Consider the following 57,671-nt stretch of genomic DNA (forward strand, 5'->3'; position numbering starts at 1 on the left):
AGGGGTTCGAATCCCCTATGGGATACCACTTTCTTGAGTGGTTGACTGTAAAGTTAACGATTCGATAGCACCAATGTTTAGCCTACAGGCATTGATGAGTATTCACTCGATACAGAGTATAACGTATTAACTGTGTCCCATTCGTCTAGAGGCCTAGGACACCGCCCTTTCACGGCGGTAACAGGGGTTCGAATCCCCTATGGGATACCATATTATTCAAATTTTAGTTAAGTAATACTAGAATTTGGGGCTATAGCTCAGCTGGGAGAGCGCTTCGCTGGCAGTGAAGAGGTCCACGGTTCGATCCCGTGTAGCTCCACCAATTAATTGGTACCTAATGCATGTATATGCATAATAAACTAACCACCGAAAGGTGGTTTTTTTATACCCTCATTTTACATCTATAATTTATAGCTCATATCAATACATCACATTCAAATTAAATGTGTGACATTCCACCCATAAGAATGATTTTTTTGTGTGACAATCCACACAAAAAAAGGCATCTATAACTTCCTCTTTAAATTAAATCACTTAAATTCAGCAGGATACAAATAATTAACATTGTGGCCCACTGCTTGCTATGTTTTATACATCCTCATAACGCGTTTAGGATTCACTGGTTCTGGGAACAAGTGACCACCGTGAGGAATATATAACACTAAAAAAAGGAAGCTAAACATCATGAAAAAATCGACAAGTACCTTTACACGCCCACTAAAATCAATAGCAAAATTAGCGACTATCGCATCAATTCTCGCAGCGAGCTTTAACGTTTTTGCAGAACCTATAGAAATTAAATTTTCACATGTTGTGGCCGAAAATACACCTAAAGGACAAATGGCCCTCAAGTTTAAAGAATTAATTGAACAACGTTTACCTGGTGAATATGTGGTTAACGTATTCCCTAACTCACAGTTATTTGGTGACAATAATGAATTAGCCGCGTTGTTATTGAACGACGTACAATTTGTTGCCCCCTCACTATCTAAATTCGAACGCTATACCAAAAAATTACAAATTTTTGATTTACCATTCTTGTTTGAAGACATGGCTGCCGTTGACCGTTTTCAACAATCGGAGTCTGGCCAAAAGTTACTCAATTCAATGAACCGAAAAGGGGTTGTTGGCTTAGGTTATCTTCACAACGGTATGAAACAATTTTCAGCTAACGATCCTCTCACGGTACCAAAAGATGCCAATGGTAAAAAGTTCCGCATTATGGCATCTGATGTTATTGCCGCTCAGTTTGATGCTGTGGGTGCCATTCCAGTAAAAAAACCTTTCTCGGAAGTCTTTACCTTGCTACAAACTCGTGCAATTGATGGCCAAGAAAACACCTGGTCAAATACATATTCAATGAAGTTTTATGAAGTGCAAAGCCACATTACTGAAAGTAACCATGGCGTACTCGATTATATGGTCGTTTCGTCAAATACATTTTGGAAAGGCCTTCCTGCTGACAAACGTGCAGTATTTAAAACATCGCTTGATGAAGCCATTGCACTTGGTAATAAAATTGCTGCAGAAAAAGACAATGAAGACAGACAGGCAATCATTGACTCTAAGCGCTCTCAATTAGTGACGTTAACACAAGCAGATCGTCAGCAATGGGTTAATGCTATGAAACCAGTTTGGGCTAAATTTGAAGACCAAATCGGTAAAGATATGATTGATGCCGCACAAGCTGCAAGCACTAAATAGTCTTAATACTTAACGTGGTACTGAAACTCAATATGTTTCAGTACCATCTTGTTTTATTCGAGGAGTATAACCGTGATATCTAGACTATTTGGTTATTTTGAAGAAGGTTTTCTCAACCTTCTCATCACATTGATGACCTTACTTGTATTTGGCGAAGTCATAGCCCGCTTTTTCTTTAATACCGGTTTTTTATGGATCCAAGAACTGACGCTGACCTTATGTGGCTGGTTTGTTTTATTTGGTATGTCTTATGGCGTCAAAGTAGGCGCGCATATTGGGGTCGATGCGTTTGTTTCAAAGCTATCAGGTAAACCTCAAAAGATTGTCGCCATTTTTGCTTGCTTATGCTGTGTAGTGTATTGCGCAATGTTTTTAAAGGGGTCATGGGATTACTTAAGTCAAATGTATCAAATTGGTATCCCAATGGAAGATATCGACTTACCTGCATGGTTTATCCATCAATTAGATCCTGATTATGCATGGGAAACATTGCGTATCGATGTCGAAGATGGCGCAGTGCCTATCTGGTTATCTCAAAGTATTTTGTTAATTGGTTTCTCAATGTTGACTTGGCGTTTTGTTGAGTTATTTATTGCCATTTTGAAAAATCAGACAGTAGGGTTTCAACTTGCTGATGAAGCTAAAGATAGTATGCACCTCATTGACGAAGCAGCGCTTTGTGCATCATCAGAACAACAAGAAAAAAATGATAAGGACGCGAAATAATGACTATAGCAACATTATTTATCACCCTACTTATCTGCATGATGATCGGTATGCCTATTGCGATTGCATTAGGCTTCTCAAGCATGCTGACGATTTTATTATTCTCTAATGATTCACTCGCCTCTATCGTATTAAAGCTTTACGAATCAACATCAGAACATTACACCTTACTGGCAATTCCATTCTTTATCTTGTCATCAGCGTTTTTGTCAACAGGTGGTGTCGCAAGGCGGATCATCGACTTTGCGATGGACAGTGTTGGCCACATTCGTGGTGGTTTGGCAATGGCATCTGTAATGGCTTGTATGCTATTTGCGGCGGTGTCAGGCTCATCTCCTGCAACCGTAGCAGCTATCGGCTCTATTGTAATTGTTGGGATGGTACGAGCAGGTTATCCAGAAAAGTTTGCCGCTGGCGTTATTACGACATCTGGGACATTGGGTATCTTAATTCCCCCTTCTATTGTAATGCTCGTATACGCAGCAGCAACAGAGGTGTCAGCCGCCAGAATGTTTATGGCAGGGCTAATTCCAGGGTTAATGATGGGTTTCATTTTAATGATAGCTATCTACATTGTGGCCCGAATTAAAAAACTACCTTCTCGTCCTTTCCCAGGGGTTAAAGCTCTAGCGATATCGAGTGCTAAAGCAATGGGTGGATTAGCGCTCATTCTAATTGTGCTCGGTTCAATTTACGGTGGCGTTGCCAGCCCAACTGAAGCTGCTGCGGTGGCATGTGTATATGCATACTTTATCGCAGTATTTGGTTATCGTGATATTGGGCCACTAAAAGATGTCGCATGGCGTAATCAACGTGAATCAATCATTGGTGCTTCGGTTCGTAATATTGGTTATATGTTACTTGCGGTAATCAAAACGCCAATAGACAAAGAAATCCGTCATGTTGTGCGTGATGGCGCTAAAGTAAGCATTATGTTGTTGTTTATTATTGCCAACGCCATGCTGTTTGCCCATGTACTGACAACAGAACGTATTCCCCATATTATTGCTGAAGCCATTGTCGGCCTTGGTTTACCCGCATGGGGCTTCCTAATCATTGTAAACTTATTGCTGTTGGCTGCCGGTAACTTTATGGAACCATCAGCTATTTTGTTAATCATGGCGCCAATTCTGTTCCCTATTGCAACTCAGTTAGGCATTGATCCAATTCATTTAGGGATCATCATGGTCGTTAACATGGAGATAGGCATGCTGACACCACCTGTGGGGCTCAACCTGTTTGTGACGGCTGGAATAACAGGTAAAAGCATGGGATGGGTTATTCAGTCATGTTTACCATGGTTAGTTTTACTCTTAGGTTTCTTGATATTAATTACTTATATTCCACAAATATCACTATTTTTACCTGAATACATCGACAAATTAAACGGCTACTAGCTTGATAATTGACGTATCATAGACGAGCCTTAGGTAACTAAGGCTCGTTTTTATTTCACCCAACTTATAATAATCTGAATCGCCACATGGGAATTTGCATGTTTTCATTCTCGACTATCAAAAAACGTAACGTACTGATGAGCATATTATTGATCATTGGGTTATTACTGACCCTTAGAATCACTCATTGGTACTTGCTCGTTCAAGGTACAGAAAACATTGCACAACAGTCCGAAAAACAAATAAACGAATTAGTTATCTTTATTGACAATGCACTGGCACATTACGAGAATATTCCAGCTGTTTTAGCTAAGAACCCTATTTTAGAGCAAAGCCTTCTTGATCAACAAAACCCCAAGACTATAGACAAACTTAATGCCTACTTATCTGAGTTACAGTTAGTAACAGAGTCTTCTGACATTTATTTAACCGATGCATTAGGTGTTGCCATTGCGGCAAGTAATTGGGATAAACCAAACTCGTTTGTTAATCACGATTATTCTTTCAGACCTTATTTTATTGAAGCCATTTCAGGCAAGTCTGGGCGTTATTACGCTGTAGGAACATCATCGAACAAACGCGGTTTTTATTTTGCCAATCCGGTTTATCACAAAGGCGTCGTATTAGGCGTTATTGTGGTCAAAGTCGATATTAGTTTAGTTGAGCAACAAAGCAGCGGGATTGCCATTGCTAGCCAATACGAATTTATGATCAGCGATCCTGACAATATCGTGTTTTTATCTAGTGTCAGTAGTTGGCGCTTTAATTCTCTAACGCCATTATCACAAGCCAAACGTTTCGCATTAAACTCATCAAAACGTTATGCCAATCGCCCAATTGGTGAACTGAACTTTATGCCTAATTTTACCTCAGGTGATTCAAATACTACGCAGGTCTACCAAATATCATCATATGAAGGAAATGAAAAATACTTAGAACGCCATCAATTGATGCCAAACGCCAATTGGAATGTACACATATTAGCGCCAATGAAGCCACTATATGAATCGTTACCGCCTATTATGCTGCTTGGGGCTACGTTGTACTTACTGTTAGCCTTATTTGTTATATACAGTTTAGAGCGCAGAAAAAACCTTCTCAGAATGCGCCAAGCACAAAATCAACTCGAGCAACGTGTCAAAGAGCGCACGCTTGAATTAGAACAAGCCAATACTCAACTAAAAGACACTCAAGATGAACTAATACAAGCAGCAAAACTCACTGTAATTGGTAGCTTATCTGCAAGTATTAACCACGAGCTAAATCAACCTCTTGCAGCATTAAGAAGTTATGCACAAAATACCCAAACCTTTATTGGTCGCAATATGATTGACGATGCCAGCAGTAATATCAAAATAATGATAGAACTGACAGATAGATTAGCCGATATTATTGGTCAATTTAAAAGCTTTACTCGCAAGTCTCAAGGTAAAGATAATGCAACTGAGATCAGTCAATCGATTGAACAAGCTATTACTATTGTGCAACCAGAAATGGACAAACAAGGTATCAAGTTGGCATTAACACTGTTGAAAGGGAAATGCCAAATATGGGGCGACAGTGTCAGATTACAACAAGTATTAGTTAACTTAATAAGTAATGCCATTGTTGCCATGCAACAATCAAAAGATAAGCATTTACACATTGAGGTTTACTGCGACACCAAAGTCAACATTAGCATTCAAGACAGCGGTCCAGGGGTGAGAGAAAGCCAAATGAGTAAAATTTTTGAACCTTATTACACCACTAGTGAACGCCAAGGGCTTGGATTAGGCTTATCAATATCTCAGCGCATTATTGAATCAATGCAAGGGTCAATTACGGTCGAAAATGCACAACAAGGCGGTGCCATTTTTCATATTATTTTACCGCTTTATTTACGTGAGGAAGTGTAAACGTGACCCAAATACAAGACATTAACGACTACCAGATCATTATTGTTGATGATGAACCCCATATAGGTACCGTATTACAACAATTATTTAAGCTTGAAAATATCAGTGCACTTGCCATTACCGACCCACAAACGATTGCGCGCTACATTACGCCAAATTGGGCCGGCATTGTTATCTCAGACGTTAATATGCCACAACTCGATGGTCTAAGCCTGCTACAACAATTAAAACAACAAGATGATGACCTTCCAGTGGTATTGTTAACTGGCTTTGGTGATATTGCTATGGCGGTTGATGCATTAAAAAAAGGTGCATATGACTTTATTGAGAAACCCTTTAACAATGAACATATTCTTGATGTAACTAAGCGCGCTTTAGATAAGCGCTCGTTAACCTTAGAAAATCGTAAACTAAAACGAGAACTTGAATCACATATAGCACCAGGACCGCGCATCTTAGGCAGCAGTCCAGGTGTAATGAAAATGCGTCACCTCATCGACCAAGTGCTTGATACACCAGCTGACATTATGCTCGAGGGTGAAACCGGCGCAGGTAAAGAATTAGTTGCCCGTTACTTGCATGATCATAGCTACCGCAATAAAGCCAATTTTGTCGCCATTAATTGCGGTGCAATCCCAGAAAACCTAATAGAAAGTGAGTTATTTGGAGCCGAATCAGGAGCATTTACCGGCATCGATAAACGTCGCATTGGTAAATTTGAATATGCCAATGGCGGCACGTTATTTTTAGACGAAATTGAAAGTACACCGATGTCTTTACAGGTTAAATTGTTAAGGGTATTGGAAGACCGTAAAGTTGAACGCTTAGGCTCTAACACACCTATCAATTTAGATATTCGCGTCATTGCAGCCACCAAGTTAAACCTACAACAATTGTGTGAACAAGGACAATTTAGGCAAGATTTGCTTTATCGTCTTAACCTAGTCACTATTGTGATCCCGCCACTACGGGAACGTCTAGAAGACATTCCATTATTGTTTTTGCACTTTGCTCGTATCGCATCCGCTCGATACCACAAAGCATTAATTGCCTTAACCCCACAACAAACCATGGTGCTAAGCTCACATGACTGGCCGGGTAATGTTCGCGAACTGCGAAACTTAGCTGAACGCTATGTATTATTAGGCGCTGAGGCTGCATTTGCAGGCAATTTAGACAATCACACCACAATGCATACTAGTATGTCATTACAACAACGGGTTGAGTTTTTTGAGCGCCTCTTGATAGAAGAAGCCCTCAGCCACAATAAAGGCAGTATTAAATTAACTATGGAACAGCTCGAATTACCACGTAAAACTTTATATGACAAAATGCGTAAATTCGATCTAGACCGTAAACAATTTATTGAAAGTTAACCGATTAGCACTGAAGTTACATCAATCGTCACGGTTAAATACTTCGGTACTTTGCTGGTGTATTCCTAAGCGCCATATTGCCAGCAGCAATAATGCTAATAAGCTTATTGAGCCAACCACAACACCATTCCACTCAGCTTCATGCCAAAACATCATTAAATATGGTCCGCCAATAGAAGCGCCAAAGTAATAACAACACAAATACAGTGATGTTGCCTTTGCTCTATGGCTGACGGCTCGCATAGCAACAAAAGAGTTGCAGCAACTATGGGTTAAGAAAAAACCGCAAGCGGTAATCAAAAAACCGACAACAATAGCAATCAAAGTATCAACTAAGGTAAGCAATGTTCCGACAACCATTAACGCTAATGCAACTCTAAATAATGGCATTGAACCGTAGCGTAAAATCCATTTTGCAGACAAATAAGATGCAAAAGTACCGCTTGAGTAACACAAAAATATCAAGGTGGCATTGAAGCGACTTAAACCATAGGGTTCAGCCATGATATGCAGCTGAATAAAACTAAATTGATTCACCATCATCATAAAAGCTAAGCCACCGATAACGTAAGCTAAGCGCATCTGTTGATCAGATAGATGGAACATAAACCCATCAAAGTCCTGCTTTATTTTACGTAGTAGCGACACTTTCTCCTTTATAACCGCCGGTTTAATCTCTTTGCGCGGTAATAAGTATGTCACTAATGCAACGCCAATGAGTGTCACTAAAAACACTAAGCCCATAGACGATTGCCATGATAAATTCTGCGCCATTAGGCCACCGAAAATCCGCCCTACAATGCCGCCCATGCTATTAGCCATAATGTAAACAGCTGCCGCTTTTAGCATAAAGTTAGGGGCTAATTGTTCTTTAAAGTACGCCATCGAAATCGCAGGAACTGCGGCTAATAAAACACCTTGTAATAACCGCACCCACACCAATTCATCGAATGTTTCGGCAAAAATTAATAATATATTCGACGCAGCTAATAACCATAAGCTCACCACTATAGGCGCTAAGCGGCCTATACGATCAGACAAAACAGCATAAAATAATAGCGAAAAGGCGAGCGTAAAGCTGGTTACCGACAACACTAATGTTGCTTGAGCACCCGACACGTCGAAATGCTCAGCAATAGAGGGCAACATGCCTTGTACTGTATACAAATTAATGTAGATCACTACAGAAGCGATGCATAAAGCCCATATCAAACGAGTTTGAGCATGTGAACGATAAGTTGGAGCTAACTCTGTCATAAGCAACCTAAACAGCACATTAGGATAGAAAACAGATTATTACCCGCCACAGATATATATCAATGACGGGTAAGTGAGTTTGTGAAGTCGGTAATCGAATATGTTATTTAACGCGCTTCATCAACACTTCGGTTGTGTATTTATCGTTATTGATCACACGATACTTGTCATAAGTTTGAAAAATGGCTTTGCCATTGTAGGTAATCATCGCCACCACGCCATAATCAACTCCGCTACTGATGAGCTCAGCAGGCAAAATAAATTTAAACGGCACAGGTGCTCTGGCAACATCAAAATTTTTCTGAGAAATAATCACCCCTGGACGATTAAAATCAATTATCGCGATATTAATTTTACAACCTTGTGGTAAGACAATTTTTTCTAAATAACCAGCATAGCCATTCACTATCACAGGTTTAGGTGGTTCAACAGTCACACACGCACTCAGCATCACACTCAATAACGCAAAAACGCTCAACTTAAGCCATGGAAATAATTTCAACATAACAGTGTCCTTACTCGTCATTTTTATTTAATCGTCATTCTTAATAAGCCTTCTTGTGTGGCCGAAGCAACAAGGCGCCCTTGTCTATCAAAAAACTGACCAGTAACAAAGCCTCGTCCACCACCGGCATTAGGGCTTTCAATGCTATAGAGCAACCACTCGCCCATATTAAATGGTCGATGGAACCACATAGCATGATCGATTGTCGCTAAACGCATCCCCGGTGTTAAAACCGACACACTGTGAGGTTGAGCTGCGGTTACTAAAAAATTAAAGTCTGATGCATACGCTAACAGGTATTCTTGAATATTATGATTACTCGGCACTTGTCCGTTTGCCCGTAACCAAACATAACGTTTAGGTTCATTAGTGCCAGGTGCTAGCGGGTTAATCGGGTTAACTAGACGCATTTCTATTGGTGAGTCTGCCATAAATTTTTCTAACATTTTTTTAGGCACTTTATCGCGCATAGTCATGGCCAGCTCTTGCTGGTTCAACAAACCTTCAGGGCCAGGCACATCGGGCATTTGAGCTTGATGTTCAAAACCTTCTTCGTGCTTTTGAAACGAACACGTCATGTAAAATATTGGCCGACCTTTTTGGATTGCTTTAACCCGGCGAGCACTAAAACTGCCGCCATCACGCATATTCTCAACGTCATAAACAATAGGTTGCTTTTCATCACCCGCGCGCAAAAAGTAAGAATGTAAAGAATGTACATGTCGGTCTTCGCTAACAGTCTGTTTTGCAGCACTTAACGCTTGCCCCATCACCTGGCCACCAAAAACATGGCCAAACCCTAAGTCTTGGCTTTGACCTCGAAACAAACCATCTTCAAGTTTTTCTAGTGATAACAATGACAATAAATCGTTTAATACTTGACTCATAATACCTTCTATACAACAAAAATTAACACGTTAAGGTTACCTTAGTTAAGCTTACGTTTTCTAGCTTATTTGTTATTGGACAGTTGAATAAACATCATCTGAAGGCAATTGGTAAAATAGTGATACAACGCAAAGATTCATATCAACACCCTAATTGAATATTTGATATGATATTAGACAAGGCTAATCGACTCTGTGTATCACAACATTATGCAATCTAGTTCTATGCAATCATGGTTTATGGCTATTCGCCCACGCACATTACCCGCCGCTATTGGTCCATTACTCGTGGGGAATATGCTCGCTATCGGCTTGAGTCAATTTAGCTTACTTATCGCTTTTACTTCTATGCTATGCGCTGTTTTACTACAAATATCGGTTAATTTAGCCAACGATTACTTCGACTTTAAAAATGGCATTGATACCGACGAGCGTATTGGGCCTGTTCGTGTCACCCAAAGCGGCATGATAGCGCCACATCATGTCAGAAATGCCATGATAGGCTGCTTGTTAACGGCATTAATTGTCGGCTCACTATTAATTGTGCATGGGGGTTGGCCGATTGCAATCTTGGCTGCTGCCTCTATTTTGGGCGCACTTTGTTATAGTGGTGGTCCTTACCCACTAGCCTCCCACGGATTAGGTGAAATAGCTGCATTTGTCTTTTTTGGATTAGTCGCAGTCGTAGGAAGTTATTATTTGCAAGCTGGCACAACCACGATGACATCTTGGTTACTCGGCAGTGCTATCGGCTTTTTTAACGCGGCAATCATGTTGGTAAATAACACCCGCGACATTACAACCGACACAAAAGCGGGCAAAAACACCCTTGCGGTACGCATTGGTGAAGCTCAAGCAAAGGTCTTATATCAAAGCTTTGTATACTTACCATTTGGGATCATTATTGCAGGATTTTTATTGGGTTCACTTGATGGCTTACCCGTGTTACTTGCCGGAGTGTCATTAGTCATTGCCCGTAATTTAAGCCGAGAGTTTCATAACAACTCTGGTGAGGCGTTAAATCCAATCCTTGGACAAACTGCAAAGCTTTGTATGATTTTCAGCATCTTGTTTAGCGTCGGACTATTTATCACCCTAAGATAATACGACAACCTTGTAGGTGAGCGTTACTTACCTGCAAGGTTGTACCATAACGAGTTATTAATACCTTGCTCTAAAATGCACTTCGTGTGGTTCCATCTCATTTTTTACCGCAGCCTTAATCGAGTCATCAATATCAGTTGCACTTAAATCATATAAACCACAAAGGGCAAATGCTTTAGTGATATTAATTGATGCACCTAGATACTCATAAACCACTCGAGTACAAATTGGCATTCGCTCACCACTGCCACTTACTCCTATTTTCAAACCTTTGAGCTGAGTAATCCGATTCTTAAATGTTGGAAACAAAATAGTTTGTGAAATCTCATGCTTGGTTAATGACTCATAATCAACCATAAAAATACGGTCTACCAAAAAGTTCGCCATTCCCAGATAGACACCATGATAGGGCTTTCGATGAGACTGTTCGACTATTCGCTCCGTGCGTTGGTAATAAATTTTTTGATTTACCTTGGTAAAACAAACTAATGTTCGCAGTAATTTACCGGGGTGCGCCATCGACAAATAGTATTCGAAATAATAACCAAGATATTTGTCTAAATCATGAGTACTGCTGCGCGCTAATGTTTCAAAGTGGGTGGTTTCAGGTAAGCGCACATTCTCTGTAGTGTGTAATTGAGGCCTAACTTGAATTAATAACTTAAATTGGTTTTGAGGCATCATAATCTCGAACTCTTCAACCCCAAAGAACTCGCAAATTTTTAACATTGTATTGGCACTCGGTTTATGTGTGCCGTTTAAATACCGATTAAATTGAGCGCGGTTAAACCCCAATCTGCGACATACTTCAGCGATTGATTTGTAATAACTACAGAGTAATTGCAAGTTTTTAGAGAAATCGGACGACAAAGCCATTAAATACACCTTGGATTAAGAGCAAGCTAAAAAGCATCGAGGCATCATAAGTTTATTGCCCTTGATACACAACCACAGTCCATTCGCAAAAAGATGCTATAAAAGCATCAACTAGCACCATTTATAGTTAACTTGTCAAATCGCTTCTTAATCAAAATATTGGTTAAATATCGTTGAATTTAGCGTAACAGCTTGGCAAACCAATGCCACGAACAACCATTAATCTCAATCAATATAGGCCAGTATATGCTTGCTAGAACAGAACATGATCTTATCGGTGATATGGAACTACCAAATACGGTTTGGTACGGTATTCAGACTCAGCGAGCGCTTGATAACTTTTCAATTTCTGGTATTCCTATCGGGCATTTCCCAGAATTAATTACTAGCTTAGCAATGGTAAAACAAGCGGCTGCGTCAGCTAACCAACAGCTGGGGTTATTACCTCAACATAAAGCTGAAGCGATTATTGCTGCCTGCAAAGACATTCAGTCAGGGCAATATAATCAAGATTTTGTGGTTGATGCAATTCAAGGAGGAGCTGGTACCTCCACCAATATGAATGCAAACGAGGTTATCGCTAATATCGCGTTAACTAAAATGGGACGTATTAAAGGTGATTATCAATTTTTACATCCTAATGACGATGTAAATCGTTGCCAGTCGACGAACGACGTTTACCCAACAGCTGCCAGTCTAGCGATTCAATTTGCCGGTGACGCCTTAATTCTTGCAGTTGCTTCATTAACTCAATCTCTGGATAACAAAGCACAAGAATTCAATCATGTCATTAAAATGGGCCGAACTCAGTTACAAGATGCGGTGCCAATGAGTTTAGGCCAAGAGTTTAAAGCATTCGCCACTGTACTAGGAAAAGAGAGAGCGCGGCTCCAAGAAGCAGGTAAATTACTCTGTGAAATCAATCTTGGCGGCACGGCGATAGGAACGGGGCTCAACAGCCATAAAGATTACCCCAGTTTGGCCATTGCTCATTTGGTTGCCATTTCAAATAAACCGCTATTTCAAGCCAGCGATCTTATTGCGGCAACATCCGACATGGGCGCCTTTGTTTATTATTCAGGAATATTAAAACGTCTCGCAGTAAAACTAAGTAAAATAAGTAATGATTTAAGGTTGTTATCAAGCGGACCAAGGACCGGCTTAGCCGAAATATCATTACCGGCGGTACAGCCAGGTTCAAGTATTATGCCAGGGAAAGTCAACCCGGTAATTCCTGAAGCCGTCAACCAAACTGCTTATCAGGTTATTGCAAGCGATCTTGCGGTCACTCTTGCTGCTGAAGCTGGGCAGTTGCAACTCAATGCTATGGAGCCGCTAATCATCTACAACTTATTAAACTCAATCAAAATGCTAACCTCAGCTTGTAAAATGCTTGATGAGCGCTGCATAAGAGGAATACAAGCTAACGAACAGCGGTGTCGAGATAATGTAGACAACAGTATTGGTGTCGTGACAGCTTTGGTTCCGGTGCTCGGTTATAGCAATGCCAGTGCAGTAGCTAGACAAGCGCTAGCAGAAAACAAAACAATTAGTGAAGTGGTGTTAGCTCGAAATCTACTGAGTCAGCAGCAGCTTGATAACTTATTGAACCCCACCAGCATGATGGGTATTGCTTAATAACATTTATACTCATCCTTATTTATCCCAATAAAAAACGCTCTCATTTCAATGAGAGCGTTTTGGTGTTAACACCCCTTACAGCGGATTTATACTTTAGACAATGTGCGCTGTTTGGCGCTCCAATCTAAATGGTATTTCTCACCTGCTGGCTTGTCGGTGCGCTCAAACGTGTGCGAACCAAAAAAGTCACGTTGACCCTGTAACAAGTTTGCCGGTAACGTTTCGCAGCGGTAGCTGTCGTAATAAGCAATTGCAGAACTAATACACGGTGCTGGAATACCCTGCATAACCGATGCTGCAACGGTTTTACGCCAATTAAGGTGTTTTTGCGACAATGTTTGGCTAAAGGTATCAGCCATCAACAAGTTCGCAAGGTTTGCATCTTCTTGATAAGCCTGAGTGATTGACTGCAAGAAGGTTGCTCTAATAATACAACCCGCACGCCAAATCTTAGCAATCTCAGCAAAGTCTAACGCCCAGCTTTGCTCTTTTGCTGCCATCGCCATCAATTGAAAACCTTGGGCATAACAACAAACTTTAGCGCAATATAATGCATCTTCAAGATTAGCAATAAACTCTGCTTTTTCGGCATCATTAAATGCAACTTGCTCAGGGCCCGCTAACTTGGAACTTAACTGCATACGCAAAGTTTTCTGAGTGCTAACAGCACGCGCATAGACAGCTTCAGCGATTGTTGGCGCTGGGCAACCAATTTGCAAACTGCTCACGGCAGTCCATAAGCCGGTGCCTTTTTGGCCGGCTTTATCTAAAATCATTTCAACTAGCGGCTTACCCGTTAGCGGGTCGTCTTGTTGTAAAACTTCAGCACTAATCCCCATTAGGTAACTGTTAAGAATACCTTTATTCCAGGCATTAAACACATCACCAATCTCATGAGCTGACATGCCTAAGCCGTCACTGAGTAATTGATAAGCTTCACAAATCAGCTGCATATCCGCATATTCAATGCCGTTATGAACCATTTTCACGTAATGGCCAGAGCCTGCAGGGCCAATATATGTGGTGCAAGGTTCACCTTCAGTGACCGGATTACCAGGCTCAAAACGCTCAATAGGCAACCCTGTTTTAGAATCGACTTTAGCCGCGATAGCCTTCCAAATAGGCTCTACAAAGCGCCAAGCTTTTTCGTCGCCACTGGGCATTAATGAAGGACCAAATCGTGCTCCAACTTCACCACCAGAAACTGCAGAACTGAAAAAGGTAAACTGGCCTTTATACTGCGCTTCACGCGTAACAGTATCAGTCCATAAGCTATTACCTGTATCAATCACGATATCTTTAGCTTCAATACCTGCTTCAATTAATGATTTACAGACGCCCTCTACAGGTGCGCCAGCTGGGACCGATAACACAATAACGCGCGGTTCAACCAGCTTTTCGAGCATTTCTGAAAGATTATTACATGCCTGCATGCGTACAGCTACGCCAGCTTTTCGTTCACTTTCTTCTTGAGAAATTGCGGTGTTAACTTTTTGGGTATCTAAATCAAAAACAGCAACATGATAGCCGTTATCCGCGATGTTTAGTGCAAGGTTCTTGCCCATCACACCAAGGCCAATAACGCCGACGTGAGATTGTTGGGTGTGGTTATTCATAGTGTATGTTTCCACAGATCACAGAGATTAATCGCGTAACGCGAATACATTTGAGTGACAATTATAGCGATTCTTGTAACTAAATTACCAGTAACAAAACGCGGAAACGCTGTTTTTTACAAAGTAAGCCTAACCTAGACAATTGAAGGTAACATCTTGTCACAATTGAAAAAACCATAAAAAACACTAGGCTTTTATGGTTTTGTTTCAGCATAAATAACTGCTCTTTTGTGTTACAAAATGATTTATAGCTTGGTTAACTCCGACGTTAACGCATTGGCATAGCCCATTTTAGTCAACGCATTGCGAACAATATCCAAGGTATGCGGATCTTCAATGGTCGCTGGCATAGTGTAATCTTGATTATCAGCAATTTTACGCATAGTCGCTCGTAGGATTTTACCCGAACGAGTTTTAGGTAATTTTTGTACGGCACTCACTAATCTAAACGACGCTACCGGACCGATTTCATGGCGTACTAATGCAAGAAGCTCTTTATAAAGCATATCATCCGACAAAGTCACGCCATTTTTGAGCACAACTAAACCAAGAGGCACTTGACCTTTAAGCTTATCCTGTACTCCTATCACAGCCGCCTCAGCAACGGCTGGATGTTGACACAATACTTCTTCAAAACGACCTGTCGATAAGCGATGACCGGCAACATTAATGATGTCGTCAATCCGACTCATAATATACAAATAACCGTCTTCATCGATGTAACCTGCATCTCCAGTTAAGTAATAACCTGGGTACATAGACAAGTAACTGTCGATATAACGTTTATCATTTTGCCAAAGTGTAGTTAACGTACCGGGCGGCAAAGGTTGTTTAATCACGACGTTACCGCTTTCATTAGTGGCCACTTGCTCTCCCATAGCATCAAGGATTTCTACCTGATAACCGGGAACGGCTCTAGCGGGCGAACCCGCTTTAATCTCGATGGGATCTGTGCCCATTAAATTAGCTGCAACCGGCCAACCTGTTTCTGTTTGCCACCAATGGTCCACCACAGGTTTACCCAAATGTTGCTGACTCCAATTTAATGTTTCAGGGTCGCAACGCTCGCCAGCTAAATACATTTGTTTAAGGCAAGATAAGTCAAATTGCTTAATAAATTCGCCGTTAGGATCTTCTCGTTTAATCGCTCGAATAGCCGTAGGGGCCGTAAAAAAGCTTCGCACTTGCTTTTGTTCGATGATACGCCAAAAAGCGCCTGCATCTGGAGTTCCTATCGGTTTACCCTCATACATAATCGTGGTTGCGCCCACCAGCAGAGGACCATAAACAATATAAGAGTGTCCCACTACCCAACCCACATCAGATGCAGCCCAAAACACATCACCTACACCAACGTCATAGATGTGTTTCATTGACCATGATAAAGCAACAGCATGACCACCATTATCTCGAACAACGCCTTTAGGCTGCCCTGTTGTTCCCGAGGTATACAGCACGTATAGAGGATCTGTTGCATCAAGGGCAACAAAATCTGCGTCAGGCGCATCTCTTAATGCTTCATACCAATCGACATCACGTGATGTGTGCAACTCAGCCTGATATTCAGTACGATTTAAAATAATACAATGTTCTACTTTATGTTGCGCTTGAGATAACGCATCGTCTAATAACGGTTTATACGGCACCACACCTGAGGGTTCAATACCACAAGATGCAGATAAGATTAACTTGGGTTTAGCGTCATTAATACGGGTCGATAATTCGTTGGCAGCAAAGCCACCAAATACGACAGAGTGAATAGCACCAATTCGCGCACACGCTAACATGGCATAAGCCGTTTCTGGCACCATGGGCATATAAATGACAACACGGTCTCCCTTAGTCACGCCTAATGACGTCATCAAGCCAGCCAAACGCTTAACTTGAGCTAATACAGATTGGTAGCTAATAGAATATTCGTTGTGGGTGACAGGACTAATATAATGAATAGCGACTTGATCACCTCGGCCCGCAAGCACATGACGGTCGACCGCGTTAAAACAGGTGTTCATTTTACCGTCGGCAAACCAGCGATAAAATGGCTTGTTACTGTCGTCTAACACCGTCTTCGGTGCAATGTCCCAACTGATGGCCTCTGCAGCTTGCTGCCAAAACACTTCGGGCTCGGCTATCGATTGTGCGTGCATTGATAGTCCTAAATCAGCCATATTGCTCTCCATTAATCCACTTGTATTTAATGATTATGAGCAGAATTCATTAAATAGCCCTATTAGACAAAGGGATAATAACCCTAAAAGTCCTCTAAAAAACCTTTAATTTCAATCAGGTGTTTAACTTAAAACGGTAACGTCATAAATAAGACAAAAAATACAATATAACAATTAGTTAATGTATAATGTCCACTCTAGTGGCAAGCAAATTTAACACATATCCACTCGATAAACATTCAAAACCCACCACTCAAACTTTACCTTTACGTAAACTTCATATATCTTGCATCAAAAGAAACACTTTTGGTGACATGATGAGCACAATCCATAGCCCGCAATCCACATATTCGATCAGTGACTTATCAAAAGAATTTGATATCACCACCCGTAGCATTCGTTTTTACGAAGACCAAGGTTTAATCAAACCTAAGCGTCGCGGACAAACTCGCATATACAGCTTAAAAGACCGCGTTCGATTAAAGCTCATTCTTCGTGGTAAGCGCCTTGGTTTTTCGTTAGCCGAAACGCGTCGATTATTTGAACTTTATGATGCAGATAAAAGCAGCTCGACTCAGCTCAACACCATGCTAGATTTGGTTAACGAGAAGAAATCTGCACTTCAACAGCAAATGGACGACATTAAAGTAGTGTTAATGGAGCTCAATTCAGCTGAACAGCAATGCAAAGCTGCACTAGAAGATAATTCAACTAAGAAAAACAAATAATTAAATAATAACAAATGGCTGACTCAATTCGGCCAACGTTTAACTCCACTGCCAAAAACGCATCCATAACGCGTTGGCAGCAATATTTTGCATACAATAATAAAATTCAACAGGACACAAGCAAATGAGCGACTTATATACCAGCTTAAACTTCGGTTTAGGTGAAGATGTAGATATGTTACGTGATGCCGTGCGCGGTTTTGCGGCCAACGAAATTGCGCCTATGGCCGCCCAAGTCGATATCGACAATGAGTTCCCTAATCAATTATGGCCAGTACTTGGCGATATGGGTTTATTAGGTGTCACTGTTGATGAACAATATGGTGGAGCCAACATGGGCTACCTTGCGCACGTTGTCGCAATGGAAGAAATCTCCCGCGCATCTGCTTCTATCGGTTTAAGTTATGGTGCTCATTCAAATTTGTGTGTAAACCAAATTAACCGTAATGGTAATGACGCTCAAAAAGCAAAATATTTACCTAAGCTAGTCAGTGGTGAGCACATTGGTGCACTTGCGATGAGCGAACCTAATGCCGGTTCTGATGTGGTGTCAATGAAGCTACATGCACGCAAACAAGGCGACCATTACATTCTTAATGGCAATAAAATGTGGATCACTAACGGCCCTGATGCTCACACCTATGTGATTTATGCCAAAACCGACATAGAAAAAGGCGCACATGGTATTACCGCGTTTATCGTTGAGCGTGGCTACAAAGGATTTACTCAGGCACAAAAACTCGACAAGCTTGGTATGCGTGGTTCTAACACTTGCGAACTGGTATTTGAAGACTGTGAAGTACCAGAAGAAAACATCTTAGGCGGCCTCAATAATGGCGTAAAAGTGTTGATGAGTGGGTTAGATTATGAACGTGTAGTGTTGTCTGGTGGCCCATTAGGCATTATGTCTGCTTGTATGGACATCGTGGTTCCTTACATTCATGAACGCGAACAGTTTGGACAATCCATTGGCCAATTCCAATTAGTACAAGGCAAACTGGCAGATATGTACACAGGTATGAACGCTGCTCGATCATATGTTTACAGCGTAGCTAAATCTTGTGACCGCGGTGAAACTACTCGTAAAGACGCCGCTGGTGCGATTTTATACAGCGCTGAGCTTGCCACTAAAATGGCCTTAGATGCGATTCAATTACTCGGCGGCAATGGCTATGTCAACGAATACGCCACCGGCCGTTTATTGCGTGATGCTAAGCTTTACGAAATTGGTGCAGGCACCTCTGAAATTCGCCGCATGTTAATTGGTCGCGAATTGTTTAACGAGTCAAAGTAACTAGCATTCCAGTACGAAGACGGCATATCAAGCGTGTCATGTCGTCTTAATCAAGCCCCCTATTTTTTGCTTCATTAAGGATATAGAAATGACGCAACTTAGCAGCCGTATCAATCCTCGCAGTGACGAATTTAAAGCCAAGTCAGACAGCATGGCGTTATTGGTCGATGATCTTCAACAAAAACTAAATAAAATCGAACAAGGTGGCGGCCCTGTCGCATTAGAACGCCATTTATCTCGTGGTAAATTATTGCCACGCCAGCGCGTTGAAAAGCTGCTCGACCCAGGTTCACCCTTTTTAGAAATATCGCAATTTGCCGCTTACGAAGTTTATGACGAAGAAGTCCCTGCTGCTGGCGTCATTGCTGGTATTGGTAGAGTCAGTGGTGTTGAGTGCATGATTATTGCCAACGACGCCACAGTAAAAGGTGGCACCTACTACCCTATTACTGTTAAAAAGCATTTACGTGCGCAAGACATTGCCAGCCGTTGCCACTTACCGTGTATCTACTTAGTCGATTCTGGTGGCGCGAATTTACCTCGCCAAGATGAAGTATTTCCAGACCGCGATCATTTCGGCAGAATTTTCTATAACCAAGCGCAAATGTCAGCCAAAGGTATTCCACAAATTGCCGTCGTCATGGGCTTGTGTACCGCAGGGGGTGCTTATGTACCTGCCATGGCCGATGAGTCAATTATTGTCAAAGAACAAGGCACCATCTTTTTAGCCGGACCTCCATTAGTGAAAGCAGCGACGGGCGAAGAAGTCAGTGCAGAAGAGCTTGGCGGTGCAGAAGTTCACACTAAAATATCCGGTGTTGCCGATCATTTAGCGCAAAATGACGACCACGCACTTGAGCTTGCTCGCCGTGCAATACTGCGTCTTAATCATCAAAAAGAAATCAAAAGCCTATTAAGCCCAGTCAAACCACCTAAGTTCGATATCCATGAATTGTACGGCATTGTCGGTACCGATCTTAAAAAGCCGTTTGATGTAAAAGAAGTCATTGCCCGTGTGGTTGATGACTCTGACTTTGACGAATTTAAAGCCAACTACGGTGCAACCTTAGTGTGTGGTTTTGCGCGTATACATGGTTATCCTGTTGGTATTGTGGCTAATAACGGTATTTTATTTTCTGAGTCGGCGCAAAAAGGCGCTCACTTCATTGAACTGTGTTGCCAACGTAAAATTCCGCTGTTATTCCTGCAAAATATTACCGGCTTTATGGTGGGTAAAAAGTACGAACACGAAGGCATTGCTAAACATGGTGCCAAAATGGTAACCGCAGTATCTTGTGCCAATGTGCCTAAATTTACCGTCATTATCGGTGGTAGTTACGGTGCGGGTAACTACGGCATGTGTGGGCGCGCATTCGAACCTACCATGATGTGGATGTGGCCTAACGCCCGTATTTCGGTAATGGGCGGAGAACAAGCTGCTGGCGTATTAGCCACAGTGCGCCGCGATGGTTTAGCCCGTAAAGGCGTTGAATGGTCTGCAGAAGATGAGCAAGCCTTCCGTAAGCCGATTGTTGAACAATACGAAAAAGAGGGACATCCGTATCATGCCAGTGCCCGTCTTTGGGATGATGGCATTATTGATCCGGCACAAACACGCGACGTGGTCGGTTTAGCCTTATCGGCAGCATTAAATGCTCCCATTGAAGACACCCGCTTTGGGGTGTTCCGCATGTAATTCATGTGGTTAATTCAGCGAATAAGGAGTAAAAAATAATGTTATCAAACCAATATAAGTTCATTGAATGCCGCCTAGAACAAGGAGTAGCAGAGCTCATTTTAAACCGAGTTGAAGTGCATAATGCCTTTGATGAAGTGATGATCAGCGAGATGATCCAGGCTATCGACAGCTTTGCCAGTAACAATCAATGTAATGTGTTGATTTTACGTGCTAATGGTAAAAACTTCAGTGCTGGCGCCGACCTCAATTGGATGCGCAAACAAGCAAAAATGGACTTTGAACAAAATCTGACTGATGCCTATGAGCTTGCCAAGTTGATGCACGTGTTAGACAAGTTTCCAAAACCCACTATTGCCTTAGTACAAGGCGCAGCCTTTGGTGGTGCATTAGGCTTGATTTGCTGCTGCGATATTGCCATTGCTAACACTCGCGCCAGTTTTTGTTTAAGCGAAGTGAAATTAGGGCTTATCCCTGCGGTGATAAGTCCGTATGTGATTCGTGCCATGGGTAATCGCCAATCACGTCGCTTTATGCTGACAGCTGAACGCTTTAGTGCTGATGTAGCTTTAACTCATCAAGTCATTCATGAAGTTAACGACGACTTAGATGCTGCTGCGGCCCCTTTTATCTCAGCATTTAATGCCAACAGTCCTCAGGGCATGGCATGGGCAAAAAATCTTGTATCACATTTAGAAAACGGCGTGATAGACGACGCTACGCTCGATTTTACTAGCGAGCAAATTGCTCGTATTCGAGTATCAGAAGAAGGTCAAGAAGGCCTTAATGCTTTCTTTGAAAAACGTACGCCTACATGGAAAACCGCTAAATCTGATCCACAAGGAGCCCAATAATGTTTACCAAATTACTGATTGCTAACCGTGGTGAAATTGCCTGCCGCATTATCAAAACAGCGCAAACCATGGGTGTTCGCACCATCGCCCTTTATTCCGATGCCGACAAAGATGCCCGCCATGTGGCCATGGCAGATGAATCGTTTTACCTAGGTGGCAGCGCCCCAGCGGACTCATATCTAAAAGCCGATTTAATTATCGATATCGCCAAAAGATCGGGTGCGGAAGCCGTTCACCCAGGTTACGGTTTTTTATCTGAAAATGCCGAGTTTGCCCGTAAATGTGAGCAAAATGGTATCGCCTTTGTCGGCCCTGGTAGCGATGCGATTGATGCCATGGGCAGCAAAAGTGCCGCCAAAGACATTATGTCAAAAGCCAATGTCCCCCTCGTGCCGGGTTATCATGGCGACGATCAAACGGATGCCACGTTAATAGCAGAAGCCAATGCTGTTGGTTTCCCGTTATTAATTAAAGCAGCCTACGGTGGTGGTGGTAAAGGAATGCGCATCGTTGAAAACGACGGTGAAATTCTTGAAGCTATTAAATCCGCACGCCGTGAAGCCAGCTCGTCATTTGGCAATGACAAATTGTTAATGGAACGTTACCTACGTCAACCACGTCATGTTGAAGTGCAAGTGTTTGCCGACACTCAAGGCAACGCTATTTACTTATCTGATCGTGACTGCTCTATTCAACGTCGCCATCAAAAAGTAGTTGAAGAAGCGCCAGCCCCCGGTTTGTCTGACGAACTACGAGCACAAATGGGTAACGCCGCCGTTGCAGCTGCTAAAGCCATTGATTATGTCGGTGCGGGAACGGTTGAGTTTCTGCTCGACACAGACAACAGCTTCTACTTCATGGAAATGAACACCCGCTTGCAAGTAGAGCATCCAGTAACCGAAATGGTGACAGGTCAAGACTTAGTAAAATGGCAATTAATTGTCGCCAGTGGGGGGGAGTTACCGCTGCGCCAGGATGAGGTGCGTATTCATGGCCACTCATTTGAAGTGCGAATTTACGCTGAAGATCCGCAAAACGAATTTTTACCTGCCAGCGGTAAGCTCAATTTTTTACGTGAACCAGAACAAAATCGTCACGTGCGCATAGATTCAGGCATTCGTGAAAACGATGTCATCAGTAACTTTTATGACCCAATGATCGCCAAGCTGATTGTATGGGATGAGTCGCGCCCTCGCGCACTACAACGTTTAGTACACGCACTTGAGTCATACCAAATCAGTGGCCTTAAACATAACATCGAGTTTTTAGCCAACATTGCTGAACACCCAGCCTTTGCTGCGGCAGACTTCTGTACCGACTTTATTGAACGCTATGGCGATACCTTAATTGGTGACGCAGCTATTGAAGCAAATACTGCGTTAGCATTAGCAGGACTTTTTCAAGTGCTGTCACGTAAACAAGCGGCAAAAGCACTGGCCATAAACAGCGCCGACCCATATTCACCTTGGGGCCTCGTGAGCGGCTTTAGACTCAATAGTTCAAGCGTGCATCGTGTGTCGTTATTAACTGACGCATCCGCCGAAGTACAACAACATGACTTGCTACTGACAGCCGTTGGCGAACAATATCAATTGTGTTTACATGACCAAGTGTTGACGTTAGCGGGTGAATTGAAAGCCGATTTACTTTTAGCTGAGATTAATGGTCATAAGAGCAAAATTCCTGTTAGCCATCAAGGCGACGACTTTACGCTATTTTTACCTTCTGGCAGTTATCACTTTAAAGCCATATTGGCTCAAGTGATTGAAGAAGTGATTAACCATGCAGATAAGCTTAAAGCACCAATGAATGGCACTGTTGTGACTCATTTAGTGGAAGTGGGCGAACAAGTTAAGGCGGGCCAAGGTTTATTAGTGATGGAAGCCATGAAAATGGAATACACCATCGAAGCGCCGTTTGATGGCGTGGTGAGCGAGTTTTACTTCCAAAGCGGTGAGCTTGTCAGTGACGGTGCACAACTATTAAACGTTGAACCATTAGCCTCTGAAGCTAACGTCGAGGAAGCGTAAATGTTACCGACTAAAGTGAGCATTTTTGAAGTCGGTGCGCGTGACGGTTTACAAAACGAAGTGCCGGTGACCACTGCTGACAAACTCACGCTAATCAAACAACTTGGTGATGCAGGTGTTAAGCGTATTGAAGCAGGCAGCTTTGTGTCACCCAAGTGGGTGCCACAAATGGCCGATTCCGATGCCGTATTGCAGCAGCTCAAACGACAAGCTGGTGTGGTTTACAGTGCATTAACCCCTAACCTAAAAGGGTTTGAACTAGCCCTTGCTGCAGGTGCGGATGAAGTGGCTATTTTTGGCGCAGCATCAGAAAGTTTTAGTCAAAAAAACATTAATTGCTCTATTGATGAGTCAATCGAGCGCTTTATTCCGTTGATGGAAGCCGCCAAAAAACACAATATCCCAGTGCGAGGCTACGTGTCTTGTGTGCTGGGTTGTCCATACGAAGGCGATATTGCAGTGAGTGAAGTCGCGAGAGTATCTGAGATCCTTTATAAAATGGGTTGTTACGAAATCTCATTAGGCGACACCATCGGTGTTGGCACTCCCAATAAAGCGCGGCAGATGGTTGAGGCTGTCGCTAAAGTGGTTCCTGTTGATAAGTTAGCTTTGCATTTTCACGACACATACGGCCAAGCGTTAGCCAACATACTTGCCTGCCTTGAAACCGGTGTCAGCGTGTTTGATGTTTCAGTTGCTGGTCTTGGTGGTTGTCCGTATGCAAAAGGTGCGTCGGGCAATCTCGCCACAGAAGATTTGGTGTATATGCTTCATGGCATGGGGATTGATACCGGTATTGACCTCGCTAAGCTTGCACTGGCGGGCGATAACATTAGCCGCGTGTTGGGGCGCGCTAATGGGTCTAAAGTGGCAAATGCAATCAGAACATAATCACATATACTCACTGGGGTGAGGCAAAACACTCACCGTTGTGAACATAACAATAAGGACAACAAGATGGCAGGATTCAATAAAGTCGTCCACAGCTATGACGAAGCACTAGCAGGACTGAGTGACGACATGACCATTATGGTCGGCGGATTTGGTTTATGTGGTATTCCTGAAGGTTTAATTAACCACATGGTTAAATTGGGTGTAAAAGGCTTAACCGCTATTTCAAACAACGCTGGTGTTGATGATTTTGGTTTAGGTTTGTTACTTAAACAACATCAAATTTCGACCATGATAGCCTCTTATGTTGGCGAAAATGCCACCTTTGAACAACAAATGTTGTCTGGTGAGCTTAATGTCATTCTCACGCCACAAGGCACATTGGCTGAAAAAATTCGTGCTGGCGGCGCTGGCATTCCGGCATTTTTCACCGCGACAGGTTACGGAACGCCGATTGCTGACGGAAAAGAAACCCGTGAAATTAAAGGTCGGCATTACGTATTAGAAGAATCATTAACGGCAGATTTTGCCTTAATTCGAGCCTGGAAAGCCGACACTATGGGCAATTTGGTGTTTCGAAAAACCGCCGCTAACTTCAATCCAATGATGGCCACCGCAGGTAAAATCACCGTGGTTGAGGCTGAAGAAATTGTTGAACCAGGTGAGTTAGATCCAGACCACATCCATACACCCGGTATTTATGTTGATCGCGTTATCAAAGCCAGCTTTGAAAAGCGTATAGAACAACGTACCGTCAAAGCTGCGAAATAAGGGAGACAACACCATGGCACTGACCAGAGAACAACTCGCCCAGCGCGTAGCAAAAGAATTACAAGACGGTTTTTACGTTAATTTAGGTATTGGTATTCCAACACTTGTGGCTAACTATATTCCGCAAGGCATGCAAGTGATGCTGCAATCTGAAAACGGTTTACTCGGCATGGGCGAGTTTCCAACAGAAGAAAACATTGATGCCGACCTTATCAACGCCGGCAAACAAACGGTTACCGCAGTTGCTGGCGCGTCATTCTTTTCATCAGCAGAAAGCTTTGCGATGATCCGTGGCGGCCACGTAGACTTAACCGTATTAGGCGCATTTGAAGTCGATGTTAACGGCTCTATCGCCTCATGGATGATCCCAGGAAAACTGATTAAGGGCATGGGCGGCGCAATGGATTTAGTCGCTGGCGCTGACAATATTATTGTCACCATGATGCACGCAGACAAACATGGTAATTCAAAATTATTACCCAAATGTGAATTGCCATTAACCGGTTATGGCTGCATTAAACGAGTCATGACCGATTTAGCCTTTATGGAAATTAAAGACGGTGCATTTCATTTACTTGAACGTGCGCCTGGTGTGACTGTGGAAGAAATAGTCACAAAAACTGCAGGTAAATTAGTGGTGCCAGAACACGTACCCGAAATGACGTTTTAAGATTAAATAGTTATGCTCAATAAGCCCGGTTTTACCGGGCTTTGTTACCGGCTTTGTGAGTATTATTCCTCTGTAGGGATAACTAACACATTACTGCGCATCCGACTTAGAATCTCTTCTGCAGTATTACCAATAATTCGCCCTAATAACCCTTGGCGCTGCCTTGCACCTAACACAAAGTATTGGCTTTTTAAGCGGCAAGCTAATTCAAATAAACATAATTCAGGCTCACCAGTAATGATGTGCATGCAATCTGCATCAACACCTATCTCGGTAATTTTTTGTTTATGCTCCGCATACGCCTTTTTCACCAAGGCATTGAGATCAAGTAAATCCATATCGCGCACAATTTGCGGAATTCTGAGTACGTAAGCCACATGTAATGTTGTCCCAGTCGCTTTAGCAAATTGTTTCCCATGCGCGATAACCGCATCATTAAGGCGTTGTTTCGCAGGGTTACTGGTACCTAAATCAATTGAGATTAAGGTAGTTTGTCCATTATTGAGCGGATTGTTTGTGAGTAATAATAACGGTATTTTAGTATGACGAATAAGTTGCCAGTCGGTAGGTAAATAATGGTCTGCGTGATGTACTGCTTTAACCATTAAATCAAAGCCATGACGATGGGCATGACTGCAAGCATGCTCGAAAAGGTATTTACTCCAAATAACATGTAGCGGCACATTGTCAGCATCGAGCGTATCTAAATGGGTTTGTAATTGTTTTTCTCGTTGAGTCATCAAGGCTTTTTGAGCAACTCCAGCGACCTTTGGGTTATCTCGTTCGGCACCGCTTAAATAAGCATAAGTATAAGCAAACACTTCGGCTTGTTTATTTAATTGCTTCGCTAAGGTTAACCCATGAGCGATAGCATCAGTGTGGGCTCTTTCCAGTTGAGCAATAACAAATATTTTGTTCATTAAAACCTCCTTCATGAGACGTACTAATTATTCATTTGTACCCAAAACACATTGGTAAATACTTATATCATTACGATGTCATCTAACTAAAAATCAAATAGTAATCGACTCTAAACAGACCTGTCCAACAGCTCTATTTCTGAATCAAAAACAAAATAAAAACAGCTGTTACATCCACAAATTTTCTCAATGAAACGTGAGCTAGTAACTATCTTTAGCTTAGCTAATAGCGTAAGTTTGTGCATAAGTATCGGTATAAAAATTGATCAGCATCAACTTTGTTAGATCAAAATAATCAAATACATATTGCCCAATTTAAGGAAAATGAGATGGCAATAGACAGCTTTGTAATGGCATTTTTCATCATTTTGGTTGGCGGTCGTTTATTCGGTGAATTGAGTGCGCGATTAGGGTTTCCTAGCGTGGTGGGAGAAGTCACCGCAGGGATCATTATTGGCCCATCACTGCTCAATTGGGTTACCCCACACAGCACTTTAGCCATCATTGCTGAATTAGGTGTGATATTACTGTTATTTGATATCGGCTGCGAAACTTCAATCAAACGTCTGGCTCATTCTGGCCACAAAGCAATGCGTGTCGCCTTACTAGGCATAGGGATCCCATTAGTGGCTTGTGGTATTGCCAGCATGTATTGGCTTGCTATTCCTCCTTTTACTGCATTATTTTTTGGTTGCGCCCTCACAGCCACCAGCATTGGTATTTCAATGCGGGTATTAAGCTTAAATAATCAAACCCAAAGTGTTGCGGGACATATCATACTTGGCGCTGCCGTTATCGACGATATCGTTGGGGTGATATTACTAAGCGTATTGTTTAACTTTGCCTCATCAGGCGAGTTTGCTATTGGCTCAACCCTGATGTTATTTACCATGATTGCAGCGTTTATTATCTTTAGCCCACCGTTAGTGAGAACCATCATTTATTTAACCCGTTGGTTGCATCTTAAAGCCAGTATTCCTGGCTATGAGGTCATGGTCGTAATGGCATTAGTTTGTCTGTTTGCTTGGTTAGCACACTGGTTTGGCACCCCAGCCATTTTGGGCGGATTTGCTGTAGGCATGGGCTTATCAAGACAATTCACCTCCCCCTTTAATCGATATCTAAAAAACCCATTTGCGTTTACTCATAAACTCGAAGAGGCTGCCAAGCCCTTAGTTCAATTATTTAGTCCTATTTTTTTCGTGTATGTGGGGATTAGCCTTGATCTAAGTCAGTTAGATTTGAGCTTAATGGGGATCCTGCTGTTATTTGGATTAACCTTGATTGCAGTAGCCGCTAAGTTTATAGCAGGGCTGACTGCGAGTTCCGACTGGCAAGAAAGGTTTATTGTAGGATCGGCAATGGTACCACGGGGTGAGGTCGGGTTAGTGTTTGCAGAAATGGGCCGACAGCTAGGCGTTATTCACGCTAAAGAATTTGCCATTTTAGTGGTGGTGATTGCCTTAACAACGCTGATAGGGCCACTAATGTTAAAATTGACTTTACGCAGGCAATCTAAATAAACATCCACCATTATTCTAATAAATATTGCAGTGCTTTATCTAAATTCTCGTCGTTAGGATCTGCAGTATGACTAATCCATACGATATGACCGTTACGAGCAATAAATACGGTAGTCGGCGTGCCTTGTACTTCGTATAGCTTAGCCACTTTATCGCCCTTCACTAATGATTTCATCCCAACCCCACGGTCAAGCAAACTTTGTGTCGGGTTTGCATCATTATCTTCTTTAAAGCTAATGGCTAACATCTGTAAATCGGTATGCTGATATTTGTTCCTAAGCTTTTCTAAACCAGGCTGTAACTTTTTACAATAAGGACACCAGGTAGCCCAAAAATGCAGTACGACAGGCTTACCTGCATAATCACTCAAACTGATTTGCTCGCCACCGGCAGTCGATAACGTAAAGTTAGCTGCAAAAGACTCATTAACCTGGGTGGCTGCATGAGCAAAATTGAACGACATGATTAACAGTATTAGCATCCCCGATATTGACCCAAAGATTTTCATATCTCACCTTGTTTTACTCGTTAGTCTGAACGCTTGCTTTTGTCGCGTCCAACTTATTTATTGGTATTTCAATAGACCTGACAAAAGCCATTTTCTATTCACTGACAAATGATCTTTTACAGATGAATATGGGTATTAATATCCACAGTCAACAAATCGTGACGCTAATGAACAATAAATAAGTTTACGTTTACGTAAAAATAATACTGAGTTTTTACTCGAAATTGGGTATGTTATATACACAGACACAATCTCATTGGACCAGTAACAGTTAACAAGCTTGTTGCTGGCAAAAATTAAGCTAACCATAACCAAGGAATGATCTTATGCCTATTTACCAAGCTCCTTTGCGTGATTATCAATTCATATTGTCAGAATTGTTGAATATCTATCAACAAACTGATTTACGCGGTTTTGATGAAATAGATGCAGATCTCACAGATGCTATTTTGCAAGGTGTTGCAGACTTTACTACCGACATTATGTTGCCACTCAATGCCAGCGGTGACTTAGAAGGTTGTAAATTGGTTGACGGAAAAGTCATTACACCAAAAGGGTTTAAGCAAGCTTACAAACAATATGTAGAGGATGGTTGGGCTACATTAACCTGCGACCCGGAATTTGGCGGCCAAGGTTTACCAGAGGTTATCGGAACTTTTGCGACCGAAATGAAGACGGCAACGAATATGGCATTTGCTATGTACCCAGGATTAACTCATGGCGCTTATTCGGCGATTCATGTGCACGGTAGCGATGCGCTAAAACAAAAATACTTAGCTAAATTGGTCAGCGGTGAATGGACTGGCACCATGAACTTAACCGAGTCTCATGCCGGTACTGATTTAGCGTTATTACGCACTAAAGCTGTTCCTGCTGGTGACGAGGTATTTGCAATAAGCGGCGAAAAAATCTTTATCTCATCTGGTGATCATGATCTTGCAGATAATATTATTCATTTAGTATTAGCTCGCCTACCCGATGCGCCTGAAGGCGTTAAAGGCATTTCGTTATTTGCAGTGCCTAAATTTTTAGTCAATGCTGATGGCAGCCTAGGTGCAGCAAACACATTAAGTGCTACCGGCTTAGAACATAAGATGGGTATTCACGGTAACTCGACCTGTGTGATGCATTTTGACGGCGCAATCGGTGAACTCGTTGGCGCTCCACATCAAGGTCTAAAAGCCATGTTCACCATGATGAACCAAGCACGTTTAGGCGTGGGTATTCAAGGCTTAGGCGTGTCAGACATTGCTTACCAAAACGCATTAGTTTATGCCAAAGAGCGTATTCAGGGCCGCGCATTAAGTGGGGTAAAACAACCTGAGCAAGCCGCAGATTCATTACTCGTGCATGGTGATGTTCGCCGTATGCTACTATCGCAAAAGTCATTTAATGAAGGTACGCGTACATTAATGGGTCAGCAAGCGTTATGGCTTGATGAGGCAGAACGTCATACCGATCCAACTAAGGCGAAACAAGCTTCTGCACTTGCCGCACTCTTCACCCCAATTGTAAAAGGTTTTGTAACAGATCAGGGCTTTAAAGCTTGTGTGGATGCACAGCAGGTTTATGGCGGTCATGGTTATATTAACGAATGGGGTATGGAACAGTTTGTGCGTGATATTCGTATTGCGATGATTTACGAAGGCACTAACGGCGTACAAGCACTTGATTTAGTCGGTCGTAAATTATTGGCAGACAAAGGTGCGGCATTAACACTATGGTCTGGCATGGTCAAAGAGCTCGTGCAACAACATGCAACTAATGATGCGATGAAGCCTTACTTGGCTGGGTTAATGGACACAGCGGGCGATCTTGAAAAAGCAACCGGATTTATTGTTCAGTCGGCCAGTAAAAATCCTGATTTAATTGGTGCTGCATCAATGGCTTACATGCAGTTATTCGGCATTTGCGCTCTAGCATGGATGTGGACTCGTGTTGCTGCAACGTCATTAGCCGCATTAGAAGCGGGTACTGAAGAAACAAGTTTTTACCAAGCTAAACTTAAAACAGCACAATTTTTTATGAGCTATTGGGGCAGCCAAACCCGCAGCTTACGCAAACAGATTGAATCAAGCAGTGCTGATATTGTCGATTTCGCAGACGCCGATTTTTAATATTCGCCGGATCCGATTTTAATAAATAGTGACACAAAAAAAGCCGCATCAATTAAATTGAAGCGGCTTTTTTATTCAATCTGGCAAGGTTTGACTTAATCCCACAAAAATTCACGAAAATGCTTACGACAAACAGACTCATAGCTTTCGTTACCGCCAATGGCAACTTGCTCGCCTTCACGCATTGGTTTGCCGTCATGATCAAGTCGCACAACCATATTAGCTTTACGGCCACAATGACAAATCGTTTTAAGCTCAACTAATTTATCAGCCCAAGCTAATAAATATTGGCTGCCTGGGAAAAGTTCACCTTGGAAGTCATTACGAAGACCGTAGCACAATACAGGAATATCCATATTATCGACTACATGTGTAATCTGTCTCACCTGTTCTTTACTTAAAAACTGGCTTTCATCAATCAATACGCAATGAATTTTTTGTTCATTATGAGACGTCGAAATTAACTCTATTAAATTATCAGTACTGCCAAATACCTGCGCATCTGTTTCGATACCAATACGTGATGATACTTTGCCAACACCATAACGATTGTCTATCGATGCCGTCATCACTAAAGTATGCATCCCGCGCTCGCGGTAATTATAAGAAGACTGTAGTAATGAAGTTGATTTACCGGCATTCATTGCCGAATAATAAAAGTACAGTTGCGCCAAAATTATGCGTCCTAATAGTTGGTCTATTTATACTGCTTATAGTAACCGTTTTAACATGACAACGACAAACAAAAATGCCGTATTCGTTATGAGTACGGCATTTTTAACAACAGTAAGACTGGCTATATTTATCGCTTAGCGTTAACGCTAACGATTATTTTTTTGCCCAAAAGTGCAATATCACGATGCTAATAACAAACAACACACTACAACTTATCAAACCCGCCATTAATGAGCCTGTAAAGCCTAAAACGGTATAACCAACGATGCTGATAAACGCTGTAATGAGTGCATAAGGTAATTGAGTCACCACATGGTCAATATGGTGGCAACTGGCGCCTGTCGATGACAAGATAGTGGTATCTGATATCGGTGAGCAATGATCACCAAATACCGCACCAGACAACACAGCTGCTAACATCGGCAACATCATGGAACTGTCACTGCCCATTGCCATATCTGCTGCAATTGGCAACATGATGCCAAATGTGCCCCAGCTAGTACCCGTTGAAAATGCGGTTACCCCTGCCAATACAAATAATACCGCAGGCAATAAAGCAAAAGGAATATTATCGGTCGCTAAGCTTGCCATGTATTTACCTGTTTCTAGCTGGCCAATCACACTTGCAATTGTCCATGCAAACAGCAAAATATAAATAGCGGGTAACATTGATCGTGCCCCCACAACCATGCCTTTAACCAACATCGACCATTCAACTTTTTGCTGAATGGCAAGTCCCACGGTAGCAATAAAGCCAACAAGCGAGCCAAAGAAAAGCGATGAACTGACATCGGTATTTTCAAATGCGCCTAATACGCTAAATGGTAATTCACTTGCAGCGAGTGAGTCTGCGCCACTTGACACCATAAAATACACTGTAGCAAACACTAAGATCGCAATCGGTAAAAATAGGCCTATCACTTTTCCGGTATCAGCCTCAGGTAAATCCGTTGTTGCCCCTGGAGGTTGACCTTTAGTTTCGTCAAATAAGTTACCACGAAGCGCATTAAGCTCATGTTGACGCATAGGGCCAACATCTAAACTAAAGGCTGCAACGCATAGCAATAACAACAACGAAAACACCGCATAAAAATTCATTGGGATCATTTGCACAAAAACACTCAAATGACCCGCATCGGCAAAACCATGCGCCGTTAAAATACCGCCAATTAATGCAATAATGTATGCGCCCCAGCTTGAAACCGGAGAAATAACACAAACAGGCGCGGCTGTAGAATCGAGAATATACGCCAGTTTAGCGCGCGAAATATGGTATCGATCAGTAATCGGACGTGAAATAGAACCGACAACTAAGCTGTTAAAGTAATCGTCAATAAACACCACGCAACCCAAAAACATGGTCATTAACTTAGCGTCTCGTTTATTGCGAATGTGCAGTTTGGCCCAATCAGCAAATGCCCGTGCAGAACCACTTACAGTTATTAATGCAGTGATCATCCCAAGTACAATTAAGAAGCCAAGGATATACACATTCCAACTATTTAGTGCCGCGTCTTTCCACACTAATTGACTCACGGTATTGGCAAGATATTCACCACTGCCAATCATAGAAAAATCTGTGAGTAATAACGCGCCTAAGAGAATACCAACCCCTAATGACAGCAGTACTTTACGGGTAAAAATAGCCAAGGTAATTGCCAAAAGTGGTGGCAAAACTGACAGTGCCGAATCGGCATAACTTATCATCATAATTTAATTATTTCTTCGCTGAATACGAACAGGATAACTAGAAATAAAGTTAAGCTTACACAGAAAGTGTATGTGTTAACTTTACTAGTAGCACTCCACAGTCATACTCAATTAATATGAATATCATTTTTTATCATGTCGATAAAAACACTATGACAGTGCAGTCCCTTTCGAGAACTGCCCCAACAAATGAGAGTGATAAACTCATTTATTTCGGCATTGCATCCTTTTATGTTGAATTATTGGAATCACCCAATTCAACATGACTCTTATGCAATGCACCTCTACTTTCGCTTCTTGTAAACACACACATTACAAATAGCGGCCGACATACAACCATAAACGGCACATTGCACGCCAGCAATAAGCGCTAAATTGCAGAGTAAATAACAATAACGATAACTTACCCTACAATCTAACAGCATTAGTTTAACGTTTTTAAATCAAATAAACACTAGTACACCGAGCACACTGAGTACAAAAACAACAACTAAGCGATTTTAAGTATAATACGCCCAATAAAAAAGGTTTCTACTGATTAAGTAGAAACCTTTTTATTGTCTATAGCACCATCAAGAGATGAGTTACTTTAAAATGAGCTAACGGACCGGATTAAACTAATTTATTTAATGCAGGAACTGCCTCAAATAAATCAGCCACTAGACCATAGTCTGCCACCTGGAATATCGGTGCTTCAGGATCTTTGTTAATGGCCACAATCACTTTTGAATCTTTCATACCGGCAAGGTGTTGAATCGCCCCTGAAATACCAACAGCAATGTACAAGTCAGGTGCAACAATTTTGCCCGTTTGACCTACCTGTAAATCGTTAGGAACAAAACCAGCATCGACTGCGGCACGTGATGCACCAACAGCGGCGCCTAACTTATCAGCAAGCTGCTCAAGAATAGCAAAGTTTTCGCCACTACCCATGCCACGACCACCAGAAACGATGATGCCAGCATTACCCAGTTCAGGACGGGCAGATTCTGTTAAAGCTTGCGATACAAATTCAGTACGAGCTGCAATGACTTGGCTTACACTTACTGTATCAGCGCTGCCAGTAACATCAACGGCATCAAACGCACTAGAACGCACCGTCATAACTTTTTTAGCATCTAAGCTTTGCACTGTCGCCAATGCATTACCGGCATAAATAGGACGAACAAAAGTGTCACTGCTAACCACTTCTATCACTTCAGAAATTTGTGCCACGTCTAACAGTGCTGCTACTCGAGGTAAGGTATCTTTACCAATACTGGTTGCCGCAGCTAAAACATGGTCGTAATCAGCAGCAAGCTCAACGACTAGTTTTGATAAGTTTTCGGCCAGTTGCGCGCCATATTCAGCACTGTCCGCAACCAATACTTTACTCACACCGGCAAGGCTTTGTGCTGCGGTAACCGCTGCTCCGCAATCTGCGCCCGCAACAAGCACATGAATATCACCACCAATGGCAACGGCTGCGCTAACCACTTTTGCCGTATCAGATTTTAAACTGACGTTATCGTGTTCCGCTAATACTAAAATGGCCATGTTAGATCACCTTCGCTTCGTTTTTTAACTTTTCGACTAACTCTTCAACTGAAGACACCATAATACCGGCTTTACGATCCACTGGAGGGGTCACTTTAATGACAGTTTGATGAGTTTTCAGAATAACACCCAGATCTGCAACCGCTAGGGTTTCTAATGGCTTGCGCTTAGCTTTCATGATGTTTGGCAATGAAGCATAACGAGGCTCATTTAAACGAAGGTCAACGGTGACAATAGCGGGTAAAGGCATTTTTAACGTTTGTAAGCCGCCATCAATCTCACGAGTTACTGTAACCATGTCGCCATCAAGCTTCACTTCAGAAGCAAACGTGGCTTGAGGCATGTCCGTTAATGCGGCAAGCATTTGACCGGTTTGGTTATTGTCGCCATCAATGGACTGCTTACCGAATATGATTAGCTGTGCTTGTTCTTTTTCTTGTACCGCTTTTAACAGCTTAGCAATTGATAATGGCACCAGCTCTTCATCAGTTTCAATATGAATGGCTCTGTCTGCGCCCAGTGCCATTGCCGTTCTTAATTGCTCCTGAACAACTTTGGCCCCTACACTTACCACGACAACTTCAGTGGCAATACCAGCTTCTTTTAAACGAACGGCTTCTTCTACTGCAATTTCACAAAATGGGTTTAACGCCATTTTAAGGTTCGTCGTATCAACATTTGTGTTGTCAGCTTTTACCCTGACTTTCACATTGGCATCGACTACGCGTTTAACAGGCACCAATATTTTCATAGGTTTTCCTTACTACACCTTCAATGTATGTGGACAACACACTGGCGTTTGCCAGTGCAATATGGGATCACTTTACGTCCTGTTAACGTTAACGTCAATAAAAGTCAAACGCTTGTTTAGATTTTTTTGTCTTCAGGCTGGCAACCAAACTAAACAACATTTAAACAATAGAGGGTTAACAATTAAGATTTATTAAAAAATATTAGACATTAAAGGTAATTTAATTTGATCCTATAACAAATAGTTTCTATTATTACGCTTATATTCAGTATTATTAAATAGTATATCGGTAACGTTGTGGGATTTAATCTCATCAATATTAATAAAAACGGCCTAAATAAACCATATGCAATACTGGAATTTACCTTGTAAGTTGAACAATTTATCTTTTAAACATTTTATTTTTAAAATAAATCATTAGGAAACTAAACAACATGAGTGACTTTCTAGATATTTTAACCCACGGTCGTCGTTTTAAAGCAGCAGTTAAAGAATTGTCTCTTGATGATTTACGTGACACAGCTGTTAAGTTAGAAAAAATTATCGCTGACCGCGAAGAAGAAGAGAAATTAGAACTTGAAGCAAATGCTGAACGTAATGCACGCATTGCTGAAATTCTAGCGCAAATTGAAAATAGCGGTTTATCAATTGAAGATTTAGGTGATGTGACTTCAGCACCGAAAGCGGCAAAAGCAAAACGTGCTCCACGCCCACCAAAATATCAAATTACTGTTGACGGTGAATTAGTGCAATGGACTGGTCAAGGTCGTATGCCAACAGTATTTAAAACCCAAGTTGAAAGCGGTAAAGATATCAAAGAATTTTTAATTCCTGGTATGGAATAAGTTTTTCAATAAGCTATTTATTGATTAACCATAAAAAGGGCTTACTTAGGTAAGCCCTTTTTATTTGACTGCTTTATCATCACTAGAAGACAAGGTAAACTTAAGCAGTTGATTCCTACTATTTCATTAAAGGCTACGGCTATGATTTTTTCTGTTAAACACGCATTGGTTTTTTCGGGCGTTGCACTTTTATTGACTGCCTGTGCAAGTGATTATGTATTCAAAAGTAATTTAGACGGTAAGGCCATTAACGAATACTTTAAAGTTGGTGATGTGGTTTTATATGACGGTGAAGTTCAACCAAAAGGTAATTTTGAAGTATTGGGCTTAGTTGAAGGTGAAGCTTGCCAAGAAACGGTAAAAGAGACTCCACCACAGATTTCAGATGCGCGCAGTAATGCAAGGCGAGCCGCCGCCGACTTAGGTGCCAATGGTTTTGTGGTTAAAAGCTGCTTTATGATTAACGAACCAGATAATAGCTGCTATAGCCGCGCGCTTTGTGTTGGCCAAGCAATCAAAACTGCTGACGTTAAATAATTTACTATTGGGTCAGTACGACATAGCCGCTAGGCAATAAATAACATGATGAGCCATGGCAATATTACTCATCATGTTATTTATTGTCTTTAATTCTACATTCAGCTTATTTCAGGTATTGCATGATCCAAGATGCCGAACACACTCATAAAGATACACCTAAAACCAAGGCTTCCTTTAGCAACCAAATCAATGCTGTTGCTATTTGCCGGACGCCATATAAACAAAAGTTTGGTATTCCACGTCAACCTGGTTTAGTTAATGCGACAGGGTACATTGAGTTTGAGCCTGCATTTAATCATATCGATGCTGTTCGAGGTATAGAGCAATACTCTCATTTATGGCTACTGTTTTGTTTTCATGAAAATTTAGCCCAAGGCTGGAAAACCACCGTGCGCCCGCCCCGCCTTGGTGGTAATGAAAAACTAGGCGTATTTGCCACCCGCTCAACATTTAGACCTAATGGCATCGGTCAATCTGTCGTAAAACTTCATGGCATAGTCAATCGTAAGGGTAAAGTGTGTCTGGCTATCTCTGGCATGGACTTATTAGACGGTACCCCCATTATTGACATTAAGCCCTACATCCCTTTTTCAGATGCGATTTTAGATGCCAAAGGCGGAATTGCCCAAGACGCGCCGTTACTTATATCTGTCAGCTACACCAATATCGCAATGACACAAATTACGCACTATGCGGCGCAAGAGCAATATCAGGGCTTGGCAGATCTCATTGAAGGTGTGTTATCCCAAGATCCGCGCCCAGCTTACAAAAAAACCAAAGATGACCCGAAGCTATACCAAGTGGCTTTATATGATTTAGATATTTTTTGGCATATCACACCTGATGGGATTGAAGTATTAGAACTGAAACCAACTCAAGTTGAACTGCTTAAGGATTAACATCATGGCAGATATTGACTATCAAACTCAGCACAAAAAACGCTTATCTTGGATGCCCTGGTTGTATTTTTCATTAAAACCTAAACACTTGTTGTGGGCCAAACCTTGGCAAGATGAAATTCAACAGCAACTGAGTCAACTCGAAACCATCCATATTGGTGAGCATTGCTTTATAGCACCACAAGCACAACTTTTTGCTGAGCCAGGTCGCGATATTTCCATTGGTAATCAATGCATGATTGCCGCAGATGTGTTCATGCATGGACCAATAGTATTGGGTAATGAGGTCGCGATTAATCATGGATGTAGTTTAGATGGTGGGCGAAATGGCATTAAAATAGGTCATCAAACACGTATTGCAAATAACGTCACTATCTATGCTTTCAATCATGGCATGTCCCCTAATACTCCAATATATCAACAACCCGCACACTCTAAAGGTGTGGTTATTGGCGAAGATGTTTGGATTGGCGCCCAGGCAGGGATTGTAGATGGCGTAACCATTGGCAACCATGCAGTGATTGGTATGGGCAGCATTGTGACCAAAGATGTAGCAGACTATGCAATCGTAGCCGGTAATCCAGCCCGACTGATCGGTGACAGGCGAGATAAATAATCGCCTAATACCTATAAAGCACCATAAAGCCTTATATTGAGTCGAATTATCAGGTGACATCATTGATGCAGGTGCTAAAATGACGCTCATTCATAGCTACTATTTTGGACATCGGTAATGCGAGTTAGTAAGTACCTGCTTTCAACACAAAAAGAAACCCCTGCAAATGCAGAGGTGATTAGTCATCAGTTAATGCTTCGCGCTGGTATGATCCGTCGTAATGCATCAGGTCTTTACAGCTGGTTACCCTCTGGTTTAAGGGTTTTGCGTAAAGTAGAAGCCATTGTTCGTGAAGAAATGAACAAAACAGGTGCCATCGAAATATTAATGCCGCTAGTTCAGCCTGCTGACTTATGGGTTGAAACCGGTCGCTGGGAAAAATTTGGCCCAGAATTACTTCGCTTTCAAGACCGTCACAACAGAGATTTCGTGCTGGGGCCAACCCACGAAGAAGTGATTACTGACTTAGTGCGCAAAGAACTCAGTTCATATAAGCAGTTACCACTGACACTTTATCAAGTACAAACCAAATTCCGTGACGAAGTTCGTCCACGTTTTGGTGTAATGCGCGCACGTGAGTTCTTGATGAAAGATGCTTATTCTTTCCATTTAGATCAAGAAACCATGGACAACACTTACCATGCTATGCATACCGCATACAGTAACATCTTAACTCGCATGGGCTTAGAGTTCCGTCCAGTATTGGCAGACACCGGCTCTATCGGTGGCAACATGTCACATGAATTCCATGTGCTTGCAAACAGTGGCGAAGACTTAATTGCTTACTCAACAGGTAGCGATTACGCCGCTAACATTGAAAAAGCTGAATCGCCAATCCCAACTCAAACTCGCGCACCTGCAACTCAAGCAATGACGTTAGTGGATACACCTAATGCCAAAACCATTGCAGAATTAGTTGAGCAGTTTGGTTTAGACATTACCAAAACTGTAAAAACATTAATTGTTAAAGGTGCAACAGAAGAAGCACCATTAGTGGCATTGGTTATTCGTGGCGACCATGAACTTAACGAAATTAAAGCAGACAAACTTGAATTAGTTTCCTCGCCATTTGAATTTGCATCAGAAGCTGAAATTCGTGACGCCATCGGCGCAGGCCCTGGTTCACTAGGTCCAGTAGGTTTAACAATGCCTGTTATTGTCGATCACAGTGTGATTGTGATGAGCGACTTTGCTGCTGGAGCGAATACTGAAGACAAGCATTATTTTGGTATTAACTGGGAGCGTGATTTACCGTTAACAACAACGGCAGATATCCGTAACGTTGTTGAAGGCGAACCAACACCAGATGGCCTTGGTACTTATGCAATGGCACGTGGTATTGAAGTCGGTCATATTTTCCAACTTGGCACTAACTACTCTAAAGCCATGAATGCCACTGTATTAGACGAAAATGGTAAATCTCAGGTGTTATTAATGGGCTGTTACGGCGTCGGCGTCAGTCGAATAGTGGCTGCAGCCATTGAGCAAAATAACGATGACCGCGGCATCATTTGGCCAGAAGCCATTGCCCCGTTCACAGTCGGTATCTTACCGATGAACATGCATAAGTCTCATCGCGTTGCTGACATTGCTGAAAAACTCTATCAAGACCTAGCAAACGCTGGCGTTGAAGTGTTAATGGATGATCGTAAAGAACGTCCCGGTGTGATGTTTGCTGATATGGAATTAATCGGTTTACCTCATGTTGTGGTTATCGGTGATCGCAATATCGATGCTGGTGTATTTGAATACAAAAACCGCCGCACCGGAGAGAAACAAGATATTCCATTCGACCAAATTGTTGAGTTTTTGACAAATGCAGCTAAAGGCTAACTACCGCTAGCATCATTAGTAAACTAAAAAAACGCACTTTATAGTGCGTTTTTTATTGGCCTTAATATGAACTGTGTATGGAATATCGTATTGTACGATTAGACATTTTACTCACTGGTATGTAATAACAAAAGAATTCATACTAGTATCATCTCTAATTACTCTATTGAGGATATCGATTGCCAATCTCTACAGCGATAGTTTTGGGTGGCGGTGGCGCTAGAGCCGCATATCAAATTGGTGTGCTTAAAGCGTTAGTACAATTTTACCCGCGTAATCACCATGTGCCATTTGATATTATTTGTGGCACCTCTGCAGGCGCCATTAACGCCACATCTTTAGCCACGCACGCATCTTGCTTTCATCTTGCGGTCAAAAAACTCGATTGGGTTTGGCGTCACTTCGAAACAAAACAAGTGTATCGTACTCGCATTACACAAGTGCTCCGTCATTTAGGGCGAATGGCAATTAAAGGATTGCAAGACGATAAAGTTAACACTGATGCCGGTAGTTTGTTGGATAACCAACCGTTGCGAGAGCTGCTCAATAACCTTATCGACTTTAAACGAATAGATCGAAATATTAGTAATAAAGCGTTAACAGCAATTAGTGTCGATGCCTCTTGCTACAATAACTCACGGTCGTACAGCTTTTATCAAGGTAACGACAACATTGAGGATTGGCAAAGAGCTAGGCGGATTGGGTTACGAAGTTTATTGAATACGGAACATTTATTGGCAAGTTCAGCCATTCCTATGGTGTTCCCGTCAATTAAACTGAATCAGGCTTATTATGGTGATGGCTCGGTACACCAACTGTCACCTCTTTCAAGTCCAATCCATTTAGGGGCCAATAAAATATTTGTGATTAATCTAGACAGCCCGCACAAACATTTTCCTATCGAGTTTGAATACCACCCCAAAACGGCCACTATTGCAGGCCACTTATTAGATACCATTTTCTCCGATACACTCAACAGTGATTTAGAACGCTTACAGCGTGTTAACAACACACTATCGATGATATCGTCACAAGACAAGGAGGTATTGAATCTTCGACATATAGACACCTTAGTCATAAAACCAAGTCAAGATCTCAGTCGGATAGCAGCGCGTTTTTATGATGATATGCCATTCGCCATTAGGACGCTGTTAAAGCTTTTTGGTATTAATCGGCAATCTGATTCGAGTATCGTATCTTATTTATTATTCGAAAAGAGCTACACAAGTACGTTAATCGATTTAGGCTATCAAGATGCTATGGATCAAATAGATGAGATAAAACAGTTTTTTGAAATCACAACTAAAGTATAACGTTGAAAAATTAAAAACTATGGTATAAAAACACATAACACATTAGAGATGTTCAAGATTAAGAGATAGTAAATCAACATATCTTGAGTCATAAACAATACATAAGTGTTAGTAACTGAAACCATCAATAATCCATCCCGATAGCAATAACAATCACAAAAATGTGATGTCTAAAAGGACTTTAGATGAAAAATACATGGTTAATACTTAGCTTAGTATTGTTTGGGTGTGGTCAACAACCTCCCGTTGTTGACGATATTGCAAACAGCAGTATGAATACAGTTCAATGGCAAGGGGTTTACCATGGCGTTTTTCCTTGTCCTAGTTGCGAAGGCATGGATACAACGATCGAGCTTCTTCATCCCAATGATTACATCATACATACTGTAAGGTTAGGTAGTGACCCTTACCCGTTCCAGGGGCGCGGTACTTTTCAGTGGGATAAAACTGGCAACATTATCATATTAGACCGCGGCCATATTTACCAGGTATTGCCAGATCATCTCTATCTATTAGACATAGAACATAAAAGAATTATCGGCCCTGATGCAGAGCGCTATCGGGTTGATAAAGTAAAATACCTAAGCCAACCCGTAGACAGTTAATTATCCCTACTCAGATTTATTGCACAAATGTGTCATGCTTTATTAACGTGCCGAATCAAATGCCACACAAGTCATGCAAACGAATGTTGATGCAGTTAGGTTTATGGTTAAAGCGGCCCGTCAGTATGGTATTAGGTTCATCCAATTATCTACAGATTATGTCTTTGATGGACTATCATCACGTCCTTATACAGTTAACCAAACACCATCAGCAATTAATGTATATGGTCAATCAAAATTACTTGCCGAAGACGTTATTTTAGATCAGCAATCAAATCAGTTTTGCATTATTCGCACTTCTTGGCTCTATCATTATAGTGGCAAAGACTTTGTCACTACCATGTTGAAACTCATGTCACAAGAACACAATAACGCAATGTTAGCTCAAGGCCTTATCCCCAACATTAATGTGGTGAACGACCAAACAGGTTGCCCAACGATGGTTGATGATCTTGCTCACTTTTTATGGAAACTGTGTTTACAAAAGCAATGGTCCGCTATTTACCATTGGAGTGATGCAGGCATGTGTACCTGGTATGAGTTTGCTAAAGAAATACAGTCACAAGCTACAGCATTAGGGTTAATGCGCGCTACTGTGACATTGACGCCTGTAACATCTGAAAATTATAACTCGCCAGTTAAACGCCCTAGTTTCAGTGTGTTAGATACCAGACTTTCGCACTCAATCTCCAAACCTAAACCTTGGCAGCAGCAATTAGCTCAATGCCTTTATTCGCGCTCAATCAACAAAGATTGATGAGCTGAACTAAAAGTTAAACTGTCATTTGATTGTCATTTTTACGTGCAATAATTTTTACCGTCAAGAATGAAATATTTCGCTTTAGCTTATTATTAACTTTAGGTAAAAAGGGGCTGTACCAACAGCGGTACAGTTATCTGGAATGTTGAAAATGTCACACTCATTTGAATTTGATGAAGATGATGCGCCATGGGGCGATAACATCAAGGGAAAACCGAAATCGAAAAAGGTAAAACAACGTCGTCGTGATACTAAACGTCGTTACTTTGACGATAATGCTGAAATGGAGTTCGCACCTGCTAAGTGGAAATAGTTTAACAGGATTTTCTCATCAAGTTTAAAAAGCAAGTTGCCTGCAACTTGCTTTTTTGTTGTAAAAAATGGCCTTGGATATTCAAGACCATCTTCTTATCAACATGAAGTTGTTAACGTTAGCTATATTAGTACTGTAAATTTCTCTTTTACAGGTACAGTATTGAAGCTAAACCTAAAAAGGTGAAAAATCCAACAACGTCTGTCACAGTGGTTAAAATAACAGAACCAGACAGAGCCGCATCTTGATTAAACCGCTGCAAAATCATCGGTACCATTACCCCAGCGATTGCCGCGACAGCCATGTTGATCAAAATAGCACAAGCAATAACAATACCCATCACGTTATCATCGAACCACCATCCAGCAATGATCCCGATAACAATCGCCCATAAGGTGCCATTTAGCGCACCAATACCGAGTTCGTTTTTCATTAACGACATCACGTTACCAGCAGTGATTTGCCCCATAGCCATACCGCGGATCATCAGTGTTAATGACTGACTCCCTGCAATCCCTCCCATAGAAGCTACAATTGGCATTAATACCGCTAACGCAACCACCTGAGATAATACGTTTTCAAACATACCAATGGTGGCAGACGCTAAAAATGCTGTCAGTAAGTTAATACCTAACCACACAGCACGGCGCTTAGCGCCAACAAAAATCGGGGCGAACAAATCGTCATGCTCATCCATACCCGCCGTTGCCATTAATTGCGCTTCATAATGCTCACGCACTAAAGCAGTAGCTGTACGCAAGGTCATACGGCCAATTAATATACCGTCTTCATCGACCACAGGTAGCTCAAGTTCACGACTGTGCTCAATCGCTTCAGCGGCCTCAATTAGCGATGAATCAGCAGAAATAACACGGCTATCATCCCACTTTAATGATTGCAGTGTGGTATCAGTGTCCACCGTTTTGAATACATCGTAGCGTCGAACGGTACCAAGGTATTTATCATTCACATCAACTAAAAATAAATGATCATTACAGTCTAAGTCGATACGTCTAAAAAAACGCTGACCTTGAGCAACTGTTGATGCAGGACTTAATGCCAACATTTGGTGATCGGCATAACGACCAATTTCATTTTCAGTATATTGGTTATAAAGTTCATAATGCTTACGCTGACGTTCACCCATCTGTGCCAATGCACGATCAGTGATGTTGTCGGGAAGCGAGTCACTCCATTCAATGAGATCTTCGGGACTTAATTGCGAAAAGAGTAAATCAAGTTCCTCATCTGGCATTTTCTTTAAAATGCCTAAACGAGGATCTGCACGCATTAAGTTAAGGACATCGACACGTTCTTCTACGTCAACTTGTTGCCAACGTTCATAACGCTCATCAAGCGGTAATGATTCGAGTAATAATGCAATGGTACCAGGTTCAGCATCAATCAAGATTTCACTGAACACTTCGGCTTGCTCTTCCCCTTCTGCTTCGGTTAATTGAAGCACCACTTGGCTAACATCAGCCTGAGGGGATGAGCTGGTTTCGATTTCATCTTCAGAGTTAAGTTCGTTCTTTAAATCACTCATAAGCACGCCCCTAATTCTACTAGTTAAATAAGCGCAAACTATATTGAAATTGTTATTGATAAGCAAATAGATATATTAGATTGCGCACAATTAAATTGCTAACTAATAGGCTATATATTATAGTTAATTTTTTACATTTTGGAGTTCCATGATGAACAGTGCAATTTACCCTATCACCGTAAAAGACATTAAAGGCAATGATATCCTGATGGAAACCTTTAAAGGCAAAGTTTTATTAATTGTTAACACTGCCAGCAAATGTGGATTTACTCCTCAATACCAATCACTTGAAGTATTAAATCAAGAATATAAAGACAAAGGTTTAGTGATTTTAGGTTTTCCATGCAACCAATTTGGTAAGCAAGAACAAGGTAACGAAGAAGAAATAAGCCAGTTCTGTGAACTTAACTTTGGTGTGACATTCCCATTGTTCAGCAAAATTGAAGTCAATGGTGTTAATACTCACCCACTATATCAACAGCTTAAAAAGTCAGCCAAAGGCTTGCTTGGCAGCGAGTCTATCAAATGGAACTTTACCAAATTCTTAGTCGATAAAAATGGCAAGGTCGTTAACCGTTATGCTCCAACGACCAAACCTGAAGAGTTAAAAGAACTAATAGAAAAACTTTTAGCTTAACTCTTACACACTTTAGCATTGAGTATAAAGCAGCGGACCTAAATCGAACAGATGATAAATCTGCACGTTGATATCGTGATGTTAAGCTTGCGTAAGAGTTCAGTATACACAATAGTGGTCAACATTGTTTTATAAAGATATGCTTTATAAGTACCTGATTTATAAAAGTTATCAAAAAATTTTGCTTTGTTTCGTATAAATTATGCATTTATTTTGAACTTTTTATCTCTTTGGTACTCAAAATAAATAACAGTTAGATTTACTTTTTTTGTTCATCTATTGTTCATCATCTCCCTGGGACCTCTAGCGCGGTCCCCTTGATCGAAAAGTCGATCGATAGGCAATCAGTTGATTGCCTTTTTTTATGCCTACAGCTCAGCTGCAATAGGGTTAAAATTAAAAACGAAGCCTTGTTGTTAAATGAACCACACCATTTTCCTCATTTTTAATAAGCGGTTTTGTTAGGTACTAATCACTATTAGATTAGGCTACGTTTACCTAGGAATGGTTAGTGCGAGTTGATACGACACATATGTATCCTGATGTGACTGGTGAAGGTGAAGGTTAAGATTTTAACTCTAAATACCTGATTTTATTGCAAAAAAATAAATACCTCCTAAAAGTGAAAAATTTTATGAACTTTGTACCATTCACTCAGTCTGAATATATGTAGCAAGTAGAAACGCAAACTAGAAAATGTCCACCTCCATCTTTTCTAGTTTGTAGCAAAGTGAATATCAACACTTTTGACTGACTTGCCACAACAGATTTATGTTCATTGTTCATCATCATCCCTATTTGGGGAGCATTAATACGCTAGCGCACTGTTAATGACACCCCGTAAAGAACGACTTAGGCAACCTTATTGGTTGCCATTTTTTTGTTTAAAATTTGCTTTGAAATAATAGTTTTGGTTGGTTTCAGGACTCAAAATAATGCAGGTAAAATAAATTTAAAAATTTGATTATTTCTGTGAACTTTTTTAATAAAACCCAGTCTGATTATATGTAACGAATAAGATGTGGTTGATGTGAGTTGCAGTGCAATGATTTAGCCTTCTCCCCCGGAGTTAAATCAAACACGGCAAAGTAGTTTATCCCACTCACCTCAACTTTGGTTAGGATTTAGTTACTGCTACAGATTTATGTTCATTGTTCATCATCATCCCTATTTGGGGAGCATTAACACGCTAGCGCACTGTTAATGACACCCCGTAAAGAACGACTTAGGCAGCCTTATTGGTTGCCATTTTTTTGTCTAAAATTTGCTTTGAAATAATATTTTGGTTTGGTTTAAGCGGCTCAACATAATGCAGGTAAAATAAATTTAGAAAATTGATTATTTCTGTGAACTTTTTTAATAAAGCTCAGTCTGATTATATGTAACGAATTAGATGTGGTTGATGTGAGTTGCAATGACATGATTTAGCCTTCTCCCCCGGAGTTAAATCAAACACGGCAAAGTGGTTTACTCACCTCAGGTTAGGTTAGGATTTAGTTACTGCTACAAGTTTTAATGTTTATTGTTCATCATCATCCCCATTGGGCAGTATTAGCACGCTAGCGCACTGTTAATGACAACCCACAAAGATTTATTTTGGCAGCCAATAGGCTGCCATTTTTTTATATGTCAGTCTTAATATCATCGAAATGAAGTAACGAGTCTAATTGCACTTGCAATGAAGGATGGTAACTAGGCCGAGCTTGAGTATAAATAGCCTTGAGTTCTAGGTGATAACCCGCAATTTGCAGTTCGATAAATAATGGCCTCACAAATTTACCTCTACCAATTTTGCACAAATACTTTGTTAATGCAGGCAATACAGGATCAAATAGATTGCGAATAGCAACACGATACCAATCACAGGCGATTTCTGCATTGTGATGTCCGGTAAAGCTAAATACCTCATCTAAATCCAACAACATGGCTTGGCTAACGATTAACGGTAATTTGCTCAAAAAATATTGCCAATGATGGACACGCCATTGTTTCACGCATAATTCACTAGCTGCAGTGCCGCTAATGAATTGCGCTAACGCTAAGTCAACTTTGTCAAAACTCGTTGATGTCGGCCCCACAAACCAAGCAGGTAATCCTTGCCCATAAATCCACTCAGATAATTCATTAATCGTTATCTTATCGCCATGTTCAACGAGTAACGTTTGTTTTGCATAGTCAACGAACATTTCTGTAGTAATGGCAGTAAAAGCAAAGTGATTAACGTATCGAATTAAAAACGCATCAAATGCGGCACGCCCAAGCCGACTTTCAAGTTCATGAACAAACATCGATGCTTTATCGTAAGTAAAACGGTTAAATGCTAAATTAGGATCGCGATGTTGCACATTCGCTGGTAATGTCTGATCGATTAAAGGCATCGATTGCATTTCTTCTTGCAGGCGCCCAAATTCAATTACCCATTCCAATTCGGCCTGTTCTTTACCGTATACAGCTTCAACTATTCGATTGGTAAAATAAGTGGTAAAACCTTCATTAAGCCATAAGTCTCGCCAAGTTGCATTGCTCACTAAGTTACCTGTCCATGAATGGGCAAGCTCATGTGCAACGGTTGAAACCAAACTCTTATCACCAGCAATTAATGTTGGGGTCATAAATGCCAACATTGGATTTTCCATACCGCCAAATGGAAAACTTGGCGGTAAAACAATCATGTCATAGCGACTCCATGCATAAGGTCCAAGTAAAGACTCTGCAACTAGGAGCATTGATTCAGTATCTTCAAATTCGTTAACTGCAGCCTCCAACATACCAGACTCAGTATAAATACCACTTCTAGGGCCTGTTTCCTTAAACGCTAAATCGCCTACTGCGATGGCTAATAAATGTGTAGGTATAGGCTTATCCATGCTAAAAGTGAATATGCCATCTTCAGGCATGATGGGATTATTATTAGCACTCATTACCGCGCGAAGCCCTAAAGGAACTTTGATCGTGGCATTAAACGTTACTCGCGCTTTAGGGCTATCTTGTAAAGGCAACCAGCTCCGTGCATTGATTGGCTGCGACTGACTAAACAAGTAAGGTAACTGCTTGCCTAAGGTTTGCTGTGCATTGAGCCATTGCAGCCCTTGGGCCTTAGGAGAGGTATGATAATGCACGACCACTTGTGTGTTCAGCATGCCGACCTCTATCAACCATCGCTGTCCCAAAGTAGGATTAACATCTTCACAATCATAGTCTAATGGTTGCCCATTTAAATCTGTTACCTGATCAATAAACAAATCACGACCATCAATGATCAATACCGACTGTGCCCTTTTGCGATTAAAAAATAGCGTTACCGACCCACTCAGTTGCTGAGTACTAAAATCCACAGTTAGCGCAATATCAAGGTGATGTACACATAAGGCATCTGTATTTGCACTTGAATGGTAATCCTTTTCAACATCAAATGAGTTAGTCACTTTTGCCTCTTTTTTAGCTTTAATTGGAAATATCATATCATTTTCATATAAACGGCGTTTTTCAAGACACTTGTCGCCTAAATAGTGAGTGCTGATGATTCTCAAATTCTTGTTTGAAAAAAAATTAATATTTTTTCAAACAAATGTTGAACTAAATTGAAATCGCCCAGTCTGATTATATGAACCGAATTTGCATTACTTAATTTTTGTAGCTAGTAGCGTTTTTTTGTTCATCATCATTCTCCTAATTCGATAGTAGCTTCACTCTATCAACAGTATTGCCTTTAGCAATAGCAGCAACCTCTTAGTTAGGTTGCTTTTTTTTATCTTTTTTTTAGCTTTTCAGATTCGTAAAAACAAAAAAGGCCTCAAATGAGGCCTTTTAAACTAGGTAACTTAAGCGATTAAAGCTTGATACCTACTTTTTCTAAATCTTTTGTCACAACAGATGTTGGAACTGGAACATAGCCATCTTTCTCAACAATTTGCTGGCCTTGCTTAGACAGTACAAACCTTAAGAATTCACGATCCATTGGCGAAAGATCTTTATTTGGGTGTTTGTTCACATAAACATATAAGTAACGTGATAATGGGTAAGTACCGTTTGCTGCATTAGCTGCAGTGGCTTCGATAAACTTATCACCCTTCTTAGAAACTGCTACCGCTTTAACACCTGCAGTTTTATAACCAATACCAGAGTAACCAATCGCATTTAGAGACTGTGACACAGACTGAACCACAGAAGCTGAACCAGGTTGCTCATTAACGTTTGGACGGAAGTCACCTTTACATAAAGCTTTTTCTTTAAAGTAACCATAAGTACCAGACACTGAGTTACGGCCATAAAGCTGGACGTCTTTCGCGCTCCAGTTACCTTCTAAGCCCGCATCACCCCAACGGTTAATCTCTTTACCGCCACACTTATGAGTCGATGAGAAAATACTGTCAATTTGTTCAATGCTTAAACCTGTAATTGGGTTGTCTTTGTGAACAAACACAGCTAGTGCGTCAATTGCAACACGTACCGCTGTTGGTTGGTAACCATAATGCTTTTCAAAAGCTTCAACTTCATTAGGCTTCATTTTACGGCTCATTGGACCGAACTGTGAAGTCCCTTCAGTAAGCGCTGGTGGCGCAGTAGAAGAACCAGCAGCTTGAATTTGGATATTTACGTTAGGATAAATATGTTTGAACTCTTCAGCCCATAACGTCATCATGTTAGCTAAAGTATCAGAACCGACAGAAGACAAGTTACCAGATACGCCACTTGTTTTTTCATATACAGGTAATGTTGGGTCAATAGCAGCCATAGATGCTGCTGAGAATACACCAGCGGCTGTAAGGGTAATTGCGCCGACAAGTTTGTTCAGTTTCATTGTATTGCTCCAGAATTAAGCGTACTAAGTTTTTAAAACGTAGTCAGTATCGACCTCATTGATGACAAGTCTATGACTTTGATGTGACAGTTGTATGACACGAGTCTTAAAACTGCTTTATTTGTCATAACTGGAGCACTGTTTAAAGATATCAATAGCTTAGATAGTACCTTTTGCCCCTATTAAGTCATTTATTGTTAATAACACTGTCTTAATCCCATACTTTAAACTGAATTTTTTACCCATACCGCCGTTTTATGACAATTATATGCACTTTTTACAGCAATAAAAAAAGCAACATAAATGCTGCTTTTTAGGTTTTATGTAATGTGGTGATTTATTGTCTTTCTAATAAATGTATCGGAATGATAAAACTAAATGTACTGCCTTTACCGTATTCGCTGGTCACGTTAAGTTCACTGTGGTGATGACTCAATGCATGCTTTGCAATGGCGAGTCCTAAGCCTGTTCCACCGGTTTTACTTGAGCGAGCATTATCAACGCGATAAAAGCGCTCTGTTAAGCGATTAATATGCTGTGGTGCGATACCAACCCCGGTGTCTTTTACCGAAAATAATCCCCCAGTAGCAACACTTCTCCAGGTCACAGAAATAATGCCACCAGGAGCTGTATAACGAATGGCATTGGAGATAAGGTTTGAACAGGCGCTGCGAAGTTGAATTTCATTACCGTGAGTATTTAATCCAGCTTCGCAATTAAACTCTAAGGTATATTGGTCGCCAGCAAGCGCTTTAGCTTCTTCACGAAGCACGTCCATCATTACTTGCATGTTCACCGTTTTTGATAAATCGATGTCGGTAGCATCTTCAATCCTCGACAAGGCTAATAGTTGTTCTACCATCGATTGCATGCGTGAAGTTTGTTGTTGCATCAGTGATAACGGCTTTTGGTTTGGAGAATTATCGTCTTCCATACCTTGCATTATCTCTAAGTAGCCTTGCAAAACAGTAAGCGGTGTTTTTAGCTCATGTGAGACGTTGGCAACAAAATCTTTACGCATACTTTCAAGTTGGTGGATCCGAGTGATATCACGCGCCATAAGAAGTAGCTGCCTATCACCATAACTCATTAGACGGATCTCAAGTAAACGCTTATCTGACACAGGCGAAGGTATTTCAAGCGGTTCTTTGTATTCGGCTTTTCTAAGATAGGCTGAGAAATCAGGATGACGTATAAGGTTATCAATTCGTTGACCGCTGTCTTGCGGCCAGACAAACCCTAAAACTAATTGTGCAAGTTTGTTGCACCACAAAATATTATGCTCTGCATCAAGCACAACAGCGGCATCGGGTAACGCCTCTGCTCCCTGACGAAAACGAGCAAGTAATGTTGCTAACTGTCCGACGCGCCGACGATTTTTACCTTGAAGCCGATATATACCATTAAATACCCCTTCCCAACTTCCTTGCCCTTGGGGGGGGGTTAATTTTTTATCTTTCCATAACCAAAAGTTAAGTCGGGTAATTTGTCGGTAATGCCATACGAGCAAACCAATGGTTCCCAATAAAGTGACCAAAGCTATCTGATCCACGAATGCACCAACACATATAAATAGTATCAATAACAATGCTAAACGAGAAAATAATCGGAATCCAGAATACGAATTAAGCATAGGCAACCTAATGGCTAAAAGTAACGCAGCCAACACTTTCAACTTTATAGTGTCGTTACTGATTATTAGGATTAACGAGGAACCACAAGATAGCCTAAATAGGCCATTGTGGCTAGGCAACAAACAAAAAAGCTCTGTTGATTATCACAGAGCTTCATTTGCTGCATACGCATTACATTCTGGTTGAAAAACGATAACCAGCACCACGAACAGTTTGAATCAACTTGTCATGTCCACCTTGCTCTACCGCTTTACGCAGACGGCGAATGTGTACATCAACAGTACGATCTTCTACATACACGTTGGTTCCCCAAACGTTATCGAGCAATTGTTCACGGCTGTAAACTCGCTCAGGGTGTGTCATAAAGAAATGTAATAATCTAAACTCTGTTGGCCCCATGTCTAGAACATCTTCACCTACGGTGACACGATGACTTACAGGGTCAAGTTGAAGCCCTTGAACGTCTATCGTTTCTTCTAAACGCGTTGGCGCACTTCTACGTAATACCGCTTTTATTCTTGCCACTAACTCTTTGGGAGAAAAAGGTTTCGTAATATAGTCATCAGCGCCCACTTCCAGGCCTTTGACTTTATCTTCCTCTTCACCGCGCGCAGTCAGCATAATAATGGGAATTTGGCGGGTAAACTCATCTTGCTTTAAGCGTTTTGCTAATTGAATACCACTGCCACCAGGGAACATCCAATCCAACAAAATCAAATCTGGATAAGGCTCTTGAAGCAATTCAATTGCTGAATCGAAATCTTCAGCTGCAGCTGTCGTAAAACCATGTTGATCCATCACAAATGTCAGCATTTCACGAATTGCTGATTCATCTTCTACTATTAAAATCCTAGCTGTCATATTGGGTTTCTACATTAATTTGCCACAGGAGTATTATTAGACACTTTTGTTACACTTTCATGACCCTGAGGTCGATATTGCCATTAAAAACAGTTTTTTGTCATAAAAACTTAATTGCCGTTTACGCACAGTAATGAAAAAAGGGCCGAAGCCCTTTTCTACCGAATGCAATTTGGCTTAGAACTTGTGTTCAATACCTACACCAACATAGCTGTCATCTTGATCATTTGAGTCAAACGAATTGGCGGTATAAAAAGCAAATAGTTTAGTTGGCTTACCGAGTTTGTAGTCTGCGCCAACAGACCAAGAATCACCTTTATTTTCCATGTCGGCAAACTGTGCCTTAAGCGTCACATCATTGATGTCATATGCAGCGCTTAGTAAGAAACCATTATCCGTTACACCGCTATCTAGTGCTTCTTGTTGTTGGTACATACCACCAATCACCAAACCAGCCACTTTACCTTGTACTGTAGCACGTGCAGTATCATAGCCTTTTACTTTTGAATCATATGCAATTGCTGCATAAATAGAAGAAGTCTTTAAACCAGAGTCACCATACATCAATGCCATGCTGACGCCATCTTCACCAGTAGTGTTATCACCAACAATTTGGTCTGAATCACCAGAAGCTACATAAGTGACACCCGCTTGGAAATCACCAAACATTGGTGTGTAGTACGTTGCCGTTTGAGCCATGCGATTTTCACCTTTAAATAAGGTTTTCACATCACCAGAAAGGTCGTTGAACTGGTCAACTTTACCTTGAGATACTTTAAGAATAGTGTCGTTACGACCTACAGACACCGCACCAAAGTTACCTTTTAGGCCTACAAACTGGTTGCGTGCTAAAAAGTTTTCTTTGTCGTCATCACCCGTGTTGACTTCGTATTCGATTGTATAAAAAGCTTCTAATGAATTGCTTAACTCAAAATCACCTGTTACACCAAAACGTGATGCATTACTTTGAATAGTCGTTTCAGTTTCGTCAGCAACATCATTTGACTGCGCTGTTACATTTAATTTGCCATACACTGTCAGAGGTTCTGCTGCATATACACTTGAAACTAAAGAAGTTGCCATAGCAGAGGCTAATAGAGTTTTACAAAAAACATTCATCATTTCATCCTTTTGACGCAAATTTCGTCATGGTTATTCTGGGTTAGTTGTATCGGAACGAGCGGAATTCTGCCTTGTAAATGTTTCAGAAATATTTCACTAATTCATTAATGGCTGATATTCACTGATTAAAACCCACCAGAAAAACCTCAAACATAGCTACAGCGATGGTTTCAAGGACGATTTTAGAAATGTGACAATTTGATGAATTCTCATTCTAAGCAAATTAGTCATGGTACAAATAGCATTTTTTTGTAGGTTTACCGCTTTGCATCTATCCCGTAAACTGCACTATCTAAATTTTTCCTGTTAATTAACGAGAGCATTCTATGTGGTTTAAAAATCTCACCCTGTATCGTTTCAACAAACCGTTTACTACTGATACCGAAACATTAGAAACGGCTCTAGCCGATTTCACTTTCTCTCCATGCTCTAGCCAAGACATTAGTAAGTTTGGATTTTCAAATGCATTAGGCAAAAAAGGCAATGCATTAGTTCATAGTGCAGAAAATCGTCATTTAATCTGTGTAACCAAAGAAGAAAAGATTCTACCCGGCCAGGTAATTAAAGAAGCGCTAGATGAAAAAGTGGCTGAAATAGAAGAACAAGAAAACCGTAAGGTCACTAAAAAAGAAAAAGACACTATTAAAGATGAGATAACCACCACGTTATTACCACGGGCATTTTCACGCCGTAGTCAAACTCACGCATTGATAATGCCCGAACTCGAAATGATTTTAGTAGATAGCTCAAGCGCCACAAAAGCAGAAGAGCTACTGGCATTATTACGCAAAGCGGTTGGCAGTCTACCGGTAATACCATTGAGTTTTGCAACACCAATTGAAACCACACTAACGCAGTGGCTACAAGCAGGCGAAGCGCCAGCCCCTTTTGAGATGCAAGATGAAGCTGAATTAAAATCTGATTCTGATGAAGGTGGAATCGTTCGCTTTAAACAACAGGTATTGCAAGAAGATGAAGTGCTTGCTCATATCGCTACTGGCAAACAGGTTCATAAATTAGCGCTACACTTTGGCCAATCGATCGCTTTTTTAATGCAATCTGATGCTAGCGTAAAACGTATTAAGTTTTCAGAAGAATTTAGAGCGGGTAATGATGAAGTTGGCACCGAAGATCCTATTGCACGTCTTGATGCCGACTTTGCTTTGATGGGCAGCGAGTTAGTCACCTTTATCAATGCGCTTAATCAAGCATTTGGCCCACTCGAACAAAGCGTATAATACTTAGGACATAATATGAAACTATACGGCAGCTTTACCTCGCCTTTTGTTCGTCATTGTCGAATTGCACTATTAGAGTCGACGCTTGATTACGAATTTATTGAAACAGATCAAGCAGCGAGTGCGACATTATCGCCAACAAAGCGCGTTCCGCTTTTACAAGATGGCGAGTTAACGCTCACCGATTCGAGTGCCATATTACGTTATATTCGCAATAAATCATCGGTCCCATTTATTGAAAATACGACCCAATTTGATCAATATTGCATGATCAACACCGTACTCGACAGCACAATTAATTTGTTTTTCTTAGCGCGTGATGGTGTCGATATTGAGCGCTTTGATTATACGCTTAGGCAAGCACAGCGAATTGAGTCTATTTTAAACGAATTGGAGCAACACAAATGGCCACTTCATGGCCCATTTGATGATGTTCAGATCAGATTAGCTTGCTATTTGAGCTGGGCAGTATTTCGTCAACAGATGAGTATCGACAGTTATCCTAGAATGAAGCTGTTTTTAGCGGCAATTGAACAAGAACCATTTTTTATTGAAACTGCGCCACCAGCTTAATTTAGCTAAAGTAAAAAATAAAAAAAGCCCTGAAATATCAGGGCTTTTTATTGCTAATAATAAGAGCTATGCATCGTTATCACTCTTAATCCATTCACCGTCTGCATCAAATGGCCAATCAATACCAAGCCATGCTTTAAAGAATGCTTTTTGTTCTGTTGTAACAGATTCGAGTGCTTGAATGCTTAACTCGCCTTTAGGTTGCTCACCTAAAACCATACTGACATCTTTTAAACGATCGTTACTAAATACCGTTAATTTAACCTTGTCACCTGGTTTGAAGTCTTCAAAACGCTTTGCAAAACCCTCCGCGGTAACCTTTAAGCCGTTAACCGCAATCAACTCATCACCCGCAGTCAGACCAGCTTTCCACGCAGGGCTATTTTTCGCCACGGTTGCCAACACTAAATCAGCATGTAAACCAGATAAACCAATACCGGTTTCGACTTGAGTTTTCGCTTTATCGCCATAGGTTGTGACTAACCCTGCTTGTGCCAATAACGTATCGAATTCTAAGATGAATGGTTGGTTAACAAATTTCTGCCACCAAGGTTGATAATCTTTGCCTGTTAACGTGGTAAGAATATTTTGCACGTCAGCCACGTTATAACCCATTGGGATTTTAAAGTTTTGGTATAACGCTTTATGCACATCACGGTAAGAATGCGCCAATTGGCTGTCTTGGATAACACTAAAATCCAAAGCCATAGACGCAAGATAACCCTCAGAATAGATATTCACACTGTGGTTAATTGCATAGTCTCCCCAAGTGCTACTCCACTGGCCTAAACTCGCCTCTGCAACGGATTGAGTATCACGACCGGGGTTGTTTTCATTAAGTACAATTCGCAGACTTAAATCTTCGAAAAATTCTTTTGCCGTCATTACACCAGCACGAAGTAATAACTGATTTTGAAAATAGCTGGTTGAGCCTTCAGCAACCCAGAGCAAATCAGTCATGTTTTCAGATTGGTAATCATAAGGTACCAAACCTTGTGGGCGATACGATTTGACATTCCAAGTATGGATAAACTCGTGGGATGCAGTGCTAATAAAACGTAAATAATCTTCTCGCTCACGAAAATTAAAGCGCGGTAACTGGATAACCGTAGAATTAAGATGTTCGGTAGCACCTCGAGCTCCGCTTGTGGCATGCACCATATACACATAACGCTCAAATGGGTAATCGTCCCAAATCATTGACGCTTGACCACTAATTTTGTGTAAATCAGTAATGATTTGCTCAGTGTCGTAATTGCCCTCGCCCCAAAATACCACATCATATTCACGACCATCAGCTTCAAAACTAAAGTGTTGGTTAATACCCGTTTCAATAGGTGAATCAGCAAGAACATCATAATTAGCCGCTTTGAATGAATGTGAGTTACGGCCTTTATCCATGCCAGAAAAGCTCTTCCAGCCTTTTGGTACTTTCATTTCAACGGTGATAGGTTGTTGGCGAAACTCAGGACTATACATAAATACGCCACTGGCATCTAAGTAAGCATGGCTTTCATCAATATGGCGCAACCGGTCGCCTAATTCATTAGCGTGTAACTGATAGCTCACTTTTACGGCTGTAGGCTGAGTTAAATTAATGGTCCACTCACCGCTTGCCGTTCGCTGCCAAGGCAATACCTTACCCTTACTGTCAGTGGCTTCAAATAATCGTACTCCATCAGCAACAGGCAATACTTGATAACGGCCTG

The 57,671-nt window shown here is 41.3% G+C and carries 47 protein-coding genes, 2 tRNA genes, 1 pseudogene and 1 riboswitch (1 of these 51 running past the window's edge); of the genes and pseudogenes, 31 read left to right on the top strand and 19 right to left on the bottom strand.

The window, feature by feature from the left end; genetic code table 11:
* Positions 1-134: 134 nt before the first annotated feature.
* From IEY40_RS15550 to IEY40_RS15580, 7 genes are all read left to right on the top strand, one after another.
* Positions 135-210 (top strand) — tRNA-Glu (locus IEY40_RS15550).
* 36 nt (positions 211-246) lie between these two features.
* Positions 247-322, top strand: a tRNA-Ala gene (locus tag IEY40_RS15555).
* A gap of 362 nt (positions 323-684) precedes the next feature.
* Positions 685-1,704, top strand: a complete 1,020-nt coding sequence (locus tag IEY40_RS15560; RefSeq protein ID WP_188957767.1) for a TRAP transporter substrate-binding protein — start codon at positions 685-687, stop codon at positions 1,702-1,704.
* Between the two features lie 72 nt (positions 1,705-1,776).
* Positions 1,777-2,430, top strand: a complete 654-nt coding sequence (locus tag IEY40_RS15565) for a TRAP transporter small permease (RefSeq protein WP_188957769.1) — start codon at positions 1,777-1,779, stop codon at positions 2,428-2,430.
* Positions 2,430-3,827 (top strand): TRAP transporter large permease, encoded by a 1,398-nt coding sequence (locus IEY40_RS15570; protein WP_188957771.1) that lies wholly within the window; start codon positions 2,430-2,432, stop codon positions 3,825-3,827. The genes IEY40_RS15565 and IEY40_RS15570 overlap by 1 nt, the downstream gene beginning before the upstream one ends.
* A 98-nt stretch (positions 3,828-3,925) precedes the next feature.
* Complete coding sequence (locus tag IEY40_RS15575; RefSeq protein WP_188957773.1) at positions 3,926-5,722, top strand: sensor histidine kinase; 1,797 nt, start codon at positions 3,926-3,928, stop codon at positions 5,720-5,722.
* 2 nt (positions 5,723-5,724) lie between these two features.
* The gene (locus tag IEY40_RS15580; protein WP_188957775.1) at positions 5,725-7,098 is read left to right on the top strand and encodes a sigma-54-dependent transcriptional regulator; all 1,374 of its coding nucleotides are present in this window, start codon (positions 5,725-5,727) and stop codon (positions 7,096-7,098) included.
* A 21-nt stretch (positions 7,099-7,119) separates the two neighbouring features.
* On the opposite strand, the gene IEY40_RS15585 is transcribed toward IEY40_RS15580, so the two are convergent.
* From IEY40_RS15585 to tesB, 3 genes are all read right to left on the bottom strand, one after another.
* Positions 7,120-8,355 carry an MFS transporter gene (locus tag IEY40_RS15585; protein WP_188957777.1) on the bottom strand — a complete coding sequence of 412 codons (1,236 nt, stop codon included), beginning with the start codon at positions 8,353-8,355 and terminating at the stop codon, positions 7,120-7,122.
* Positions 8,356-8,458: 103 nt separating this feature from the next.
* Positions 8,459-8,860, bottom strand: coding sequence for a YbaY family lipoprotein (locus IEY40_RS15590; protein WP_188957779.1), 402 nt, complete (start codon positions 8,858-8,860; stop codon positions 8,459-8,461).
* 23 nt (positions 8,861-8,883) lie between these two features.
* Positions 8,884-9,747 (bottom strand): acyl-CoA thioesterase II, encoded by an 864-nt coding sequence (gene tesB, locus IEY40_RS15595; RefSeq protein ID WP_188957781.1) that lies wholly within the window; start codon positions 9,745-9,747, stop codon positions 8,884-8,886.
* Positions 9,748-9,957: 210 nt separating this feature from the next.
* Between tesB and IEY40_RS15600 the strand changes: the two genes are divergently transcribed.
* The gene (locus IEY40_RS15600; RefSeq protein ID WP_268244203.1) at positions 9,958-10,851 is read left to right on the top strand and encodes a 1,4-dihydroxy-2-naphthoate polyprenyltransferase; all 894 of its coding nucleotides are present in this window, start codon (positions 9,958-9,960) and stop codon (positions 10,849-10,851) included.
* A gap of 57 nt (positions 10,852-10,908) precedes the next feature.
* On the opposite strand, the gene IEY40_RS15605 is transcribed toward IEY40_RS15600, so the two are convergent.
* Positions 10,909-11,727, bottom strand: coding sequence for a helix-turn-helix domain-containing protein (locus IEY40_RS15605; protein ID WP_229777132.1), 819 nt, complete (start codon positions 11,725-11,727; stop codon positions 10,909-10,911).
* A gap of 246 nt (positions 11,728-11,973) precedes the next feature.
* Here IEY40_RS15605 and IEY40_RS15610 point away from each other — a divergent pair, with 246 nt between their 5' ends.
* Complete coding sequence (locus IEY40_RS15610; RefSeq protein ID WP_188957785.1) at positions 11,974-13,365, top strand: aspartate ammonia-lyase; 1,392 nt, start codon at positions 11,974-11,976, stop codon at positions 13,363-13,365.
* Between the two features lie 89 nt (positions 13,366-13,454).
* On the opposite strand, the gene gnd is transcribed toward IEY40_RS15610, so the two are convergent.
* Together gnd and IEY40_RS15620 are read right to left on the bottom strand one after the other, a co-directional pair.
* On the bottom strand, positions 13,455-14,984 hold the full coding sequence (gnd, locus tag IEY40_RS15615) for an NADP-dependent phosphogluconate dehydrogenase (protein ID WP_188957787.1): 1,530 nt from the start codon (positions 14,982-14,984) through the stop codon (positions 13,455-13,457).
* 245 nt (positions 14,985-15,229) lie between these two features.
* The gene (locus tag IEY40_RS15620) at positions 15,230-17,152 is read right to left on the bottom strand and encodes a propionyl-CoA synthetase (RefSeq protein ID WP_188957789.1); all 1,923 of its coding nucleotides are present in this window, start codon (positions 17,150-17,152) and stop codon (positions 15,230-15,232) included.
* 317 nt (positions 17,153-17,469) lie between these two features.
* Between IEY40_RS15620 and IEY40_RS15625 the strand changes: the two genes are divergently transcribed.
* The 8 genes from IEY40_RS15625 to IEY40_RS15660 all read left to right on the top strand — a co-directional run bounded on the left by IEY40_RS15625 (position 17,470) and on the right by IEY40_RS15660 (position 26,086).
* Positions 17,470-17,880 (top strand): MerR family transcriptional regulator, encoded by a 411-nt coding sequence (locus tag IEY40_RS15625; protein WP_188957791.1) that lies wholly within the window; start codon positions 17,470-17,472, stop codon positions 17,878-17,880.
* Between the two features lie 124 nt (positions 17,881-18,004).
* The gene (locus tag IEY40_RS15630; protein WP_188957793.1) at positions 18,005-19,174 is read left to right on the top strand and encodes an isovaleryl-CoA dehydrogenase; all 1,170 of its coding nucleotides are present in this window, start codon (positions 18,005-18,007) and stop codon (positions 19,172-19,174) included.
* Between the two features lie 88 nt (positions 19,175-19,262).
* A complete protein-coding gene (locus IEY40_RS15635; protein WP_188957795.1) occupies positions 19,263-20,870 on the top strand; it encodes a carboxyl transferase domain-containing protein in 1,608 nt (535 codons plus the stop codon).
* Between the two features lie 38 nt (positions 20,871-20,908).
* Complete coding sequence (locus IEY40_RS15640; RefSeq protein WP_188957797.1) at positions 20,909-21,724, top strand: enoyl-CoA hydratase-related protein; 816 nt, start codon at positions 20,909-20,911, stop codon at positions 21,722-21,724.
* Entirely contained in the window at positions 21,724-23,754 is a 2,031-nt protein-coding gene (locus IEY40_RS15645) for an acetyl/propionyl/methylcrotonyl-CoA carboxylase subunit alpha (protein WP_188957799.1), read from the top strand. Before IEY40_RS15640 ends, IEY40_RS15645 begins: the two co-directional genes overlap by 1 nt.
* On the top strand, positions 23,755-24,645 hold the full coding sequence (locus IEY40_RS15650) for a hydroxymethylglutaryl-CoA lyase (RefSeq protein WP_188957802.1): 891 nt from the start codon (positions 23,755-23,757) through the stop codon (positions 24,643-24,645). It begins immediately after the preceding gene.
* Positions 24,646-24,711: 66 nt separating this feature from the next.
* On the top strand, positions 24,712-25,416 hold the full coding sequence (locus IEY40_RS15655) for a CoA transferase subunit A (RefSeq protein WP_140233727.1): 705 nt from the start codon (positions 24,712-24,714) through the stop codon (positions 25,414-25,416).
* A 13-nt stretch (positions 25,417-25,429) separates the two neighbouring features.
* A complete protein-coding gene (locus tag IEY40_RS15660; protein ID WP_188957804.1) occupies positions 25,430-26,086 on the top strand; it encodes a 3-oxoacid CoA-transferase subunit B in 657 nt (218 codons plus the stop codon).
* Positions 26,087-26,148: 62 nt separating this feature from the next.
* Here IEY40_RS15660 and IEY40_RS15665 read toward each other — a convergent pair whose 3' ends face one another.
* Positions 26,149-27,006 carry a universal stress protein gene (locus tag IEY40_RS15665; RefSeq protein ID WP_188957806.1) on the bottom strand — a complete coding sequence of 286 codons (858 nt, stop codon included), beginning with the start codon at positions 27,004-27,006 and terminating at the stop codon, positions 26,149-26,151.
* Between the two features lie 329 nt (positions 27,007-27,335).
* Between IEY40_RS15665 and IEY40_RS15670 the strand changes: the two genes are divergently transcribed.
* Entirely contained in the window at positions 27,336-28,529 is a 1,194-nt protein-coding gene (locus IEY40_RS15670; RefSeq protein ID WP_188957808.1) for a cation:proton antiporter, read from the top strand.
* 10 nt (positions 28,530-28,539) lie between these two features.
* On the opposite strand, the gene IEY40_RS15675 is transcribed toward IEY40_RS15670, so the two are convergent.
* The gene (locus IEY40_RS15675; RefSeq protein ID WP_229777133.1) at positions 28,540-29,037 is read right to left on the bottom strand and encodes a TlpA family protein disulfide reductase; all 498 of its coding nucleotides are present in this window, start codon (positions 29,035-29,037) and stop codon (positions 28,540-28,542) included.
* A gap of 326 nt (positions 29,038-29,363) precedes the next feature.
* Between IEY40_RS15675 and IEY40_RS15680 the strand changes: the two genes are divergently transcribed.
* Positions 29,364-31,154 carry an acyl-CoA dehydrogenase C-terminal domain-containing protein gene (locus IEY40_RS15680; RefSeq protein WP_188957810.1) on the top strand — a complete coding sequence of 597 codons (1,791 nt, stop codon included), beginning with the start codon at positions 29,364-29,366 and terminating at the stop codon, positions 31,152-31,154.
* 95 nt (positions 31,155-31,249) lie between these two features.
* On the opposite strand, the gene IEY40_RS15685 is transcribed toward IEY40_RS15680, so the two are convergent.
* The 4 genes from IEY40_RS15685 to IEY40_RS15700 all read right to left on the bottom strand — a co-directional run bounded on the left by IEY40_RS15685 (position 31,250) and on the right by IEY40_RS15700 (position 35,826).
* Entirely contained in the window at positions 31,250-31,828 is a 579-nt protein-coding gene (locus tag IEY40_RS15685) for a thymidine kinase (RefSeq protein WP_059744363.1), read from the bottom strand.
* Between the two features lie 154 nt (positions 31,829-31,982).
* The gene (locus IEY40_RS15690) at positions 31,983-33,539 is read right to left on the bottom strand and encodes a Na+/H+ antiporter NhaC family protein (RefSeq protein ID WP_283108047.1); all 1,557 of its coding nucleotides are present in this window, start codon (positions 33,537-33,539) and stop codon (positions 31,983-31,985) included.
* Positions 33,540-33,619: 80 nt separating this feature from the next.
* Positions 33,620-33,834: riboswitch (Lysine riboswitch) on the bottom strand.
* A gap of 317 nt (positions 33,835-34,151) precedes the next feature.
* The gene (locus tag IEY40_RS15695; protein ID WP_188957811.1) at positions 34,152-35,075 is read right to left on the bottom strand and encodes an electron transfer flavoprotein subunit alpha/FixB family protein; all 924 of its coding nucleotides are present in this window, start codon (positions 35,073-35,075) and stop codon (positions 34,152-34,154) included.
* A 1-nt stretch (position 35,076) separates the two neighbouring features.
* Positions 35,077-35,826 (bottom strand): electron transfer flavoprotein subunit beta/FixA family protein, encoded by a 750-nt coding sequence (locus tag IEY40_RS15700; RefSeq protein WP_188957813.1) that lies wholly within the window; start codon positions 35,824-35,826, stop codon positions 35,077-35,079.
* Positions 35,827-36,260: 434 nt separating this feature from the next.
* On the opposite strand from IEY40_RS15700, the gene IEY40_RS15705 reads away from it, so the two are divergent.
* The 9 genes and pseudogenes from IEY40_RS15705 (at position 36,261) to IEY40_RS15745 (ending at position 43,550) form a co-directional block, all read left to right on the top strand.
* The gene (locus IEY40_RS15705) at positions 36,261-36,671 is read left to right on the top strand and encodes an H-NS histone family protein (protein ID WP_188957815.1); all 411 of its coding nucleotides are present in this window, start codon (positions 36,261-36,263) and stop codon (positions 36,669-36,671) included.
* 141 nt (positions 36,672-36,812) lie between these two features.
* Positions 36,813-37,208: an Rcs stress response system protein RcsF gene (gene rcsF, locus IEY40_RS15710; protein ID WP_188957817.1), complete on the top strand. Its 396-nt coding sequence runs from the start codon at positions 36,813-36,815 to the stop codon at positions 37,206-37,208.
* A 122-nt stretch (positions 37,209-37,330) separates the two neighbouring features.
* Positions 37,331-38,110: a tRNA (N6-threonylcarbamoyladenosine(37)-N6)-methyltransferase TrmO gene (gene tsaA / locus IEY40_RS15715; protein WP_188957819.1), complete on the top strand. Its 780-nt coding sequence runs from the start codon at positions 37,331-37,333 to the stop codon at positions 38,108-38,110.
* A gap of 4 nt (positions 38,111-38,114) precedes the next feature.
* A complete protein-coding gene (locus tag IEY40_RS15720; RefSeq protein ID WP_188957821.1) occupies positions 38,115-38,726 on the top strand; it encodes an acyltransferase in 612 nt (203 codons plus the stop codon).
* Positions 38,727-38,843: 117 nt separating this feature from the next.
* A complete protein-coding gene (locus IEY40_RS15725; protein ID WP_188957823.1) occupies positions 38,844-40,559 on the top strand; it encodes a proline--tRNA ligase in 1,716 nt (571 codons plus the stop codon).
* Between the two features lie 179 nt (positions 40,560-40,738).
* Positions 40,739-41,872, top strand: coding sequence for a patatin-like phospholipase family protein (locus IEY40_RS15730; RefSeq protein WP_188957825.1), 1,134 nt, complete (start codon positions 40,739-40,741; stop codon positions 41,870-41,872).
* Positions 41,873-42,057: 185 nt separating this feature from the next.
* Positions 42,058-42,477: a copper resistance protein NlpE gene (locus IEY40_RS15735; protein WP_188957827.1), complete on the top strand. Its 420-nt coding sequence runs from the start codon at positions 42,058-42,060 to the stop codon at positions 42,475-42,477.
* Positions 42,478-42,538: 61 nt separating this feature from the next.
* Positions 42,539-43,234 (top strand): annotated as a pseudogene (locus IEY40_RS15740) (SDR family oxidoreductase); the annotation flags it as partial.
* 154 nt (positions 43,235-43,388) lie between these two features.
* Complete coding sequence (locus IEY40_RS15745) at positions 43,389-43,550, top strand: hypothetical protein (protein ID WP_041413129.1); 162 nt, start codon at positions 43,389-43,391, stop codon at positions 43,548-43,550.
* Positions 43,551-43,698: 148 nt separating this feature from the next.
* Here IEY40_RS15745 and IEY40_RS15750 read toward each other — a convergent pair whose 3' ends face one another.
* Positions 43,699-45,096, bottom strand: a complete 1,398-nt coding sequence (locus IEY40_RS15750) for a magnesium transporter (protein WP_188957829.1) — start codon at positions 45,094-45,096, stop codon at positions 43,699-43,701.
* A 151-nt stretch (positions 45,097-45,247) separates the two neighbouring features.
* Between IEY40_RS15750 and IEY40_RS15755 the strand changes: the two genes are divergently transcribed.
* Entirely contained in the window at positions 45,248-45,733 is a 486-nt protein-coding gene (locus IEY40_RS15755) for a glutathione peroxidase (RefSeq protein ID WP_188957997.1), read from the top strand.
* 1,622 nt (positions 45,734-47,355) lie between these two features.
* On the opposite strand, the gene IEY40_RS15760 is transcribed toward IEY40_RS15755, so the two are convergent.
* The 5 genes from IEY40_RS15760 to IEY40_RS15780 form a co-directional block, all read right to left on the bottom strand.
* Positions 47,356-49,194, bottom strand: coding sequence for a M1 family metallopeptidase (locus IEY40_RS15760; RefSeq protein ID WP_188957830.1), 1,839 nt, complete (start codon positions 49,192-49,194; stop codon positions 47,356-47,358).
* A gap of 368 nt (positions 49,195-49,562) precedes the next feature.
* Positions 49,563-50,534, bottom strand: coding sequence for a PstS family phosphate ABC transporter substrate-binding protein (locus tag IEY40_RS15765; RefSeq protein WP_188957831.1), 972 nt, complete (start codon positions 50,532-50,534; stop codon positions 49,563-49,565).
* Positions 50,535-50,871: 337 nt separating this feature from the next.
* Complete coding sequence (phoR, locus tag IEY40_RS15770; protein ID WP_188957833.1) at positions 50,872-52,167, bottom strand: phosphate regulon sensor histidine kinase PhoR; 1,296 nt, start codon at positions 52,165-52,167, stop codon at positions 50,872-50,874.
* A gap of 172 nt (positions 52,168-52,339) precedes the next feature.
* Entirely contained in the window at positions 52,340-53,029 is a 690-nt protein-coding gene (gene phoB / locus IEY40_RS15775; RefSeq protein WP_188957835.1) for a phosphate regulon transcriptional regulator PhoB, read from the bottom strand.
* A gap of 177 nt (positions 53,030-53,206) precedes the next feature.
* A complete protein-coding gene (locus tag IEY40_RS15780) occupies positions 53,207-54,151 on the bottom strand; it encodes a porin (protein ID WP_188957837.1) in 945 nt (314 codons plus the stop codon).
* 326 nt (positions 54,152-54,477) lie between these two features.
* On the opposite strand from IEY40_RS15780, the gene rdgC reads away from it, so the two are divergent.
* Both rdgC and IEY40_RS15790 read left to right on the top strand, forming a co-directional pair.
* Positions 54,478-55,389, top strand: coding sequence for a recombination-associated protein RdgC (rdgC, locus tag IEY40_RS15785; protein ID WP_188957839.1), 912 nt, complete (start codon positions 54,478-54,480; stop codon positions 55,387-55,389).
* Between the two features lie 15 nt (positions 55,390-55,404).
* On the top strand, positions 55,405-55,962 hold the full coding sequence (locus IEY40_RS15790; RefSeq protein WP_188957841.1) for a glutathione S-transferase family protein: 558 nt from the start codon (positions 55,405-55,407) through the stop codon (positions 55,960-55,962).
* Between the two features lie 66 nt (positions 55,963-56,028).
* On the opposite strand, the gene IEY40_RS15795 is transcribed toward IEY40_RS15790, so the two are convergent.
* A protein-coding gene (locus IEY40_RS15795; protein WP_188957843.1) for a M61 family metallopeptidase crosses the window boundary here: on the bottom strand, positions 56,029-57,671 show its 3' portion. It continues 190 nt past the right edge of the window; the window shows 1,643 of its 1,833 coding nt (coding positions 191-1,833); the start codon falls outside the window, past its right edge — the gene reads right to left on this strand; its stop codon occupies positions 56,029-56,031.

It is taken from the genome of Shewanella ulleungensis (assembly GCF_014648315.1).
GTDB classification, from domain to species: Bacteria; Pseudomonadota; Gammaproteobacteria; order Enterobacterales; family Shewanellaceae; genus Shewanella; species Shewanella ulleungensis.

Coding starts and splice junctions, on each gene's coding strand:
- IEY40_RS15560 (WP_188957767.1), top strand. CDS start 685: ATGAAAAAATCGACAAGTACCTTTACACGCCCACTAAAATCAATAGCA.
- IEY40_RS15655 (WP_140233727.1), top strand. CDS start 24,712: ATGGCAGGATTCAATAAAGTCGTCCACAGCTATGACGAAGCACTAGCA.
- IEY40_RS15600 (WP_268244203.1), top strand. CDS start 9,958: ATGCAATCTAGTTCTATGCAATCATGGTTTATGGCTATTCGCCCACGC.
- IEY40_RS15720 (WP_188957821.1), top strand. CDS start 38,115: ATGGCAGATATTGACTATCAAACTCAGCACAAAAAACGCTTATCTTGG.
- IEY40_RS15575 (WP_188957773.1), top strand. CDS start 3,926: ATGTTTTCATTCTCGACTATCAAAAAACGTAACGTACTGATGAGCATA.
- IEY40_RS15590 (WP_188957779.1), bottom strand. CDS start 8,860: ATGTTGAAATTATTTCCATGGCTTAAGTTGAGCGTTTTTGCGTTATTG.
- IEY40_RS15755 (WP_188957997.1), top strand. CDS start 45,248: ATGAACAGTGCAATTTACCCTATCACCGTAAAAGACATTAAAGGCAAT.
- IEY40_RS15635 (WP_188957795.1), top strand. CDS start 19,263: ATGACGCAACTTAGCAGCCGTATCAATCCTCGCAGTGACGAATTTAAA.
- IEY40_RS15700 (WP_188957813.1), bottom strand. CDS start 35,826: ATGAAAATATTGGTGCCTGTTAAACGCGTAGTCGATGCCAATGTGAAA.
- IEY40_RS15660 (WP_188957804.1), top strand. CDS start 25,430: ATGGCACTGACCAGAGAACAACTCGCCCAGCGCGTAGCAAAAGAATTA.
- IEY40_RS15585 (WP_188957777.1), bottom strand. CDS start 8,355: ATGACAGAGTTAGCTCCAACTTATCGTTCACATGCTCAAACTCGTTTG.
- phoR (WP_188957833.1), bottom strand. CDS start 52,167: ATGCTTAATTCGTATTCTGGATTCCGATTATTTTCTCGTTTAGCATTG.
- IEY40_RS15780 (WP_188957837.1), bottom strand. CDS start 54,151: ATGATGAATGTTTTTTGTAAAACTCTATTAGCCTCTGCTATGGCAACT.
- tsaA (WP_188957819.1), top strand. CDS start 37,331: ATGATCCAAGATGCCGAACACACTCATAAAGATACACCTAAAACCAAG.
- gnd (WP_188957787.1), bottom strand. CDS start 14,984: ATGAATAACCACACCCAACAATCTCACGTCGGCGTTATTGGCCTTGGT.
- IEY40_RS15675 (WP_229777133.1), bottom strand. CDS start 29,037: ATGAAAATCTTTGGGTCAATATCGGGGATGCTAATACTGTTAATCATG.
- IEY40_RS15645 (WP_188957799.1), top strand. CDS start 21,724: ATGTTTACCAAATTACTGATTGCTAACCGTGGTGAAATTGCCTGCCGC.
- IEY40_RS15630 (WP_188957793.1), top strand. CDS start 18,005: ATGAGCGACTTATATACCAGCTTAAACTTCGGTTTAGGTGAAGATGTA.
- IEY40_RS15760 (WP_188957830.1), bottom strand. CDS start 49,194: ATGATATTTCCAATTAAAGCTAAAAAAGAGGCAAAAGTGACTAACTCA.
- rdgC (WP_188957839.1), top strand. CDS start 54,478: ATGTGGTTTAAAAATCTCACCCTGTATCGTTTCAACAAACCGTTTACT.
- IEY40_RS15735 (WP_188957827.1), top strand. CDS start 42,058: ATGAAAAATACATGGTTAATACTTAGCTTAGTATTGTTTGGGTGTGGT.
- IEY40_RS15650 (WP_188957802.1), top strand. CDS start 23,755: ATGTTACCGACTAAAGTGAGCATTTTTGAAGTCGGTGCGCGTGACGGT.
- tesB (WP_188957781.1), bottom strand. CDS start 9,747: ATGAGTCAAGTATTAAACGATTTATTGTCATTGTTATCACTAGAAAAA.
- IEY40_RS15605 (WP_229777132.1), bottom strand. CDS start 11,727: ATGGCTTTGTCGTCCGATTTCTCTAAAAACTTGCAATTACTCTGTAGT.
- IEY40_RS15745 (WP_041413129.1), top strand. CDS start 43,389: ATGTCACACTCATTTGAATTTGATGAAGATGATGCGCCATGGGGCGAT.
- IEY40_RS15690 (WP_283108047.1), bottom strand. CDS start 33,539: ATGATGATAAGTTATGCCGATTCGGCACTGTCAGTTTTGCCACCACTT.
- IEY40_RS15610 (WP_188957785.1), top strand. CDS start 11,974: ATGCTTGCTAGAACAGAACATGATCTTATCGGTGATATGGAACTACCA.
- IEY40_RS15625 (WP_188957791.1), top strand. CDS start 17,470: ATGAGCACAATCCATAGCCCGCAATCCACATATTCGATCAGTGACTTA.
- IEY40_RS15765 (WP_188957831.1), bottom strand. CDS start 50,534: ATGAAACTGAACAAACTTGTCGGCGCAATTACCCTTACAGCCGCTGGT.
- IEY40_RS15640 (WP_188957797.1), top strand. CDS start 20,909: ATGTTATCAAACCAATATAAGTTCATTGAATGCCGCCTAGAACAAGGA.
- IEY40_RS15790 (WP_188957841.1), top strand. CDS start 55,405: ATGAAACTATACGGCAGCTTTACCTCGCCTTTTGTTCGTCATTGTCGA.
- phoB (WP_188957835.1), bottom strand. CDS start 53,029: ATGACAGCTAGGATTTTAATAGTAGAAGATGAATCAGCAATTCGTGAA.
- IEY40_RS15725 (WP_188957823.1), top strand. CDS start 38,844: ATGCGAGTTAGTAAGTACCTGCTTTCAACACAAAAAGAAACCCCTGCA.
- IEY40_RS15670 (WP_188957808.1), top strand. CDS start 27,336: ATGGCAATAGACAGCTTTGTAATGGCATTTTTCATCATTTTGGTTGGC.
- IEY40_RS15570 (WP_188957771.1), top strand. CDS start 2,430: ATGACTATAGCAACATTATTTATCACCCTACTTATCTGCATGATGATC.
- rcsF (WP_188957817.1), top strand. CDS start 36,813: ATGATTTTTTCTGTTAAACACGCATTGGTTTTTTCGGGCGTTGCACTT.
- IEY40_RS15665 (WP_188957806.1), bottom strand. CDS start 27,006: ATGAACAAAATATTTGTTATTGCTCAACTGGAAAGAGCCCACACTGAT.
- IEY40_RS15620 (WP_188957789.1), bottom strand. CDS start 17,152: ATGGCTGATTTAGGACTATCAATGCACGCACAATCGATAGCCGAGCCC.
- IEY40_RS15680 (WP_188957810.1), top strand. CDS start 29,364: ATGCCTATTTACCAAGCTCCTTTGCGTGATTATCAATTCATATTGTCA.
- IEY40_RS15705 (WP_188957815.1), top strand. CDS start 36,261: ATGAGTGACTTTCTAGATATTTTAACCCACGGTCGTCGTTTTAAAGCA.
- IEY40_RS15695 (WP_188957811.1), bottom strand. CDS start 35,075: ATGGCCATTTTAGTATTAGCGGAACACGATAACGTCAGTTTAAAATCT.
- IEY40_RS15750 (WP_188957829.1), bottom strand. CDS start 45,096: ATGAGTGATTTAAAGAACGAACTTAACTCTGAAGATGAAATCGAAACC.